This window comes from Ruegeria sp. BG7, from assembly GCF_056535685.1.
In genome coordinates this window covers 1-54946 of record NZ_JBQFIU010000003.1, presented here as the reverse complement: position 1 = coordinate 54946, position 54946 = coordinate 1, and the positions used below count along the sequence as shown (strand labels likewise).

General features: G+C 55.2%; 62 protein-coding genes, 2 pseudogenes and 1 riboswitch (1 of these 65 cut by a window edge). Of the genes and pseudogenes, 23 read left to right on the top strand and 41 right to left on the bottom strand.

Annotation, left to right across the window (positions count from 1 at the left end; translation table 11 throughout):
- The 4 genes from ACR3EH_RS21335 to ACR3EH_RS21320 all read right to left on the bottom strand — a co-directional run.
- Positions 1–650: the 5' portion of an alpha/beta hydrolase gene (locus ACR3EH_RS21335; protein ID WP_171676740.1), read on the bottom strand. It extends 445 nt beyond the left edge of the window; only the first 650 of its 1095 coding nucleotides appear in the window; its start codon is at positions 648–650; its stop codon lies beyond the left edge, outside the window.
- Between the two features lie 60 nt (positions 651–710).
- On the bottom strand, positions 711–1685 hold the full coding sequence (locus ACR3EH_RS21330; protein ID WP_171676738.1) for a mechanosensitive ion channel family protein: 975 nt from the start codon (positions 1683–1685) through the stop codon (positions 711–713).
- Positions 1686–1728: 43 nt separating this feature from the next.
- On the bottom strand, positions 1729–2286 hold the full coding sequence (locus tag ACR3EH_RS21325; protein ID WP_216601677.1) for a hypothetical protein: 558 nt from the start codon (positions 2284–2286) through the stop codon (positions 1729–1731).
- 62 nt (positions 2287–2348) lie between these two features.
- Positions 2349–4805, bottom strand: coding sequence for an arylsulfatase (locus ACR3EH_RS21320; RefSeq protein ID WP_480634874.1), 2457 nt, complete (start codon positions 4803–4805; stop codon positions 2349–2351).
- 247 nt (positions 4806–5052) lie between these two features.
- On the opposite strand from ACR3EH_RS21320, the gene ACR3EH_RS21315 reads away from it, so the two are divergent.
- A complete protein-coding gene (locus ACR3EH_RS21315; RefSeq protein ID WP_171676734.1) occupies positions 5053–6072 on the top strand; it encodes an AraC family transcriptional regulator in 1020 nt (339 codons plus the stop codon).
- A gap of 320 nt (positions 6073–6392) precedes the next feature.
- On the opposite strand, the gene ACR3EH_RS21310 is transcribed toward ACR3EH_RS21315, so the two are convergent.
- On the bottom strand, positions 6393–7025 hold the full coding sequence (locus ACR3EH_RS21310; RefSeq protein WP_171676732.1) for a tyrosine-type recombinase/integrase: 633 nt from the start codon (positions 7023–7025) through the stop codon (positions 6393–6395).
- A gap of 356 nt (positions 7026–7381) precedes the next feature.
- On the opposite strand from ACR3EH_RS21310, the gene ACR3EH_RS21305 reads away from it, so the two are divergent.
- From ACR3EH_RS21305 to ACR3EH_RS21285, 5 genes are read left to right on the top strand one after another with little or no spacing between them, the layout of a single operon-like run.
- Positions 7382–7996, top strand: coding sequence for a TetR/AcrR family transcriptional regulator (locus ACR3EH_RS21305; RefSeq protein ID WP_171676730.1), 615 nt, complete (start codon positions 7382–7384; stop codon positions 7994–7996).
- Positions 7993–9147 (top strand): efflux RND transporter periplasmic adaptor subunit, encoded by a 1155-nt coding sequence (locus tag ACR3EH_RS21300; RefSeq protein ID WP_171676728.1) that lies wholly within the window; start codon positions 7993–7995, stop codon positions 9145–9147. Before ACR3EH_RS21305 ends, ACR3EH_RS21300 begins: the two co-directional genes overlap by 4 nt.
- Positions 9144–10280, top strand: coding sequence for an ABC transporter permease (locus tag ACR3EH_RS21295; protein ID WP_171676726.1), 1137 nt, complete (start codon positions 9144–9146; stop codon positions 10278–10280). The genes ACR3EH_RS21300 and ACR3EH_RS21295 overlap by 4 nt, the downstream gene beginning before the upstream one ends.
- A gap of 4 nt (positions 10281–10284) precedes the next feature.
- Positions 10285–10998: an ABC transporter ATP-binding protein gene (locus ACR3EH_RS21290; protein ID WP_171676724.1), complete on the top strand. Its 714-nt coding sequence runs from the start codon at positions 10285–10287 to the stop codon at positions 10996–10998.
- Positions 10995–11402 carry a hypothetical protein gene (locus ACR3EH_RS21285; protein ID WP_171676722.1) on the top strand — a complete coding sequence of 136 codons (408 nt, stop codon included), beginning with the start codon at positions 10995–10997 and terminating at the stop codon, positions 11400–11402. The genes ACR3EH_RS21290 and ACR3EH_RS21285 overlap by 4 nt, the downstream gene beginning before the upstream one ends.
- Positions 11403–11619: 217 nt before the next feature.
- On the opposite strand, the gene ACR3EH_RS21280 is transcribed toward ACR3EH_RS21285, so the two are convergent.
- Genes ACR3EH_RS21280 through ACR3EH_RS21270 form a run of 3 tightly spaced genes read right to left on the bottom strand, consistent with a single transcriptional unit; the run spans position 11620 to position 13032 of the window.
- Entirely contained in the window at positions 11620–12201 is a 582-nt protein-coding gene (locus ACR3EH_RS21280) for a helix-turn-helix transcriptional regulator (protein ID WP_171676720.1), read from the bottom strand.
- Positions 12198–12773 (bottom strand): cytochrome b/b6 domain-containing protein, encoded by a 576-nt coding sequence (locus ACR3EH_RS21275; RefSeq protein ID WP_171676718.1) that lies wholly within the window; start codon positions 12771–12773, stop codon positions 12198–12200. The genes ACR3EH_RS21280 and ACR3EH_RS21275 overlap by 4 nt, the downstream gene beginning before the upstream one ends.
- 7 nt (positions 12774–12780) lie before the next feature.
- Positions 12781–13032, bottom strand: coding sequence for a PepSY domain-containing protein (locus ACR3EH_RS21270; protein WP_171676716.1), 252 nt, complete (start codon positions 13030–13032; stop codon positions 12781–12783).
- A 411-nt stretch (positions 13033–13443) separates the two neighbouring features.
- Here ACR3EH_RS21270 and ACR3EH_RS21265 point away from each other — a divergent pair, with 411 nt between their 5' ends.
- Positions 13444–13938: a c-type cytochrome gene (locus ACR3EH_RS21265; protein WP_171676714.1), complete on the top strand. Its 495-nt coding sequence runs from the start codon at positions 13444–13446 to the stop codon at positions 13936–13938.
- Between the two features lie 299 nt (positions 13939–14237).
- On the opposite strand, the gene ACR3EH_RS21260 is transcribed toward ACR3EH_RS21265, so the two are convergent.
- From ACR3EH_RS21260 to ACR3EH_RS21180, 17 genes are all read right to left on the bottom strand, one after another.
- Positions 14238–16130, bottom strand: coding sequence for a type IV secretory system conjugative DNA transfer family protein (locus ACR3EH_RS21260; protein WP_152460673.1), 1893 nt, complete (start codon positions 16128–16130; stop codon positions 14238–14240).
- Positions 16123–16281, bottom strand: a complete 159-nt coding sequence (locus tag ACR3EH_RS21255; RefSeq protein WP_152460674.1) for a DUF4177 domain-containing protein — start codon at positions 16279–16281, stop codon at positions 16123–16125. The genes ACR3EH_RS21260 and ACR3EH_RS21255 overlap by 8 nt, the downstream gene beginning before the upstream one ends.
- 12 nt (positions 16282–16293) lie before the next feature.
- Positions 16294–17307: an ATPase, T2SS/T4P/T4SS family gene (locus ACR3EH_RS21250; RefSeq protein WP_152460675.1), complete on the bottom strand. Its 1014-nt coding sequence runs from the start codon at positions 17305–17307 to the stop codon at positions 16294–16296.
- Positions 17308–17512: 205 nt separating this feature from the next.
- Positions 17513–18346 (bottom strand): TraB/TrbI/VirB10 family type IV secretion system protein, encoded by an 834-nt coding sequence (locus ACR3EH_RS21245; protein ID WP_170575215.1) that lies wholly within the window; start codon positions 18344–18346, stop codon positions 17513–17515.
- Positions 18347–18357: 11 nt separating this feature from the next.
- A complete protein-coding gene (locus tag ACR3EH_RS21240; RefSeq protein WP_152460677.1) occupies positions 18358–19038 on the bottom strand; it encodes a hypothetical protein in 681 nt (226 codons plus the stop codon).
- Entirely contained in the window at positions 19038–19853 is an 816-nt protein-coding gene (locus ACR3EH_RS21235; protein ID WP_152460678.1) for a TrbG/VirB9 family P-type conjugative transfer protein, read from the bottom strand. The genes ACR3EH_RS21240 and ACR3EH_RS21235 overlap by 1 nt, the downstream gene beginning before the upstream one ends.
- Positions 19853–20497 (bottom strand): VirB8 family type IV secretion system protein, encoded by a 645-nt coding sequence (locus ACR3EH_RS21230; RefSeq protein WP_152460679.1) that lies wholly within the window; start codon positions 20495–20497, stop codon positions 19853–19855. The genes ACR3EH_RS21235 and ACR3EH_RS21230 overlap by 1 nt, the downstream gene beginning before the upstream one ends.
- Before the next feature lie 17 nt (positions 20498–20514).
- Complete coding sequence (locus ACR3EH_RS21225; RefSeq protein ID WP_152460680.1) at positions 20515–21570, bottom strand: TrbL/VirB6 family protein; 1056 nt, start codon at positions 21568–21570, stop codon at positions 20515–20517.
- Positions 21567–22067 carry a hypothetical protein gene (locus tag ACR3EH_RS21220; RefSeq protein WP_152460681.1) on the bottom strand — a complete coding sequence of 167 codons (501 nt, stop codon included), beginning with the start codon at positions 22065–22067 and terminating at the stop codon, positions 21567–21569. The genes ACR3EH_RS21225 and ACR3EH_RS21220 overlap by 4 nt, the downstream gene beginning before the upstream one ends.
- Positions 22064–22810, bottom strand: a complete 747-nt coding sequence (locus ACR3EH_RS21215) for a type IV secretion system protein (protein ID WP_152460682.1) — start codon at positions 22808–22810, stop codon at positions 22064–22066. The genes ACR3EH_RS21220 and ACR3EH_RS21215 overlap by 4 nt, the downstream gene beginning before the upstream one ends.
- Positions 22810–22947: a hypothetical protein gene (locus ACR3EH_RS21210; RefSeq protein ID WP_170425207.1), complete on the bottom strand. Its 138-nt coding sequence runs from the start codon at positions 22945–22947 to the stop codon at positions 22810–22812. The genes ACR3EH_RS21215 and ACR3EH_RS21210 overlap by 1 nt, the downstream gene beginning before the upstream one ends.
- Positions 22944–25310 carry a VirB4 family type IV secretion/conjugal transfer ATPase gene (locus tag ACR3EH_RS21205; protein ID WP_171676712.1) on the bottom strand — a complete coding sequence of 789 codons (2367 nt, stop codon included), beginning with the start codon at positions 25308–25310 and terminating at the stop codon, positions 22944–22946. Before ACR3EH_RS21205 ends, ACR3EH_RS21210 begins: the two co-directional genes overlap by 4 nt.
- Positions 25303–25581: a VirB3 family type IV secretion system protein gene (locus ACR3EH_RS21200; protein ID WP_170474365.1), complete on the bottom strand. Its 279-nt coding sequence runs from the start codon at positions 25579–25581 to the stop codon at positions 25303–25305. Before ACR3EH_RS21200 ends, ACR3EH_RS21205 begins: the two co-directional genes overlap by 8 nt.
- Before the next feature lie 3 nt (positions 25582–25584).
- Complete coding sequence (locus ACR3EH_RS21195; protein ID WP_170474368.1) at positions 25585–25866, bottom strand: hypothetical protein; 282 nt, start codon at positions 25864–25866, stop codon at positions 25585–25587.
- Positions 25863–26546, bottom strand: coding sequence for a lytic transglycosylase domain-containing protein (locus tag ACR3EH_RS21190; RefSeq protein WP_367396996.1), 684 nt, complete (start codon positions 26544–26546; stop codon positions 25863–25865). The genes ACR3EH_RS21195 and ACR3EH_RS21190 overlap by 4 nt, the downstream gene beginning before the upstream one ends.
- Before the next feature lie 466 nt (positions 26547–27012).
- Positions 27013–27426: a thermonuclease family protein gene (locus tag ACR3EH_RS21185; RefSeq protein ID WP_253762211.1), complete on the bottom strand. Its 414-nt coding sequence runs from the start codon at positions 27424–27426 to the stop codon at positions 27013–27015.
- A 51-nt stretch (positions 27427–27477) separates the two neighbouring features.
- Positions 27478–27834, bottom strand: coding sequence for a hypothetical protein (locus ACR3EH_RS21180; protein WP_171676708.1), 357 nt, complete (start codon positions 27832–27834; stop codon positions 27478–27480).
- A gap of 490 nt (positions 27835–28324) precedes the next feature.
- Here ACR3EH_RS21180 and ACR3EH_RS21175 point away from each other — a divergent pair, with 490 nt between their 5' ends.
- From ACR3EH_RS21175 to ACR3EH_RS21165, 3 genes are all read left to right on the top strand, one after another.
- On the top strand, positions 28325–28711 hold the full coding sequence (locus ACR3EH_RS21175; protein WP_171676706.1) for a hypothetical protein: 387 nt from the start codon (positions 28325–28327) through the stop codon (positions 28709–28711).
- 369 nt (positions 28712–29080) lie between these two features.
- Positions 29081–30349: a helix-turn-helix domain-containing protein gene (locus ACR3EH_RS21170; protein ID WP_171676704.1), complete on the top strand. Its 1269-nt coding sequence runs from the start codon at positions 29081–29083 to the stop codon at positions 30347–30349.
- Between the two features lie 208 nt (positions 30350–30557).
- Positions 30558–31511 carry a helix-turn-helix transcriptional regulator gene (locus ACR3EH_RS21165; protein ID WP_171676703.1) on the top strand — a complete coding sequence of 318 codons (954 nt, stop codon included), beginning with the start codon at positions 30558–30560 and terminating at the stop codon, positions 31509–31511.
- Positions 31512–31928: 417 nt separating this feature from the next.
- Here ACR3EH_RS21165 and ACR3EH_RS21160 read toward each other — a convergent pair whose 3' ends face one another.
- From ACR3EH_RS21160 to ACR3EH_RS21150, 3 genes are all read right to left on the bottom strand, one after another.
- Entirely contained in the window at positions 31929–32426 is a 498-nt protein-coding gene (locus ACR3EH_RS21160; protein ID WP_171676746.1) for a L,D-transpeptidase family protein, read from the bottom strand.
- Positions 32427–32898: 472 nt separating this feature from the next.
- The gene (locus tag ACR3EH_RS21155; protein WP_480634873.1) at positions 32899–33033 is read right to left on the bottom strand and encodes an iron dependent repressor, metal binding and dimerization domain protein; all 135 of its coding nucleotides are present in this window, start codon (positions 33031–33033) and stop codon (positions 32899–32901) included.
- A 101-nt stretch (positions 33034–33134) separates the two neighbouring features.
- A complete protein-coding gene (locus ACR3EH_RS21150) occupies positions 33135–33350 on the bottom strand; it encodes a hypothetical protein (RefSeq protein ID WP_480634872.1) in 216 nt (71 codons plus the stop codon).
- Positions 33351–33466: 116 nt separating this feature from the next.
- Here ACR3EH_RS21150 and ACR3EH_RS21145 point away from each other — a divergent pair, with 116 nt between their 5' ends.
- The 4 genes from ACR3EH_RS21145 to phnE are packed head-to-tail and all read left to right on the top strand — an operon-like array spanning position 33467 to position 37690.
- Entirely contained in the window at positions 33467–35320 is a 1854-nt protein-coding gene (locus ACR3EH_RS21145; RefSeq protein WP_170634649.1) for a cytochrome c peroxidase, read from the top strand.
- Positions 35320–36180: a phosphate/phosphite/phosphonate ABC transporter substrate-binding protein gene (locus ACR3EH_RS21140; protein WP_171676699.1), complete on the top strand. Its 861-nt coding sequence runs from the start codon at positions 35320–35322 to the stop codon at positions 36178–36180. The genes ACR3EH_RS21145 and ACR3EH_RS21140 overlap by 1 nt, the downstream gene beginning before the upstream one ends.
- Complete coding sequence (locus ACR3EH_RS21135) at positions 36177–36947, top strand: phosphonate ABC transporter ATP-binding protein (protein ID WP_171676697.1); 771 nt, start codon at positions 36177–36179, stop codon at positions 36945–36947. The genes ACR3EH_RS21140 and ACR3EH_RS21135 overlap by 4 nt, the downstream gene beginning before the upstream one ends.
- Positions 36947–37690, top strand: a complete 744-nt coding sequence (gene phnE / locus ACR3EH_RS21130; protein WP_171676695.1) for a phosphonate ABC transporter, permease protein PhnE — start codon at positions 36947–36949, stop codon at positions 37688–37690. The genes ACR3EH_RS21135 and phnE overlap by 1 nt, the downstream gene beginning before the upstream one ends.
- 202 nt (positions 37691–37892) lie before the next feature.
- Here phnE and ACR3EH_RS21125 read toward each other — a convergent pair whose 3' ends face one another.
- Complete coding sequence (locus tag ACR3EH_RS21125) at positions 37893–38654, bottom strand: transglutaminase-like domain-containing protein (RefSeq protein WP_171676693.1); 762 nt, start codon at positions 38652–38654, stop codon at positions 37893–37895.
- A 97-nt stretch (positions 38655–38751) separates the two neighbouring features.
- Positions 38752–39180, bottom strand: coding sequence for a MerR family transcriptional regulator (locus ACR3EH_RS21120; protein WP_170424832.1), 429 nt, complete (start codon positions 39178–39180; stop codon positions 38752–38754).
- Positions 39181–39357: 177 nt separating this feature from the next.
- Between ACR3EH_RS21120 and ACR3EH_RS21115 the strand changes: the two genes are divergently transcribed.
- From ACR3EH_RS21115 to ACR3EH_RS21085, 7 genes are all read left to right on the top strand, one after another.
- Positions 39358–39957, top strand: coding sequence for an SCO family protein (locus ACR3EH_RS21115; protein WP_371810752.1), 600 nt, complete (start codon positions 39358–39360; stop codon positions 39955–39957).
- 5 nt (positions 39958–39962) lie between these two features.
- Complete coding sequence (locus ACR3EH_RS21110; protein ID WP_171676691.1) at positions 39963–40385, top strand: disulfide bond formation protein B; 423 nt, start codon at positions 39963–39965, stop codon at positions 40383–40385.
- Positions 40382–41041 (top strand): DsbA family protein, encoded by a 660-nt coding sequence (locus ACR3EH_RS21105; protein WP_171676689.1) that lies wholly within the window; start codon positions 40382–40384, stop codon positions 41039–41041. The genes ACR3EH_RS21110 and ACR3EH_RS21105 overlap by 4 nt, the downstream gene beginning before the upstream one ends.
- Positions 41042–41095: 54 nt before the next feature.
- Positions 41096–41539, top strand: coding sequence for a copper chaperone PCu(A)C (locus tag ACR3EH_RS21100; RefSeq protein ID WP_171676687.1), 444 nt, complete (start codon positions 41096–41098; stop codon positions 41537–41539).
- Positions 41539–42165, top strand: a complete 627-nt coding sequence (locus ACR3EH_RS21095; protein WP_171676685.1) for an SCO family protein — start codon at positions 41539–41541, stop codon at positions 42163–42165. The genes ACR3EH_RS21100 and ACR3EH_RS21095 overlap by 1 nt, the downstream gene beginning before the upstream one ends.
- A gap of 292 nt (positions 42166–42457) precedes the next feature.
- Positions 42458–43528 (top strand): M23 family metallopeptidase, encoded by a 1071-nt coding sequence (locus ACR3EH_RS21090; protein WP_480634871.1) that lies wholly within the window; start codon positions 42458–42460, stop codon positions 43526–43528.
- A gap of 99 nt (positions 43529–43627) precedes the next feature.
- Positions 43628–43792, top strand: a complete 165-nt coding sequence (locus ACR3EH_RS21085) for a hypothetical protein (RefSeq protein ID WP_170481525.1) — start codon at positions 43628–43630, stop codon at positions 43790–43792.
- A gap of 52 nt (positions 43793–43844) precedes the next feature.
- On the opposite strand, the gene ACR3EH_RS21080 is transcribed toward ACR3EH_RS21085, so the two are convergent.
- Together ACR3EH_RS21080 and ACR3EH_RS21075 are read right to left on the bottom strand one after the other, a co-directional pair.
- On the bottom strand, positions 43845–45494 hold the full coding sequence (locus tag ACR3EH_RS21080) for a heavy metal translocating P-type ATPase (RefSeq protein ID WP_480634883.1): 1650 nt from the start codon (positions 45492–45494) through the stop codon (positions 43845–43847).
- Positions 45442–46176: a hypothetical protein gene (locus ACR3EH_RS21075; RefSeq protein ID WP_480634870.1), complete on the bottom strand. Its 735-nt coding sequence runs from the start codon at positions 46174–46176 to the stop codon at positions 45442–45444. The genes ACR3EH_RS21080 and ACR3EH_RS21075 overlap by 53 nt, the downstream gene beginning before the upstream one ends.
- A 188-nt stretch (positions 46177–46364) precedes the next feature.
- Between ACR3EH_RS21075 and ACR3EH_RS21070 the strand changes: the two genes are divergently transcribed.
- Complete coding sequence (locus ACR3EH_RS21070) at positions 46365–46637, top strand: hypothetical protein (RefSeq protein WP_171676679.1); 273 nt, start codon at positions 46365–46367, stop codon at positions 46635–46637.
- 42 nt (positions 46638–46679) lie between these two features.
- Here the strand turns inward: ACR3EH_RS21070 and ACR3EH_RS21065 are convergent.
- The 4 genes and pseudogenes from ACR3EH_RS21065 to ACR3EH_RS21050 form a co-directional block, all read right to left on the bottom strand.
- Positions 46680–47341: pseudogene (locus tag ACR3EH_RS21065) on the bottom strand (L,D-transpeptidase).
- Positions 47342–47955: 614 nt separating this feature from the next.
- Entirely contained in the window at positions 47956–48501 is a 546-nt protein-coding gene (locus ACR3EH_RS21060; protein WP_171676675.1) for a c-type cytochrome, read from the bottom strand.
- 38 nt (positions 48502–48539) lie between these two features.
- Positions 48540–49007: a DUF411 domain-containing protein gene (locus ACR3EH_RS21055; RefSeq protein WP_171676673.1), complete on the bottom strand. Its 468-nt coding sequence runs from the start codon at positions 49005–49007 to the stop codon at positions 48540–48542.
- Positions 49008–49081: 74 nt separating this feature from the next.
- Positions 49082–49711, bottom strand: a complete 630-nt coding sequence (locus tag ACR3EH_RS21050) for a cation efflux transmembrane domain-containing protein (RefSeq protein WP_171676671.1) — start codon at positions 49709–49711, stop codon at positions 49082–49084.
- Between the two features lie 73 nt (positions 49712–49784).
- Between ACR3EH_RS21050 and ACR3EH_RS21045 the strand changes: the two genes are divergently transcribed.
- Positions 49785–50201, top strand: coding sequence for a MerR family transcriptional regulator (locus ACR3EH_RS21045; protein ID WP_171676669.1), 417 nt, complete (start codon positions 49785–49787; stop codon positions 50199–50201).
- 496 nt (positions 50202–50697) lie between these two features.
- Here ACR3EH_RS21045 and ACR3EH_RS21040 read toward each other — a convergent pair whose 3' ends face one another.
- The 5 genes and pseudogenes from ACR3EH_RS21040 to ACR3EH_RS21020 form a co-directional block, all read right to left on the bottom strand.
- Positions 50698–51306: a transglutaminase-like cysteine peptidase gene (locus ACR3EH_RS21040; protein ID WP_480634869.1), complete on the bottom strand. Its 609-nt coding sequence runs from the start codon at positions 51304–51306 to the stop codon at positions 50698–50700.
- A gap of 203 nt (positions 51307–51509) precedes the next feature.
- Positions 51510–52013: a hypothetical protein gene (locus ACR3EH_RS21035; protein WP_171676556.1), complete on the bottom strand. Its 504-nt coding sequence runs from the start codon at positions 52011–52013 to the stop codon at positions 51510–51512.
- A 63-nt stretch (positions 52014–52076) separates the two neighbouring features.
- Positions 52077–52774 (bottom strand): annotated as a pseudogene (locus ACR3EH_RS21030) (CbtA family protein).
- Positions 52775–52778: 4 nt separating this feature from the next.
- Positions 52779–52949, bottom strand: coding sequence for a CbtB domain-containing protein (locus ACR3EH_RS21025; RefSeq protein WP_170481539.1), 171 nt, complete (start codon positions 52947–52949; stop codon positions 52779–52781).
- 34 nt (positions 52950–52983) lie between these two features.
- A riboswitch (cobalamin riboswitch) is annotated at positions 52984–53198 on the bottom strand.
- A gap of 178 nt (positions 53199–53376) precedes the next feature.
- Positions 53377–53712, bottom strand: coding sequence for a DUF1636 family protein (locus tag ACR3EH_RS21020; RefSeq protein ID WP_170481541.1), 336 nt, complete (start codon positions 53710–53712; stop codon positions 53377–53379).
- Positions 53713–54946: the final 1234 nt, after the last annotated feature.

Here is a 54946-nt window from a genome sequence, read left to right as displayed (position 1 = left end):
CGCATGGAGTCCATGGCCACGAAATTTCCCATGGAGTGGGCAACCACCAGATAGTTCGTCAGACGCGACTCTGACATGGCGGCGAGGGTCTCTTTGAATGATCCACGGGCAAACAATGCGCTTTCACGGTCATCAAGGTATTTCAACACGCGGCCGGCAGAAGGCCATGAATACACGATTTCGACCCCTTCGCGTCCGCTATCTTCTGCGAGGGCGGTTGCGCGTATGACAGCTTCGGCTGAATTGGTATTGAACCCATGGACGAAAACAAATCCTTGGCGGTTATCTACGGCGCGCTTGCCGGCCTCTTCATTTATGGCCCGCACAAATGCCTGTTTGCCTTTCAGCCGCACGGCAGAAGAGACCAGGAACTGCGTGTTCGGATCAACATCTTGTCCTTTAGGGTACCTCACTTCCCCGATTTCCCGCGCTGGCGGTATCGAGATGACAAGTTTGGAATAATTGGTCTGGTCGGAACGGGTTTCAGTAAAGAAATCTGGCGCGGGTGCAGGCGCCCGGGAGGCCGCGACCAGGATGGTCCTTTCGCGTGCCGGCGTTGCAGCATTTGGCAACAGAGCCAATGTTCCGCGTTCACCGCAGCCGCTGATCATTGCGGCGGCAACGACAACCAATACAGTCAAACTGCGCATGGCCATGTCCTTTTTTGAAGCGCTAACAACAATTGATTAGACGCGCCAGTACGTCAGCCGTCAGCCAGAGGCCGATACACGCGGTGCCTCGGTGTCGTCCGCGGTGGCAATAACATCGTCTGAACGATCCACTTTTACAGTACGTTCAGCAAACTCGATACCGTTGTTTGCAAAGCCTTGCTGCACCAGCCTGTAGACTTCGCGGCGGATGAGAAACTGTTCGCCAGGCAGGGTTGTAAATTTGACACGTACGGTCAGCCCGTAGAGATCGACGCCGTAGATACCTTGAAACTTAACAGGAGAGAGCATTTGCGGACCAAAATACTCGTCCTCTTCGATTTGCCTAGACAGTGCCTTGATGACTTTTTTGACTTTGAGGATGTCCGTGTCGTGGGGGACCTGAAACTCAAGCTTTGAGATGACCCAGTCCCGGCTGAGGTTCTTGACCGATTGAATGGTGCCGTAGGGGAGCGTTTGCAGCGCCCCCCGGTGGTGCCTGATCTGCATCGATCTCAGAGAAATCTTTTCGACGGTGCCGCGTGTCTCGCCGATCTCTACATATTCTCCCAGCCGAAAGGCATCGTCTATCACAAAGAAAATGCCCGCTAGAATATCCTTCAGGAGGCTCTGCGCCCCCATACCCAATACGATCCCGACGATGCCTGCCCCTGCCAACATCGGTGCAATTTTGACCCCAAGCTCTGCAAGGGCGACAAGGATCGCAATGATAACGGTAAAGGTGATCAGGATTGCCCGCACCAAGGGGATGACACTCAGACCGCGCGACGATGGCGCATGCTCAGGGTCGGTGGTTTCCTGCCGGGCATTGCTGGACAACAGGTAGTGGCGCAGCGCAGCGAGCATGGCGAGCGACAACAAGCTGCCGCTCAGCAGGAACAATAGAACGCGGGTTGTCGAGGTGATCTGCTTTGTTTCGCTGTGAAGCAGGATGCCGCCAAACACGACCTCTGCCACGACGAGGATGATCGAGCCAAGCCCAACCAGCCACCAGTACAAGGTGCTTGGTTTTGCCAATTCAGTATCCCCCTATCTTAACAACGCACCACGCGTGCTGTTGCTAGTACATAACCGCACGCCGGTAGGTGCGCCGCCGAACTCCTGCCGCAGAGACGGGCGTTCTGGGCATGCCCACAACATCTATGAAAAGGGATGTGTTCTCCCCAAGCACCGGCATCGTGCCCGTGAGAATGCGAGAAACCGTATAGTGGAGATCATCCCCGTCAAGAACGGGGTTCGTCAATTCCACCACGACTTGCAGGAGTTCATCATCCTCGAGGATCGACAGGTCGGCGTTTGGCGGCACAGCGAGAAAGCTATCGTCGCCTTCGCTCCAGAAAGGGACAAAGCGTTCGGTTTTCATGTTGCCCGCAATTCGGTCTGGACGATCCGAAAAGAACAGAGTCACCGGGCTGACCCCACTTAAAGTGAGGCGGTTCTCGGTGGCTGAATAGGCCATGCTCTTGGCTGTCTGGACAAAGAGAAAATCCGCCTCGCCGTCAGAGGATTCTTCTGCTGTTGCCGGCAGAGCAGCCGTGGCGGCCAGTAGTGCTGCCCCTCCAGTGCAAAGCTGACGCCGGGTTGTGATGGTTTTGTGTGCTGTTGGGTGATCCTGCATGTCATCCTCCACTGAATTCAAAAATGACAGGGCCCCGTCGGAAACGGGGCCCTGATCAGGAATTAGTCGCTTGCGCGCTGCATGGCATCTTCAAGCCGCTTCTTGTCGGCGTCCGAAAGTTCCGGCCTGTCGATTTTCAACGTCAGCTTGTCCAGCTTGGCCGTCAGCTTGAAGGGCGGTTTGTAGTCGTCGTCGTAGACACCTGTTAGCGTATCCTGCCCGATGTCGAACGACTCATCCCATTGCAGAATGACTGGGATCGTGTTCTTCATCTTCTTGGTCGCAACAACCTTGCCATCCACGCTCAGGGTGCCTGTGCCGCTCTGTCCGATGCCACTGGCGTCGCCATAGGCCAGCGTTCCGTCACCCAATCCGTCATATTTGAAATCGAACTCGACGGTATGTTTTCCTGGTGTCAAAGCGTCGTCACCCTGCCACTGGATGCGCTCAAGATTGAGCATGTTCCAAGTGAAAGTCGGCTTGCCGTCTTTGAGGTAGAACCCGTAGCCCGCGAACCTGCCGCCAGACGTCACGATCATACCCTCCGCGCCGCCTTCAGGCACCTCGATCTCGGCCGTGAACGTATAGGACGAATTCAAGATACTGGGAGAGTCGCCCTGAGGCACACCGATCATGGGTTGCGTATAGACAAACTCGTTGCGGCCTGCCGTGATGCTTGGACGTGGCTTGGCAAGACGCGTTGTTACGGATGCATCCAGCGGGAAGACCTGATACTTTCTGGCTTCTTCAATGAAGATCGCTTTCAGTTCTGTGACCTTCTCAGGATGATCTTTGGCCACGTTCTTTTGCTGGTTTGTATCCGTTCTGAGATCATAAAGCTCGAACTCCTGATTGTTCAGCGGGTCGGGGTTCGGTGTCTTGGGGGTTTCCCATGGCATCCGGTTGACCTTGGTGCTCAGGAACCAGCCCTCGTGATAAATTGCCCATTGGCCCATCATCTCGAAATACTGTGTCCGGTGACGGCTGGGGGCATCTGCGTTCGCCTTGTCGAAGGTATAGGCAAAGCTGGTGCCTTCGATCGGGGACTGAACGATGCCATCCACCTCTTCGGGTTCGGTAATACCTGCAACCTCAAGGATGGTCGGCACCACGTCGATCACATGCATGAACTGGTCGCGCATGCCGCCCTTGTCGGTGATCCCGTTGGGCCATGTCACGACCATGTTCTGGCGGACCCCGCCAAGCCGGTTGGCATTCTGCTTGAAGTAATCAAACGGCGTGTCAAAGGCCCATGACCACCCCGCAGACATGTGGTTGTAGGTCTCTTCGGTACCCCACTCATTATACCATTGCAGTTGGGTTTTGGCAGGCATCGCGGAGATACCGTTGAACCAGGCAACCTCATTCGGCGTGCCCATTGGACCGCCTTCGGCGGATGTTCCGTTGTCACCGTTGATGTACATTACCAGCGTATCGTCCAACCGCCCCAGATCACCAATCGCGTCAATAACGCGGCCGATTTCGTGGTCGGTATAGGCGGCATAAGCAGCAAAGACCTCGACCTGTCTGACAAAAAGCTTCTTTTCATCGTCAGTCAGTTGATCCCACGGTTTGATTTTGTCCGCAGGCCATGGCGTGAGGGTTGCGTCCTGTGGCACAAGGCCCAGCTTCTTCTGGTTCTCAAAGATCGTCTGACGCAGCGCCTCATAGCCGTCGTCAAAGAGGTTCATCGCCTCGATCTTTTCGACCCACTCCTTTGTTGGGTGATGCGGTGCGTGGGTCGCACCAGGAGCGTATTTTACAAAGAAAGGTTTCTCAGGGTCGATCTGATGCAGCCGCGTAATATGCTGGATCGCATCTTCGGCCATACCCGTGATCATGTTCCACTCCGGATTGCCGTCATAGGGGTAAATCTGGGTCGTGTTGCGGAACAGGTTTGGTTGCCATTGGTTCGCGTCGCCTCCGACAAACCCGTAGAAGTATTCAAAGCCCAGGCCCGTCGGCCATTTATCGAAAGGGCCCGACTGACTGGCGGCAAAGGCGGGTGTGTTATGGTTCTTGCCGAACCACGATGTTGCGTATCCGTTCTCCGACAGAATTTTGCCGATCGTCGCTTTGTTTTCGGGGATGATGCTGTTGTAGCCCGGATAGCCAGTAGACTGTTCCGAAATCACGCCAAAACCTACCGAATGGTGGTTGCGGCCCGTGATCAGAGCCGCGCGCGTAGGCGAGCAAAGCGCAGTAGAGTGGATGTTGGTAAAACTCAGACCTTCGGCGGCTAGTTCATCCATTGTATCTGTGGGGATGACACCGCCAAATGTACTCGGAATGCCAAACCCTGCGTCATCAAGAATGATCAACAGGACGTTTGGTGCGTTCTCCGGCGGCACCACTTTGGGCGGCCAGTATTCGGTAGATTGGAGCGCCTGTGGCTCGATCTTGCCACCGAAATCCGCAGGTGGCGGCGGCAATTGCCTGCCATCAATTGTTGTCGTGGCACCTGGTGACCCAGGCGGCGCTTCGGTCTGTGCATGGGCACTCAGGCTCACGCAAGACATAGAAACTATCGCTGCAGCAAGTGCTAGATTTCGATGTGTCATAGCTCTGTTTCTTCCCTAAAAGTTGCTTTGCACCCTGAGTATGGGAAAAGCCTTGGAGCAGGTCTCGTCCCCATTGGATTTTGCCGATCTTGGGTGGTTAACGAGCATCTGGAGGCTGAGTGATCTTTTATTGATTTGGATCAAAGTGCTGGTCTAGATTTGACTTCAGCGGCCAAAACCCAACGACAAGCTGGAGTTTCATATAATGCCATCATCCATTCCGCTCATTCGCGCCGCATCCATGCACCCTATGCGGCGATGGGCGCATGGCAATCATCTTGACGTTGACGGGTTGCTGGCAAATGCGGGGCTGGAGTGGGTTCCAGATAATGACCCTTACCTGCCAATTCCGCTGCGCGGCGTCGTTCAGTTGTTGGTGGAGCTTTCGAGGCAGCAAGGTGCCGACACACCGCGGCAGATCGTCGACGGGCGCGGCGGTTTCGAGATCGGGTTGATTGGCGCAGCGGCCTTTGTCGGGCCGACGGTACGGGATGGGTTTCGCCGCGTATCGCGTAAGATGCAAATCCATTCCACACATGAAATTTTCATGGTTGTTGACGGGCCGAATTCAATTCAAATCACAGATGGCTGGATTTTGGAGGTGGGCGAGCAGGAAGTTCTGCACTACGTCCAGCAATATGTGGCGGCGCTGATTGACATGATTTGCTCTGTTGCGACTAAAAATAAACCCGCTGTTTCTCGCGTCGAACTTGTACCCCACCCAGACGAAGGCTTGTCCCATTTGAAACCTTGGCTCGGGGATCGAGTGGTGCCCGCGAAAAATCGCACGCTGAATGTAATAATTGACCAGGACGTGGCCAATATCGAGTTCCCGGAGGAAGTACGCAGCCTCGCTGTCAAAAAAGACGACACAAACTTGCCTGTATTGCGCGAGAGCCAGACGCTGGCCGATCAGGCTGGCGCGCTTGTCGAAAGCATGCTTGGGAAGACACCACCAAGCTTGGACAGCTTGGCTGCTGCAGCAGGGACCAGCACACGCAGCTTCAGGCGGCTACTTTCTGAAGAAAACACCAATCTTGATCAGATTGTAGATAAGGTTCGCGCTGAGATTTCTATTGGTCGCCTACTTGACGAACCAAGCGTATCGCTGAAGCAGTTATCGCGTGAGCTTGGTTATGCAAATCAGGAAACTCTTTCCCGCGCAGTCAAACGATGGACAGGTCAAACACCGAGCGGTTATAGACGGCAACACTCCTCGCCGTGACGGTGTTCGTAGTCCATAAGCATCTATCAGTCGCGCCGAAGAGCACGATGGTGCGTAGATTTTCTTGCACTTGCCAAAGTCGGTTCCGTCCCGCAACCTGTGAACCTGCTGCTTTAAAATTGGCGGACTGAGGACGAATGGCCGGAAACGACGCTGCACCGCATCGGGGAAAATTACGCTTGCGCAGAAAACTTGGTGCTGCGAGCGCACACAGCGAGAATATCCAAATCACAGGATGGGCTCGAACCTAACCACTGCTGCGGTGCGACCGTAGGTCGGGTCTGGATTGGCGAACGGCAAGTGCCGCCCGCCAACATGGTTCAAATGTCGATTTGCTCGGCGATGCTCAACGCATCTTCAAGTTCTACACCAAGATATCTGACAGTGCTGTCAACCTTTGTGTGTCCGAGCAGCAGTTGAACAGCCCTGAGATTTCCGGTCTTGCGATAAATCTCCGCCGCCTTGGTCTGGCGCAGCGAATGGGTGCCGTAACCGCTGGGTTCCAACCCAATCGCAGCCACCCAATCCCGTACGAGCCGGCCATATTGGCGGGTTGAGATATGTGGGCGGTCATGAAACCGGCTGGGAAACATGAAACGGCAGCCGATCATTTCCGGCGACTTGATCCATGCGGCAATGGTATCCCGAGTGTTTTCAGAGAGTTCAAACTGAACGGGTCGCTTGGTTTTGCTCTGGATCACAGACACCCTCTCGCGAACGCGGTCATCTCTGACCAAATCGCTGACGGACAGTTTCACCAAGTCGCATCCGCGAAGCTTGCTATCAATCGCCACATTGAACAGCGTGAGATCACGCAAATTCCGGGCCAATTCGAGCCGCGCGCGGATTGCCCACACTTGTTTCGGCAACAGCGGCCTTTTCTGGCCGACGATCCGGCCCTTGTTCCAGGCTCTTCGTTTCGGGGTGACGGCGGGAAGTTGGACTCTTGGCATATTGGGCCCTCCAATCCTCCCGCCAGGCCCAGACATCAGCACCGCGCTGACACCTGAATTGTACTGTCGGTTTGAATGGCCGTTGTCCGATTGCCTGTTCTTTGAGAAACACCGCAGGTGCATTGGGCCGTTGCGAGCCCAAACTACTTGATGCCGCATTTTTCATAAAGGTCGACTATGGGTGTTGCGCAGTCATAAGGCTCTCTCTTCTGTTCCCTGTCGATCTTCTCGCTCCCAAAGGATGCCATGCGCACCATTTTCGATCCCCTATGCCGCAATCAACTGCAGATGCGCTTGACGGTATGCAAACATCGCCCTATTTAGTTAGTGATTAATCGCTAACAATTTGGTGCGCAATGCCTACTCGTAAGCCTGCAGATGAACGCAAGACTGAGATCGTACAGGCAATGCTGCGTCTCGCGGACGAGTTGGGCCCGGATCGCCTGACCACGCAGTCGGTTGCTGATGCAGTAGGGTTGACGCAGCCCGCAATCTTCCGGCACTTCGCGACCAAGCAGGATTTATGGCTGGCGGTGGCTGCGGTGATTTCTGACCGCCTCAAGACTGCGTGGGCTGACGCGCTGAAGACATCCGACGATCCGACAGCCCGGGTCAAAGCGCTGATCTTGGCGCAATTGCACCAGATCGAGACAATGCCGGCCATCCCGTCCATCCTATTCTCGCGTGAGTTACAGGTAGAAAACGACGATCTGCGCCAATCCGTTCTTGCGCTGATGACCGAATTGGTCGCCTTGTTGGCCATTGAATTGACCAAGGGACAGAAAGCAGGCCTGTTCGACACAGACCTACTGCCAGAAGACGGGGCGCTATTGTTGGTCTCGCTGGTGCAGGGGCTGGCGATCCGCTGGACTTTGGGGAAGCGCAGTTTCGCATTGGAATCTGAAGGACGCCGATTGCTCGACGCTCAGATGCGGCTGTTCCGAATAGCAAGTACGGAGGTTTCGCTATGAACCGCCGTATCATTCTGGGTGTAACCCTTGCTGTCGTCCTTGCCGTCTTTGGCTGGTTTGTCTTAACAGAGCGCCCGATCAGGGTTTCCACTGCCGCCATTGAAAATAATGTCCCTGTGCGCGTTTATGGGCTGGGTACGGTCGAAGCACGGATCGTCTCGGATGTCGGATTTGAAGTTGGTGCCGCGTTGACCGAACTTTCGGTCGACAGTGGCGATGCGATCGAAGCGGGGCAGGTCATTGCCCGGCTTCATCCTTCGGAACAACAAGCAAAAGTTGCGCGCGCCGAAGCGGGGTTTGCTGCCGCAGAGGCCACCCTAGGCAAGGCCGAGGCAAACGTGATCCGCGCCCGCGCCATTCTGGCGCAGCGGCAATCGACAAATGCGCGCCAGCAGGAACTTGCCGGACGCAATGCAGTTTCGACCCAGACTGCAGAAGAGGCGCAGCGTGATGTCGATGTTGCAGCGGCCGATCTGGCCGTCGCAGAAAGTGATGTTGAAGTAGCCAAGTCCATGCACAAGGACGCTGAGGCAGCCCTACAATACGAACGCGTGCTGCTCGATCATCATGTGTTGCGGGCACCATTTGACGCGGTCGTCGTTGAGCGCCATGTCGAAGCAGGTACCGTTGTTATCGCTGGTGAACCTATCTTTACTCTTATGGATCCGAACACTGTCTGGGCATTGGCCTATATTGATGAGGAGCGTGCCGGGCCGCTGCGACTCGGACAGGTTGCCGAAGTGCGATTGCGGTCTCTGCCGCATCAGGTCTTCACGGGTAAGATCGCGCGGATCGGTATTGAAAGCGATCGGGTGAACGAAGAGCGCCGGGTCTGGATTGCGTGCAATCGGTGCCCGGAACAGGTTTTTCTCGGCGAACAGGCCGAAATTTGGATCACGGTGACAGAGTTGGAGGATGCGTTGTTGGTTCCAGAGATCGCCGTAACCGGGTTTGATGGGCATGAAGGTCGTATCTGGGTCGCACAGGAGGGACGTGCGCATCAGGTGTCCGCAGTCTTCGGTCACCGGACCGAGGATGCACGGGTCGAGCTGGTCAGTGGTATTGCCGACGGCGCGCAGCTCATTGTGGCACCCGTTAAAGGGTTGTCGGAGGGACGCATGGTTCGGGTTGCCGAGAGGGATGCGCCATGAACCTCGCATACCGCGATGTGCGTCAAAATCTATTCCGCTTCGTACTGACTTGCCTCGGCCTCAGCCTTCTGATGGCGGTCGTGCTGGCTATGATTGGTATTTACAATGGGCTGGTCGCGGACGCGCTGAACATCGTCAAAGCACCGCAGGCAGATCTTTGGATTGTTGAATCAGGTACACAGGGGCCCTTTGCAGAAGCCTCGAAAATTCCCGACGGTACCCGTGATGCCGTGGTCCGATTGCATGGTGTGGCCGAAGCGGGCAGCATCAGCTACCAGACCGTCGAGGCGCCCTTTCGCGGCGAAACGCTACGCCTTTACGTGATCGGATACGAGTCAGGTCATCCCGGTGGACCCGAAGCAATCTCGGCTGGACGCGGGATCAGCCAGTCCCATTTCGAGATCGTGGCAGATGCCAAATCCGGACTGTCCGTCGGCGATGTGATCCGACTGGGCCGCGATCCTTTCACTGTGGTCGGGTTGGTCGAGGATACGATGAATTCCGCCGGTGATCCGGCAGCGTTCATCACCCTGCGCGATGCGCAGGTGCTACAGACGCAACTGGCCCCGCCGGCGCAACGCGTTCAGGAGGCGCGAGGCGCGGGGTTGCTCGAAAGTCAGGACAGTGTAGCAGCTGTGATCGCACGGCTTGAGCCGAACGCTGACCCAGATGCAGTGGCGCAGTCGGTGCGGCAATGGAAACATCTTGGGGCCCTGACACAAGCCGATCAGGAGTCAATCTTGCTGATGTCTGTGGTGGACCGGGCAAAGCGGCAGATAGGTTTGTTTCTGGGCATCCTATTGTCTGTTTCAGCCGTTGTGATCGCTCTGATTATCTACACAATGACCATGGAAAAGCTGAAGCAGATCGCCACACTCAAACTGATCGGCGCGCCCGACCGCACGATCGTCGGGCTGATCGTGCAGCAATCCATTGCACTTGGTGCGGTTGGCTGGAGTTTTGGTCTGATCCTTATCCTGCTCGTCAAGGACTACTTCCCCCGTCGAGTGGTGTTGGAGCCGATCAACGCCGCCGCGCTAGCAGGGATCATCCTCTTTGTCTGCATTGTCGCCAGCGGCCTTGGCGTGCGTGCCGCACTCAAGGTCGATCCAGCCACGGCAATCGGAGGGTGACGTCATGCTCAATGATCCGCGCCGCGTGATTGTAGATGTTGCTAATGTCTCCAAACACTTTGGCGAGGGCGATGCTCGCGTCGACGCACTGAAGGATGTTGATCTGTCAGTCCGGGCGGGCGAAGTGGTGGCGCTACTCGGTCCGTCCGGATCGGGCAAAACGACGCTTCTGAATGCCATTGGCTGCATCATTGCTCCGAGTGCGGGCAAGGTTACGCTGGACGATGAGGTGGTTTACGACAACCAATGGCTGCGAGACGATCTGCGTAAGCTCCGGCTCGACAAGATCGGGTTTATCTTTCAGTTCCATAATCTTCTGCCATTTCTCGACGCCAAAGATAACGTTGCGCTGGTGCTGAAACTGGCTGGAAAATCGACGGCTGAGGCGCAAAGGCGCGCCATCGAACTGCTGGACTATTTGGAGGTCGGTCACCGCAAGGATGCGATGCCCGCGCTTCTGTCTGGAGGTGAGGCGCAACGTGTGGCCATCGCACGCGCCCTTGCCAACAACCCCCGTATCATTCTTGCTGATGAGCCAACTGCGGCGCTCGACAGCAAGCGGGCCGGGATCGTGATGGACCTGATGCGCAAACTGGCAGCCGAGCAAGACACCTGCATTATCGCGGTGACGCATGACGAAAAGATTTATGACCGGTTTGACAAGCTGTTCCACCTTCGCGACGGCCAGCTTGATGGAGAGGGAGCGGACGTGACATGAAAAACGCAAACTCTGGCAACCGCGCCCTGAACATAGCGGCAAGCGTGGCAATAGTGTTCGGCGCGTTGACCGTTTTCTCAGGCGGCAGGGCCTTGTTCGGAAGCGAGGTAGCGCGCGCCGCCGTTGGCGATGTGGTACCATTCGTGCTGTGGTTCAACTTTCTGGCGGGATTCGCCTATGTCGTCGCCGGTATAGGGCTGTTTCTGCGGCATCGGCCAGCGGTCTGGATTTCGATAAGCATTCTGGGTGCCACCGTTCTGGTTTTCCTGGCCTTCGGCGCTCACGTGCTGCAAGGCAACGCCTATGAGATGCGCACTGTTGGTGGGATGACCCTGCGCACGGGTGTCTGGTTAGCCATTTCTGTTGTGGCTTGGATGCATATCTTGCGGGCGCGTCGATCCTGATAGCACAGCCTGCGAAATAGCGATTCACCCGTAGGCAACACCAAAACCGCCTGAAGCTCTTCCTTGCGACATGCCACTGGGGAATTCACCGCTTAGGACAAGCAGGCATTGCGTGAAGGTCCAAAATGCCCGTCTGCCCGGAAAGTTGGGTTTAACCCAATTTGACCTGCGGACGGTTTTGAGACCGATGTCAGTATTTGCATCCAAGACCAATCCACTATTTTGCGTGGAGCTTGTCCCCCGGCGCATTTGCTTCAAGCGGCTGATGGCCTTTCGCCACCTCACCCGTGGAAAAGTCGCCTGACATCAATTCTTCCATGAACAGACTGACGAATTGGGCCCGACCATGCGTGTCGGATTTTGAATAGATACTGGTGGCCTGAGCACGAACGGTGCCAGGCGCAGTGTTTCTAACTTTTGCGATGGCCTCATTGTCGAGCCCTTTGAGGATCATCGTCGCGATGTCGCGCTCCGCCTGCGTCAGGTTCCAGTCCTCGAAGAATCCCTCCATCACCTCGGCCATCTGCCCGCGCGCAACCCTCAGACCGGCGTCCATGTCGTTCACCCGCGCCAATAGCCGTCGCAATTCCACCATCAGGAACACGACGCCACCGACAAGTGCGAGTGCTGCCAGCGTTTCGAGTCCGAGATGGAGGTCTTCTAGGTGCCCGCCGCCGCTCAGATCGGCAATCACGTCGCCGATGAAAAACAGCGCGCAAAGCGCTTGCAGGATGATGATACCCGCAAGCACTGTCGCGCGTCGTTCCTTTGTAATCGGCGTCATTGTGTGACGTTTCATTCCACCTCTGTTCCGTCCGGAATGCGTTTGTGCCCATTTATCATAGCGCGCACCAGATTTACACCGGAACGCCAGCTATCGAACGCCACACCGGCAACATGAAGCGCAACCGACAGCATGAGCCAGTTGAAGGCGAACTCATGTGCCTCTTCCACCCAATCAATGCCAAAGAACCGGATCGTCGTCATCATGTACCCGGTTACGCCGAGGGCTATCACTGTTAGCCAGAGGTTGTAGGCCATGAAGGCGCCCAGCGGGTTGTGCGACAGATGAACCGTGCGGTCGCCGTGCAGAATCGCCCGCATATGTCGGATCGCTCTTGCCGGGTTTGGCGGGAAAGCGGAAAAGCGCGCGTGCCGTGGACCGATGACGGCCCAGAGCAGACGAAGGGCGACAAGCCCCAGAGCAGCATTACCCACCCACTCGTGCAGCTTGCTTTCTTCTTCGGTTATTGCGCCGTTCAGCAGGATAGTCAGGGCAAGCGACCAGTGGATCAGCCTTACCAGTGGGTCCCATACCGCGATGTCACGGGCGCTGTCGCGCCCGCTTGCAGGATCTGTAACAATCGACATCGTCAGCTCACTTCGTCTCGAGCTTGATGATCTTGCCTGTTTCGGGGCTCACATAAACCTCGCCCATGGATTTATCCTTGACGAAATAGACCTCGATCTTGCCCTCTTCCATTTCGGCCTTGCGGACCTCGTAACCCATTTCGGTCAAGTTGGAGGTTACTTGTTCCATCGTGGTGCCGAGTACCGTGTCTGTGCTGAGGTCCTGTGCCAGAGCAGGGGTGGCCATCGCGATAAATGTGATAAGAGCCAATTTGCGCATTTTCTTTTCCTTTTCAGATATCTCAAGGGCGGCAACGATTGCTGTCGCTGGACTCTGACTTGAGCTTTGTGAAACGGTTGCGCCATTGGTGGTCGGCTTATGCATCTACGATTAAGCGCGTGCTTAGAGCAAGAGATCGCCGCTCAGGACGATCTTGCAGCCAAATCAAAGCGAGTCACGCCGAGTTTTCATCGGCTCAGACCACGGATAGTGACACCAATCCCTGAAGAATTCTGCGCTGCATTTACGTGCAACGCAGAACTGACACGCATAATCCAAACAGCGTCATCAACGACGAAGATGGCGGAAAGCTTGAAATCGAGTTTAGCGAAAGCCTGCTTAGAGGTTGATTACTTCGAATTCGTCTATACTGATCGCCGGTCTTCCGTCGTTAGGCATGGAGCTTTGAACATGAAACAGCTTGTGAAAATTGGCTTGGCAATCAGCGTTGCATTCTGGGCAGTTTCCCTGAACGCCCAGCAGTCTGATCCGCATCTGATTTACGAACAGAACTGCGCAGCCTGTCACGCCCCGCATGCCGGAGATTTTGTTTCCGAAAATTTGGTTGCAACTGAGAATGGCCTTGTCGGAAAAGCCTCTGGTCGCCTTGCCCTCGATTTTCTGGAGGCAGGTCATGGCAGGCTATCCGACAAGGAAATCGACGACCTGATTGACCAGTTCGAATTTATCCACGAATCTGGACGCCTGTTCCAAGAGAAGTGCATTATCTGCCACGACAATGCTGCCAAATTTGCGCGTCTCAAGTTAGTTTTGCGCGACGACATACTTACAGGTCGTTACACGGATCGAAATGTCGCAGAGTTTCTGTTGCATCACGGCAGACTCGACGCAACTGAGGCTCAAAAGATGGTAGAGATTCTTACGCACCAACTTCAGGTAAGGTAGTCGAGCATGGAATTCGCCTTCGGTGTAGGTCGGCTGACGACCTTAGGTCGGACCTTTGGCCCTATTCGCTAAAAGTTAGAACTGTCCGCAACTTGTAGATCCAGGTTCTCTTCCTCGCTGCGATATACATGAACGGCTGGATTTCACGCCGCGCAGCCGCGCCGAAAATGATGCGGTCGCGGCGATTTTCGTGCTGCGAGCGCGCGCAGCGAGATTTTGACACTTCCGCTCGGGGCTCTCTCCTGCCGTTCTCTGCATATTGAAGTAAGGTCCGGTTCGGCCGCGTCCTGTTACCCCCGTCAAGTGAAGGCGCTACTTTCAGCCCGTTTGGCTTTCATTTTCTCCATCGCCATATCTTTCGCTGACCGACTTTTCCGCTTTGCGACCGTGCGCTGCGCATCAAATGCCGCCTGAAGTTCCTGGTCTTTTTCAGAAACCTCTTTCACCGGGGCAGGGGCCGGTTTCGCATCAGCCACTGCCTTTGCCGTATCCTTGGCCTGCTCTTCAGCAAGATCCAGGTGTGTCCCTTTGATCTTTGGCGTGTCGCCACCAAGGAACTGCATGAAATAAGGATCTTCGAAATATCGAATCTTGTTCGCAATCACGGGCATCTTGCCTTCGCGGATCAGCACAACCTCGTTTTCCGGCAGACGACCAACGTGCTCTGGCCGGAGCAGCCGAATGCCTTCTTCACGCTCTGATATGCTGCCCATTTCCATCTTGCCGAGTGCTCGAGACTTCGACTTGCTTATGACCGTTTTGTCCCCGATGGACCTGGACACATGTTCGCGTACTTCGGAATCCTCTGAGGCGGCAAACATCTGGGTTCCAGCGTTTGCCAGCATCGCCCGCACACCCTCGTGCCCATAAATGTCCTGTAGGCGCGACAGTGTTTGCGAAATCACCACGAGCCTGCCCCCGAACGATCGCATGGTGTCATAGGCTTCAACAACGCGCTCAAGATGGCCGAGGCGTTGGAACTCATCGAGCAGCATCAAAACCTTGAACGGCTCATCTTCGCCCGGCTCAACAGTTTCGATGGTGTTCACCAGATCGAGGAAGAACAGGCGAATGAGCGTCCGGAACTCTTTGACCTTTTTCCCTGGCACGGAAAAGTAGATCGAGCTGGGGCGCCGACGCAGATCTTCAAAGTTGATGTCATTGCCCTGCGTGGCTCTTGCTACCGACGGGTTGCGCCAGAGCTGCAGGCCGGAGTTCAACATAACCGAAATCGTTGACCGCAGGATTTTGGATTCTTCGGCTGCAAGATTCAGAAACTCATCTGCAGCTCGCGCATATCCAACTTCTTCAGCCATTTTCTCATAGTCCTTTTGCTTGGTCGTTTTGACCAGGCGCAGGACTTCGGAAATGTATGGCCGCTTTCTTTTGATCGCCAGCATCGCCATTGCGCAGAACATGCCTTCAACACCACCCATAAAGCCCTGCGCGGACGAGCTGGGCGTGTCGAACATCTGAGTTGCAACCTGAATCACTTCTTCCCATCGCCGGTCCAGATTGTCGGCACGTGCTGCGCGGCGCAGAGGGTTGTAGCTGTGGCTTTTGTCGGGGTTCTCGGGGTCGAACATAAAAACCTCATCGCCCATTGCTGCCCGACGCGCGCCGGTTGTCTGGAAAATCTCGCCCTTGATGTCCAGGACGACGCAAGACCCATTGAAACGCAGGACATTCGGGATCACAAAGCCGCTGGTTTTGCCCGAACCAGACGGGGCAATGAACATCGCGTGCGGCTTTTGGACACCGGGGCCGGGCTTATAGTAGATCGCGTTTTTGTCCTTTGGCTCACCAAATTTGGCAAACACGATTTCACTATCCAATTTGTCTTTGAGCTTCAGAACCGACGCATAGCCTTCCTGGACGAGCTGAGGGGCCTTTGCAAAGGTCGCATCACCGTATTTCGTTGAGGGACCACGCAGCGCAGCCGCCACAAATGCAAAGGTCAAAACACCCACTGCGACCACCGCCACCAGACCCATGATCTGCTGCGTCTCTGCAGGCTGTGCCATGAACTTCTCTGGGATCGCCCAGATGTCCAGCCCGCGAAAGCCTCTGGTGTTGATGTATTCGAGAGCCAGCCCGACCACCAACACCGCGCAAGCCGAGGTAGCGATAAAGCCCATAGTACCGGCTATCGCGACCTTCTTGCCTTTGGGTAGATCCTGAAACTCAGCCATCGGTCAGCTCGCGTTTGAAGAAGCACACGATGCCAAACTCGGCAGGTACGACGCCGACCATTTCCCAACCGTCTTGCCCGAGCTTCGCAAACTTCTCGCCTGCATTTTCCTCTACCCGCATCAATACATTACGATACTCAAATTTTTTCATTCTATTTCTCCTTCAGATAAGTTGATCAGCGGTCATCAGGGGTGGGAAGATCACTCCGTTGACCTTCCGTTCGTCACCGATTTTCTTCATGTGAACGATCATGTGAATGGTGGCCCGGATGTCATCGACCACTTCTGACTTTTGAACGGTCGGAGATCCGCGACGCACCATCTTGCTCATACGTCCAATGGCATCTACTGGTGAGTTGGCGTGCATGGTACAAACAGAACCATCGTGGCCGGTGTTCACCAGTTCCAGGAACATATTTGCGTCGTCGCCCCGAATTTCACCGCAGACGAGGCGGTCAGGCCGTAACCTCAGCGCCGATTCCAGCAGCTTTGTTGGTGATCGAGGGCCATCTTCTTCGGAACGGTCAGCAAGTAGATCGACAGAATTGGGTTGCTCGATGTCCAGCTCGGCCACTTCTTCAATCGTCACGATCCGTTCGCCAGGATCGACGCGCTTCAGCATTGCATTGAGAACAGTGGTTTTGCCAGACGAGGTGCCCCCGGCAATGATCACGTTCCATTTGCTTAGCATCGCAAGGTCGGCCAGCTCGTCAAAGTTCATTGTTCCGGCAGCGAGAGCAGCCCGAGCCTTTTCAAGCGCGCTGTGATCATTGTTTTCTGCCAACGCCGCCTCTTTGCTGGCGAAGCTGAACGCGCCCAGATCGACGGTTTTCACGCGGAGCAGGCGGATCGCCACGGACCCCACGCCGGTTGTTGCTGGCGGAATCACAACCTGCACCCGCGCTTTACCCTGCTGTGTCGGCACGTTGGCCGTCGCAATCGGCTTCTTTTCTCCGAATGTCACATCGCTGAATCCGGCCACGCAGCGCCCGATGTTTTCCACATCATCTCTGTTCAGAGTAATGTCTGTCCTGGTCATGTGTGTTGTGCCCATTTCTTCGACCCAGACCGATCCGTCAGGATTCACAGAAATTTCGCTCAGGCTTTCATCGTGCAACAGATGCTCGATCTTGCCTGTATAGTATTCCAGAAGGCTATTGCCGTTCCGCCCGCTCATGTTCTTGTCCTTGGTAGAGCACTTTTTTGAACACTGGAGGTTGCCTTCGCTGCATCTCGGCTTTGCCTCGAACACGAAGGCATCCACATAAGATTCATTGCTTCCAAAAAGTGCTGAATTTGCTTCAAAAAAGGCCGCTACCGCACTCGATCATGCTGGCAGCGGCCGGAAAGACTGCTGAGGCGGTCGGCTCATTGGCTCGCGCTCAGAAGCTATCGAACACAACGTCGCGCTGCAGGATGGCGTTGATGCGACTGCCCTGATCGACAAAGACTGTCGGAGTAATGCGCAGGTATTCATCAAGCGCCGCTGCCGTAGCGTTCTGCAGGTTAGACCCCACTTGCGTTGCCAGATCAGTGCGAACCGAGTTGTTGCTATCGTTGTCAGAGACCAGTGCCACCGGCGCAATGCCGATGATGGACAACAGCGCTGCAGTTCCGAACCGTTTCCCAAAGTGTGTGTTCACCCTGCCGGTCGCACCAGTCCGGCCTTGACCGTCCGTACCAGCCGATCCGACCTGAGTTGACAGGCCGTCAGGCGTGATGACACGGCTCCAAACGATCATGATGCGCGTTTGCGCCAATGTCGTGTCCGCTCGATACTCGCCAAAGAGCTTCGATCCGCGCGGCAGAAGCAAACGCGTGCCGTCCATCGAGTAGACGCCACGTGTAATCGTCGCCACGACACTGCCGGGCAACTCCGAGCTGACCGCGCCACCGAACACAGCCGACAAAACCGTGCCTTGCGTCAGGGTGCGCGACGGATCGTCAATGATCGAGGCCCCGACGATGGGGGGATATTCTTCGACCAGATTGTTTTGCCATGTCGTGTTTTGGTTTTCCTGATAGCCGCGTTGATCTTCAGGCAGGCGGGTGTCGTCTGGCTGGACTTGAACCGGCTGCGGCGCTGCAGGGAAGGGTTGGAAAATGACCGGCTGCGATCCACCATTGATCGGCTGGTAGTTTTGACCGGGTGCGTCCTGTGCCATCGCGCTTGAGGCCAACGTGACCAGGGCGAGGGTGAGTGCTGTTCTGTTCATCGTCAGCTCCATCAGTTTCTGCCGTATGGGTTTTCATCGAACACAATGCCGTCCGACTGGTTCTGCCGCTGGCGCATCTTCTTCAGTTCTTCGAGTCTGCGCCGCTCGTCATCGGTCAGACCTTGCGCCTGAAGGTGGCTTACGCTGGCAAGTGCCCGGGCCTCCGCATCTGCGATGGCCTGGGCAAGTTCCGTCTGGAACTTCTTCTCTCGCTCATCATATCTGACCTGAAGGCGTTCATTGGTCAGGTTCAGCGTTGCGATTTCACCGTCTTTTTCGGACAGCGAAACTTTGGCGTCCGTCAGCTCGTCTTGCAGATCGGAAATCCGACCGTTCTGTTGCTCGATAGTTTTCAAGGCTTGTTTCAGCCCTTCGGAATCGACCTGCGGCACTGTTGCCGGTGTTGCCACCTCAATTTCCTCGGGCAAAGCCTCTGGTTCCGGCTCATCGGCCTCTGGTCCCCGTGCGGTCAAAAGCCCGTATCGCTCGCCACCACCTTGTTGCAAAGCGTCAACGCGGACACCCGTGTTCGTGCTTTTGTTTTCATGGCCCATGACAAACCATACAAAGCCCAGGAACACCGCTCCTGCGATCGCAACGGTTATCAGCTTCTTTGGGTCGAACTTCTTCCGGACACGTTGCGACGGCTGTTCAGCCGCCGCCCGTGCCGCAATTGTCTGATTGCGATCCATTACTTGCTGCCCCCCGGTTTAACTGTCTGTGAAGTAACGGGCCTGCCCGTTGCACTCGCCTGCTGAAACGCGTCGCCATCGTTTCGTACACAGATCGAAGTGTCTTCGATGCGCAGTGTCCAAAGGTCGGAAAGGCCCTGCACCTGGATAATGCCGCGCTCTTTGACTGTGGTGTTCACCATCAGCTCGCGGCCATCAGGCAGGACACGGAAAATCCCCGGCAACTCCGCATCCTGCGGGATTTGCATATAGGTGTGAACGCCATCATCCCACACGGCGGTGGGCGCAAAGTCCGCTTTGCCCGAGCGCGAATAGTTCTGGTTCACAAACCGGCCAGTTGGCTTCGGCTCGCTCCGAGCGACTGTGCCGCGACGCGTTGTGGTCCCGCCGCTGTTGTTTTTGTTGTAGAACGTGACCCGAAATGGAACACGTTTGCGTTCGGCGGCGCTCTCGGCCGGAACCAGATAGAAGTTGTATGTCCCGCGATTGGTCAGGACGGTCAGGTTTGAATCCGAGTTCAGGATTTCTGGCTTGAACGCAATAACGCGACCTTCCTGCAGGCGGGTGATCTGAAAACTCTCAGTGTCGCCCGCGCCAATGCTGCGGACGGTCTCGCCCTGCGGAAAGTGAACATAGGTAATCAGGCGTTCACCTACAGTGATGCGGTACACCTGGTTCTCGACGTAATGGAAATGCGTGATGCGATGATCCGCATTCTTTCCGTCTGGCGTCGGTGTGATTTCAGCGAGCAGAGGCGTAGAGAATGCCAAAACTGCTGCGGCGGTGGCGGTGAGTGTTTTGAAAGAACGCTGCATCAGACCTTCCCTATGGCGTCTACGCGGTAGTTGGTGACGACGAAGCCGAACGGATTTTCCAGAAGCTCATCCATCGACGTCACGATTTTTTCCTCAAACCCGTAGGTCACAGTGACCACGTAGCGGGCTGAGGCCGTTGCTTGGTTTGGCACGATCAGGGACTTGCGGATCTCGACCTGCACCGTCTCATCGTTGACCGGCGAGACGCCCAGAATTTCGGTCTGCACCTTTGTCTTGGGCGTATAGATTTCGTCAGGATGGTTGTCGTTCGAACCGTCCCACAGTTCGCGGTAGGACGTTTCGGCCAGCTCATCAGAACGACGCAGCACCGATTTCAGGCGCTCGTTGTTGTCCTGGACATCATAGGTTTCCCGGTCGCGCACATAATTTGCGACTTCACGGAAGGCCATCGCCTCAGAAGGTTCCAGTTCTTCGACTTTTTCAGTCAGCAGGACCGGCAGTTTCGTGTCCGGATCAATGGAGAATGGCACCGCGCGGATTTCCTTCAGGGGAAGGAGCATCGCCCAGCCAATCATAGAGGCCACGCCCATTGCCATGCCGACCATGCCGAATACCTGCCATTTGAAGGCATCGCGGCGTGCGCCCAGAAAGAGTTCTTTTTCGTGATCTGTCACGTGTGACATTTGCTCTGTACCTCGATTTATGAAGATTTATTGGCGCGAGCTTGTCGAATGCTCTGCCGGTAACGGTCAGCGGCGTAGCTCTGACGAGCTGCCCCATCCTGATTTCGGGCTCTGTGCGCTATGTCCCGACGCGCTTGCATTGCGCGAGACGCGCTGTCACGAACGCCAGTCCCGTCACGTGCTGCGGAAGCCATAGCAGCGGCAGTTTTCCCACCGGCTACTGCACCCCTTGCGCCGTCGCTTGCAGTGCCCAATGCACTTCTTGCGGCTGCTGCAGCACCAGTTGCCACGGCAAGACCCGAGGATGCCGAAACGATTGCACCCGACATCCCGCCCGCGAGCGACGGGATCTGCGTGAGCATCACGATTGAAACAATGCAGATCGCCAAAAACCGGCCACTGGCCTCCATATTGTTCACATCCTCAACAGCGGTCAGTTCGGAGCTGAAAAGGGCCTGAATAAGAGAAACGATGCCTGTCAGAACGACGATGACCATGATCAGGCCAACAGTCGTTTTCGCCCAGGCTGCGAAGATATTGGCTGTTGCCGAGCTGAGCAGCGTTGCGATGAAAACAGGCGCTAGACCCAGCAGGACCGCTAGACCGCCTTTTGCGATCAGCGCCATGCCGGTGCCAAAAGCAACGATGACAGCCCCAACAACCCAGAGAATAGCCCCGGTGATGCTCAGACCCCAGGTTGCGTTTTCAATAGCCTGCTGGCCCATCAAGAAACACTGAAGCGCAATGTCATCGAGTGCTTCCCAGACATTTGTTGTGCCGGTCAGTTCTCCGGCAATCGTGTCTGGGAGGCTCGAAATGCCCTGATAAATGGGTTGAAAGAAGCTCCAGCTAGAAGCCATACCAATGATGATCGTCGCCCGAATGATCCAGCCGACATAGCCACCAAACCCGATTTCTCGGATTTGAAGCACACCGTTGATCAGCATTGCCACGAAGATCAGCGCGGCTATTGCCCAGAGGGCGGATGCTAGATCCGCCGCCAGGCTGTTGTATGCTTGCTGCGAGAAGTTATTTAGCGCAGCCTCAATCGAGCTGACGAAATCTTGGATCACGGCCCACAAGCCTCCTCAATTGCAGGGCGCAGAGCTTCCAGACGGGTCCGTTGCTCTTTTTTCAGCGCGGCAAGATTGTCGGACGGTTGGGTCCAAAACTCGTCTTGGTCAGCTCCGACCTTTTGGGCGGCGTCCTCACGGCTTAAACCGCCCAGCGGACATTCGGTGCTGAAGGTCTCGCCAGATTTGCGCAGAATGCATTGCTCGATGGTGGCCTCGTGCGCAGCGATGACCTGTTCATTCAGGATCACCACCGACCAGTTGGTCACAAGAGGCTGCTTGTCTGCGGATTGGCCCGCTTCGGCCATGCGCGCTTGATCGTTTTTGACGAATTGACGACCGTACTCACGCGCACCCGAGTACCCAAGGCACTTACGATATTCACCGAACGGCATATCGACCTTGGGTGATGGGCGCAGCTTCACCTGTGCCGATGCAGCCCCCGACATAACGGCGGCGGCTGCAATGGTCAGGATGAGAGTTGAGCGGAGTTTCATTGTGAGGTTCCTCGTACATAGTTGCTGAGTGTCGAAAGATCGGCAGCGGTTGCAGCCAGATCCGTGCCCGACGCCAGAGCATTAGCCGAGGTTGCGCGTAAGATTTCAATTTCAACCTGAAGGAGTTTAAGGAGAACCGCCGTGTTGTAGTCGATTGCATCCTTCAGATCTTCTTGCTGACCGATTTCACCGCGCAGCTTTTCTGCATCTTCGGAGAGCTGACCGGCCATGTCATAGCCATTCTCACCCAAGGCCGATGCCATCAAGCCAGCGCCACCTCGCTCCGAGAGAATGCGCCGGGCTGGCACGTCTGACGTACTGAATTCTTTAAGGATTCCATTGTTCAGCCCCAGGCTGATTGATCGGCGTTCCATCGCGAGTCCGGCGACGCCTGGAAGATCGCCAATCGTATCTTCGGTCGCGTTCAAGGCGTATCCAAGCGTGTCAGCTGCCGTTGCCAGTTTCAGAAAGCTGCGGCTGTTGAACTGGTCCAGATCCGTCAGACCACTGATGGTTTTGAGGGAGTTTTCGAGCAGTGCCCTCTGCTGCTCGAGCTTCTCATATTGTTGCATCAGCTGTTCGTATTGGCGGACCATTTCCGCGACTTCGCGGGCCGAATTGGCTGCGTCCTGTGCAATGGCCGTGGCGTCGATGGTCGGAACACCTTGGGCTGCCGTCATAACTGGCAGGGCGGCCAGAACCGAAACAGCAATGGTTGTGCGGAATTTCTTTGAAATATCCATCAGACAAACTCCAAGTTTTCAGGGGAGGTCATGCGCTCAAAGTCACAGGCGCATTTGCTGCGATAGCCCGAATAGGTGCTGGTGCAGGCCGAGACAGCGGCCAGAACTACAAGGGTGATGACAAGGCGGGCTTTCATGTGATTTCCTTCCAGAAGTTGGGGTTTTTTCGCCAGTCAGGATCAGGGAACGATTTTCCGTCTGATCCGCTCAGAACACGAAGAAGCGGGCCGAGCGCGCCGACATCGACATCGAGCCAAACACTCTCATCACCTTTCTTCATGAGCATTACGCGGTCGCCAAAATGCGCCCTCAGCGCGCCCAGCTCTGAATCGTTCAAGCCGATTGCCCGGTAGTCTGCTTCATTGCCGGATCGAGAGGGGAACAAGAGTTGCGTGCTGGTGTTTTCCAGGATCGACTTACTTGCCGCTGACGACAGGAGGTGATCGGGGATCTGCGTCATCATCATCATCATGACGTTCAGCTTCCGATACGTGGTGTAGGCATTTATGAGGATGCCAGCGCCATAAGGGTTGCCAGCAATTACCCATGCTTCATCAATCACAAAGACAGTGGGTATCTTGGTGGCGCAGCGGCGTTCAATCTGGCGCATGACGTAGCTGATCCATGCCAGCCGCACCAATTCGTCATCCAGAACCTCAGAAATATCGAACACAAGATGACGGTCGCCAGCAGCAAACGGATCTGAGCCACCCTCGCCAAACATCCAGGACAAGCGGCCTTCGCCCGCCCATTCACTTGCACGCTTGTACAGGTTCTTGTCATCGTCAAAGGCTCTGAACCGTTCCACCAGTGAATCGAAGTTCTGAAGCGCAGGCGGCAAAGTGGCATTGGCTTGGCAAGCCCTTGTGATTTCATCCTTCTGATCGGTGGTCAGTGGTTCGTCATAGCTCAACAGGGCAATGACCCAATTGGCGAGCCAGCTTTGCCCAGCCTCATCCGTCTCGGTCTGAAAAGGGTTCATGCCGGTTGGCTCACCAACTCGGACGCGGATGTACTGCGCACCGAGCGCCCGCATTGGAGCCTCCATTGCCCGGTCTTTGTCAAAAGCGATGATCCGCGCGCCCTGTGCAACCGCCATTGTTGCCAGCAGCATCGCGATCACAGTTTTACCCGAGCCGTTCGGTCCAAGAACGATCGTATGCCCGGAGGGCAGGTTTTCAGGGTCGTTACTGGTCTTGGGAAGGTGCAGCGAAACATCGTAGCTGTCCCCGTGTGTCGTCGGGAAAGTCGCCAATGGCCCCGGCCAAGGTAGCTTTTCCGCATCCAACCCTTTGGGGCGCATGTGGAACGCAACCATATCCGCAAAGTTCTGGTCCGTGATCAGTTCTTCACGGGCGCGGAACGCGAAATTGCCGGGGTGCTGTGCGAAGTACACGGCACGGGCCGACATCGCTTCGCGCTTCACCGTGCCACCCGAAATCTGGATTTCACCGATGATGTGTTTTTCGGCGGTTTTCAGATCTTCCTCGTTCCCAAACACGCAGATCGACAGGTGGTGCTTGCCGAGTGACATGGTGCCGGAGGCAATGCCGTCCGCCAGAATGGACAAATCCTCTTCAAGCGACTTTGCCTTGTCGCCTGCCGAGCGCATTTGTCCCGACTTGCGGCGTTCCATTTCCTGCGCCTGGGCGCGGCTGATCGGCAGGAAGGATTGCGAAATCACAACATCAACCGGCAGGTCCAGCCCGTCGAAAATGCCGGGGAACGAAACCATCGGGTAATTCTTCAGGGAATACACACGGATGGAGCGTTCCTGATCGTCGCCTGTGACCAGTTTGCCGGTCTTGCCCTGAAACAGCACATCCTCTTGCGGCATGTTGAAGGCGATGGGTTCTGCAATGTTTGTGTGAATGATCGGCTGATACCGACCGTTCAACAGCATTCCATAATAACCGAGCCAATGCCCCTCGCTGAGCTTCAGCCGGCGCACACGGGCCTCGCCCAGCGTGCCCGCCAGTGTTGTGAACACACCGTCGAGCTGTTCCATCATTTCTCGGCGTTCCTCGTCTATCGTTCCAGACGACATGCCGAACATCTGTTTTGCCCGCTCATCCTGCCGCTTTTGGAGAATGGCGCTGATGATGATCTTGCGTTCTTTCAGCTCTGCATCGACGGACGCTGAGCGCATGGCCTGCGCCACTGCACCGGCAAAACCGGTTGGATCTGTGATGACATGACCAGTCTCAGCCGGGACGGTCAGTCGATGGATATAAAAAGCCACCTCATTAGGTGTTGTGCGCAACACACGCTCAAACCGTTCGGCCAGGAACTCGAACTCGTTTTCGTCCAGCGTGTTTGCGTTGACACCGGTGATTTCCGCAGCGGCGATAAGACCACCGTTGCGTGTGGAAATGACCTCATCATCCACGACATAGCCATACGGCAACATCTGAAAGAGGCTCATTTCATCCTTGCGCCAGCTCGGCTCGATCAACGAGCGGGCAAGGGTCCACATGCCTCGGGCAGCAGGCTTAGGCACTATAGTAATCTCCCCCATGATGCTGGCGGTTTTTGGTGCGCGGAGTTTTGGAAAGGGTTACAGACAGGACGCGGAAGAAAGCCGGTTCCCATTCGTAAAAGAGGCGAAGCACGGTGTAGAAAGCAAAACCCGCAATGATTGCTGGCGCTATTCCGAACATGAAGAACGAAAGCATGGTCATCCCGAGGATCACCAGCAGATAGATCACGGGTAGGCCGCCCCATTCTGCGGGACGGCTTAGGCCGCGAAAGACGGTATTTCGGCGCGGCATCGATCAGGCTCCGATGAATGTATCGGCAAGGCCAATGACGGCACCCACAACAATCGCGACCACTGGACCCTTCAGCGAGCCCCAACCGAACACATAGGCAAGACAGCCCCAGATGAAGCCGACAGCGGCAAGGCTGACGCCAACAACCTTGGAGTCGGCCAGCGTTTCGTTGATAAAATCGCCAATGGCATCTTGCAGCCAGCCAGCGGAGGCGGGAGCTGCACTGACGATAATCATTGCCAGCGCGAAGAACGCGGTCTGTTGGATGAAGTGGGTTCTTTTCATGAGGAAGTGCTCACTTTGCTTAGGATGATCCGCACGTAGTTGCGGGTTTCGGTGAAGGGGGGGACGCCGCCGTATTCGACGACGCGGTGAGGCCCGGCGTTGTAGGCGGCAAGCGCCAGCTTCCAGGTTCCGAACTCGCGGTACTGCGCCGCCAAATAGCGGGCACCACCGTCGAGGTTTTCTGCAGGGTTCTTTGGGTTCACGCCCAGGTCTTTCGCCGTTCCGGGCATGAGCTGTGCGAAGCCATAGGCACCCTTGGGCGACAGAGCATCAGCCTGATACCGGCTTTCCTGCCAGACCAGCGCCATGAACAACTCTGCCGGAATGTCATGGCGTTCCGCCGCTGCGTGGATTTCTTTAACGATCCGCTCCTGCGACCAGCCGCCCGAGGATCTGCGAGGCCGCGGTGCCTTGCCCGCAATCTCGATCTTTTTCTGTGGCTTGGCCTTCGGAGCTTCCGGTTTTTCATCGAGAGTGTACTCGCGCATCCGGATTGGACAGACGATGCCATTAACGATTTCTGCCCGCGCACCGTTCAGATACACGCTGCCGTCCGGTTCGTATTCGATGACCTGTGCACTGGCATCCGTTCCCAAAGTCGCCGTCAAGAATGCCAACAACGGCCAAACGGCGTTGATCCGACATCTGTTTTCGGTGAAGCTTTTGATGGAGCTGGTCACTAATTTGTCCTCCAAATTAGGTCAGTAGTTTTTACATAATTACTATTATGGGGCGCGGCGTTGGGTCATCGGGGCAGCGGGTATTCAGGTGCCACGAAACAGCACTGTGCCCGTCACGGGCTTTGTAGAAAGCCAGCGTTTTGCTCGGATCAATCAGCCTGAAACTTTGGCCGAAGTGTTGGGATACCCTGCTCGCCTCGGTTGTCAGTCAGCGCTAAGCGGTCGGAGGTGCAGATACCTTGTCCAGGGTCGCACCCATTGACTCTGGCGCGGTGCTGTCCAATCTAGGATCGGCATCTGGGGTTACTGTTTTTACCATAGTACAGTTCTCTCTTGATGTTGGAGGAATGCCCGGATGGATTTGGGGCGTTTCTTGTCCTGTCGGTTGTTGGCGCAATCGACAGGACCGCTCACTGCTCGGTGGTTTTGTTCAGTTTTTCTTTAAGCCGTCGTTCAGTCCTTTCGTCTAACCGCACCAGGACCCGCGTTTTCCGCCCGCGTATGGGCGCGCGAGGCCTTCAGAAATCAGGATTGATCCAACCTCTTTTCCGCTGACACGCGCGGTCGCGAGGAGGCGGCCGTACCTGTCCATTTCCGGGTTAATTTCCAATTCCACCTGGCCGTTGGTTTGAATGATTTCCCTCAGGCGATCTTTGGCTCTCAGTCCCAAAGCTTTTTCGGCGTCGCATTGTGCGCGGAAGGTCTCAGGCGCATCAAACCCAACAAGCCGATACCGGTCGTCACCATGGTCGATCGTGTCGCCGTCAACGGCGATCACCTCAGATGCGCCAAGATTTTTTGTTTGCCTAGTTGGTTCAATCCAAACCGCAGCAATGAACAAAGACGTGAGTACAGCGCTGAGAAGCAAGAGCCGTCTCATGCGCGCAACCCAAAGACACAAGGCGGCAGCTCGTTCGCGCGTGGCCAGTCGTTAGGTTTTGGATTCCGCGTCCAGGGCTTGGGCTGCTTCGAGACCCTCCGGAGTGATCGACTCGATCGTATAATCCGACTTGACGCAGAGAATGCGCCCATCCCCAAATTCCTGGTGATGCTTAAAAAGCCCCGGCCAAAGATCGAACTCTCTGGGCTCAGCCCCCGCGCGTGAGATCTTCGACTTGCACAAGGCCCCGACATAATTCGGTGAGCTGTATATGCAGTGGTACTTAGGTCGTCCAAGGGAAGCGAGTCCGATAAATTCGTAGCGGCATGTAAAGGGAACCTGATCCTCTTTCAGGCCCCGGACCATCTCGATGGTTACCACAGTGTATTGTCTCTTGTTGTCCGCCATGACGACCCCTATGGGCCGTCTTCTACATCCAAAAGTTGTGGACTAAAACACAATCTACGTCAATATAAGAAAGTCAGCCAATATACGAAATTGGATTGTCAGAAATATATTGGCCGGATATTGCTTAAGCGATTCGCAAGCAGGAGAGACCATCTTGAAACACTCAAAATCCGGAAATCGAACTCGCGCGAAGGCCCTTGCAGTCGCACTCGCCACACTGCCGGCATCGCAGGCCAGTGCCTATCCAATTGACTGCGCGATATTTCTTTGTCTCGCCGGAGGTTGGCCCGCTTCACCCGATTGCACCGCAGCCAGGGCGGAATTCATTCGGCGCATCACACCCTATCCGGTCGAGCCCCCGCTCCAACTCTGGCGCTGTCCGATGAACGCGTCACACAACACCTCAGGTCGGGGTCCAGTGGAAAGGCTGGAAGCTATCAAGCGCACGAGTGCCAGCCCTATTCCAGAGCTTCCATCTGACGATACGACAGTGCCATTGCTGGTAGATGCTGCGATCTCGATAGAAGCAATCCAGGCATTTCATGGCCAGTCCGGCGATAGCTTTCAAGCCACACCGATCAGCGTCGATCTTTCCTCACCCGATTTCGACGTTGTGAGATCCATCAGGGTTTGGGATGTGCGTCACTACAGCTATCGCCGTCGGTCACGGGAGGGAGATTGCGAGCGTTCGCTTGATCTGGTCGTTGGTAGCTATGACGACAACGTAAGCTTTCAATGGTCCGATCAGGCTCCCGCGCCAATCCCAGCCTGGCTGCCCCTTGGCAATCGATGTGAGCCTCCCAGCACCTTTCGCGGTGTTGGTGTTGAGTGGACAGACATATTCGGGTTCAGCGATTACGAACTCATCCGATACTGACGTTGTTTGCCTGGTAGGTGAATGCATTGCCACTGCAGAAGTCAGTGAACGTGCCAGCCGCATTGGCAACGAGGCCGTCTGGGCCAGAGGAACACCCCAAACCCTAAAACAAAAAAACCCCCGCAAGGCGGGGCCTCAGCGGGGATCTTCTTAAGTCAAGTTTGATCACCTGATTTATAGGAAATTCCCAAAATTCTGACAAGGATAAACGCATCTGTGCGAACGGTTTTTCTCTGTCTTTTTGCTGAGGTTCGACGCGCCTTGCTTCCCCGATGAGAAGCAGACCATGAGACCGTTGAACCATACCGAATACCCTGCCCCGCGAAGCTGCGATGACAATTCCGGCCTTTTAAAAGCGAGGCCAAAGCCATGAGCTTTCGGCACATTTCATCTGCCAAACTTCAAAGTGCGCGACGCTACCACAACGGCCTTCCCGAAGGCTGGAACCGTGACAGGTTTCGGCAGCTCTGTGTATGCTATGCCCAGATCAGGGGCGCATCGGCCCAGTGTATTCGCACCTATGAGATAATAATCGACATGATCTCGCCATCTGCTTTTCGGGACCCGTCTCTGGAACCCTTTTGCTACGCGCGACAGGAAACACTCATTGCCGGGCGTGGATTGACAGATCGGACAATCCACAATCATGAACGCGAGCTGGAAGCCATTGGCCTGATCGAGCGCAGGCTCGGCGCTAATGGCGCGCGGTGTAAGCGCAAGGGGCTTGGCCTATTCCTGACCCCTGCCCTGAACCTCATTCCCGAGATGCGCGACGCAGAAGTGCGGAGCAAGGCCGAGAAGAAAGAGCATGATGCGTTGCGCGGTGATCGATCACGGCTTTATCGATATGTAAAGTGCAGCCTCGCAGTGCTTACTTCACTTCCCTGCCCTCCTGACGGCGTGGAAGACATGATGAAGGAATTTCGATCCTGGCCGCGCGCCGACAAGCTGAAATACATGTCGCTGGAGGCGCTTAGGCTACATGTTCAGGCGGCTCACGACCTTTGGAAGCGGATCGAAGATCATATCGCAAAACCCGGTGAAATTTCGGGTGAACCCGAAGCTGGTTTCGGGTCCCATATACAAGACCATATTGAAGAAAAAATTCTGTCCTGTAACGCCGATGGCGAAGTAACAATGTCCTCGGCTGAAGCCTCGGAACCAGATTGTTCTGGCTCTGGGCCTGACGGCCCTCCGAATTGCTTAGAAAGCAATCATCCGACGGATCTGATATCATGCAAGGCCCAAAACCTGCCTCGGGTGAACAATCACATCCTGTATGACCTGGCCTCACCTGAGCTGCGCATGCATATCGATATTGCCGGGGGTGGAGTTCAGAATTCCTCTCCGACACTCTATGCGATCGAGACCGGCGTTTGGTCCCGGCTTTCGGAAATCGGCACCAATATCTCCGCTTGGCATGCGGCAATCGAACGGTTGACCATCATGGGGGCAATCGTGGCTGGAGTGGTCACGGATGCGAGGCTGAGTGATCCGCGGCTGCCGCCCGTGGTTAATCCGGGCGGATATCTTCGCGGAATGGTTAAGGCGGATGAACGAGGTGAATTGAACCTGATTTCCAGTTTCATGGGGCTGTTGGCGCGAAGGGCGCGGGAGGAGGACGACGGGCTTCGCTAGGATACGAGATCGTTGCTCCAACCCTGCTCGTTGGTATGTTGCCAGCTTCGCAAATTCATGGGCCTCACCGGCAAGATTTTGCTCTGTTTCCGCCTCCAGAACAGAACTGTATACAAACCTATGATTGGCTACGGGAATTCCCGAGTGGTTTGTTCGGCTTTAGGTTGCTACTGGGTCGCGAAGGCGACGCGGAACAGAAAGACGACCTATGAAAATCGCAGATATTGGCAATTCTGAACTGGATTTCCGGCAAACCGGGGAGGCACGCCTCCAGGAGATTTGCCAAAGGTTTGGATTGGAAAATGCTTCCTATGCCCATATCGACAAACATCACAACGTTGTCCACGGCTGCACCACGTTTTCAGCCGAATGGGTCAGGTATTACGTTGACAACGATCTGGTTCTGGCCGATCCCCTCATTCGGTTTGGCGCCACAATGATCGCACCGATCGACTGGTCAGTGTTCGACAACCAGGCTGACTACGCAGCGCTTTTTGAGGCAGCCCGAAAATTTGGCGTTGGACGTAACGGTCTTTCCATTCCGGTTATCAACCCCTTCGGGGAGCGGGGCGTATTTACCGTCACGTCCAATGCTCCTCGCACCGAATGGGACGCATTGGTCGCGAAAATGCTCCCTGCCCTGCGCCATGAGGCACAGGTTCTGCACCTGCTTGCCCTAGATGTCATTGAAACTGTATTCAACTTTCCCTCGGATTCCCTGTCAGGCGATGAGCTGGATGTGTTGAAGATGCTCGCGTCGGGTTTGATACCGTCTGTCATTGCCAGGCAGACGGGGCATTCTTCGCGAATGTTAGAGGCACTGACTGCTTCAATCACCACCAAGCTCAAAAGCCGGACGATTGAACAAGCAGTGGCGCGGGCAGTCAGTACTGGATTTCTTAAGTGGAGCGATTTCTTTGCCGACCCTGTGGCCGAACTGGTCAATATGGAAAGTCAGCGACTATGCGGTGGGATTGTCCGTTGGGGTGGCAGGTCTCACGAGTTTATCGCTTTTGAAGACGGCAGACTGGTTCGGAACGCTGATAGCTTTCAGCCGGTCCAGATCACGGATCTCGCGAGAGAGTTTAACTTGAGTGCAAACGAGGTGGTCGAGGAACTTGCGTGTAACCGTGATCAAAGATTGCGGATTAGGTATCTCTGAATTCGGCTAAAACGCACTGCTTTGTCTTTGAAAAAGCCCGCAGGTGCATGTTTCACATAATTTACCTTACGCCGCTGTGCCACCGTAGTAGAGCTCACTCTAACTCTGGTTTCTAAATCTCCTATTCTGCTGAAAATGCGTCACGTTCAAAGCTTGACTACAGAGCCCTTAGACGCGAAGGCAGTAGACGCTGTCACCTTCGTTCGAACAGCCAAAAATTGGAGATTGAGGCCGTATCTCTGCAATGCCCTAGTATAACGGAGGATCTTGCCCAGCGTGGTTTCACAGGACGTGCTTACCAGTTCGCCGAAACAGCGAGTCTGGCGTTGGCCGTGAAAGCTCCAGTAATAGCTTCTGACGCCGTCAACGTAGCGCCAAGGCAAGTCCGCAATCGTTGTCTATTTGGAACCTGTCCCTCTATGAATAGATTTCGATTGGCGTTCCGTCTTTGACCATAGCGTAGATCTCTTCAATCTCCTGATCTGTGACAGCGACGCACCCTGCGGTCCAGTCACGCTTGTTCGTGGGATCAATTCCAGGGCGAGGGCCGCCATGTATAAAAATATCACCGCCCGGAGAACGACCCCGAGCTCGGGCAAACGCAGAATCCGCCTCGTTCGGATAAGAGATTCCGATTGAAAGATGGAAAAGACTTTCGGGATTGCGACGGTCAATTACATAGGAGCCTTCAGGTGTTCGCCCGTCTCCTTCGAATTGCTTGTGACCTTCGGGGGCAAATCCGAGTCCAATCGGAAAAGTTCGCAAGACACGCTCACTACCATCGAGGATAAGTAGGCGCTGCCCTTTGTATAGTCGAAGCCGAGTCACAACCGGCCCATTGTAAGTACGGAACTTGCTTGCACAGCCAGACAAAAAGGCGGCTATGCAGCCAGAGAGAAACAGACGTCTTTTCATAGGAACTGCTCGGCTCATTTTGATTTTTGTCAAAAGAATACCACTAAAGGCCAGTTGAACAAAGGTGTATTGGATCTCGCTAGGACAGGAACCGAAAACTAACTGATCAGTTGTGGCCACCTCGTCAGCAGTGCAATGAGTGCCACTTTGATTTCGACATATGTTATTCTTACGCAGTCTTTTAGTTTCGCCCATTCAGTATGGAGATCGCTGCTTTATTCAGATATTTTGCCGCTGGAAATCTTAACGCCGATTATTAAGTGAGCCAGATCGTCTACCGAATTGGATTCTTGTTCTAAGGGTTCGTTCACTACGCTGCACCTGTGTCGATTTTCAGGTACCACGTAGTTTCGTGCCGCGGGCCACTCACCCTCAGATAGCGTCACTATCTAGCTGCAACTTAGGACAATCTCTGTCGATCTGAAATTAGATCTGCCAAATTTCGCAAACATATTTGAGGCTCTATTTGCTTCTACTTTGCTTCATCGGCCCGCCCAACGAACCGTTCAAACACTGCAAGAGTTTCGTCACTTACATGATGCTCAATGCCTTCAGCGTCATGCTCTGCGACTTCCGGTGAAACGCCCAAGGCGATCAGGAACTCCACGACAATCCGGTGACGCCTTCTACAAGCTTCCGCCAATTGACGCCCGGCATCGGTCAGCTGAAGTGAGCGGTAGGGTATTTGCTCAATGAAACCCTCTCGTTTTAAACGAGCCAAATTCTTGAAACCGTAGGTTGGGTCACGCCCAATCGCTCGGCTATTTCGACCGGGCGCGCCGCGCCATTCTGATGGATCAGCTCCGCGATAAGTTCAACGTAGTCTTCAACCATTTCGCTTTGGTGGGCCTGTCGCACAGCCTCAAACCCGCTCGCCTGGGTATCAATACTACGATCTGAATTTACCGGTTTTGTTTCGGTCATCGGCTCATGATTACGTCGCTGGTCTAGTCTCCAGTGTATGCACCTGAAAGCCGAGCTTGACAATGAGCATGCCTTCATCATTAAATTAGACAAGGCTAACTTTAATAGACAGTGCTATGAAACATCTGATAGCGTCCACACTTCTTTGCGCACTGCCAGTGATCGCGGATGCCACGGCGATTGAAGAATCGCCTTGGGCCCCACGCGCTGCCGCGTATCGACTGACCTTGTTCATGGGGAACCTAACCCCGGTTCCCTGGGATGAAATTGAGAGGAGTTGGACTTCGCCCGCACCTGGCAGTGACATTCAGGTCGCTCCCCTATCACGCGTCTCCGACAACGAAGCGCTTGCGATCAACCAAGCTATGCAAGCCGAAGATCGGCAGGCGCTGTTCGAAGCAAGCACAACTGCCATTGCGGAGGGAATCCTGCGCCATCTGGATGTCGCAAAGACCGCGCTGGGTCAGCCTGAGGCGGCCCGCGAGGTCGCGCAAGCGGCTGCTCTGTTCCGCGCATTCGAAGATGGTATCAAGGCTGCGGACACGTCGGCGGCTCGCGACCTGGGTCGGGCATGGCTGGTTCTGAACTCCACCCTTGGCAGCGCAGGAGTACTGGGCAACGGCGCCCAAACGGTGGATGCCGACCAATTTGCAGAAGCTCAGGCCATTGTCGCTGCCTATATTCGTGCCAACTATCTGCCATCCGAGTATGCCCAACGCGACAAGTTAACACCGCTGCCTGAAACAGTTGTGCTTTCCGGCGAACAAATCACAATGCCCGCCACGCTGCCGCCAGGGTCAAACATCGGAGATCAGGCGCAGCTGCCGCGGCTGGTTCTTCAGTTTGAGGAGGCGGGTGAGGATGAAGCTAATCTACCGCTGGTGGCCTACGGTGACATGCTGTTCGACAGCCCCGAAATCTTCGGCGGCCCGGCGCGTGAGTTGGGCATCGCCTGCTCGACCTGCCACAACCGCTCCGACGTGAACCGGGATTTCTTCATTCCGGGCCTTTCATCCCATCCGGGTGGGATGGATGTGGACGGATCGTTTTTCAATCCAATGTTCAATGACCGGACCGATGATCACTTGGACACGCCTTCTATGCGTGGCATCCGCTTTACCGCACCTTATGGCCGCGACGGGCGCGAACCCAGCCTGCGCCGGTTCATCCGAAATGTGATTGTGACCGAATTCGCGGGAAAGGAACCAACGCCGTTCCAACTGGACGCGCTGGAAGCCTATGTCAAACAGTTCGACTTTCTTCCCAACCCAAAGATCGACCGGTCCGGCAAGCTGACCGATCTGGCGTCAGATGCCGCCAAGCGCGGGGAGTTGCTGTTCAACACCAAATTTGCCGGACTTGGTGACAAATCCTGCGCTTCGTGTCACACGCCTGACCGTCAGTTCCGCGATGGTCTGACCTACGACATCGGCAGCGCTGAACCACCATTCCCCGGCGGCACGGCTTCTGCGTTCGAAACCCCGACGCTGCGCAACGTCAATTTCACTGCACCTTACATGCATGACGGATCGCTGCCGACGCTGGCCAGCGTTGTTGACTGGTTCAATGATACCAAAAATTTGGGTTTGGACGAAGCACAGCGCGCAGATCTGACGGCCTACGTCGAAGCTGTTGGAGACGGTGAAGACCCCTATCAAGTATTCGAAGGTCGCAACAGCGTATTCCGCTTGTCCTGGGAAGAGCTGACGACATTCGCCAGTACGCTCGATACCCTGCTGCCGATGCAGGATGCCGAAAACATAGCGGTTCTGATCGACACGGTAGCTCCTGATCTGGCCGCGGATGCCAGTGTCATGGTCAATCAGAACGCCAAGCCCGAAATCTACGAATTCGCCGCGATCCTGCGAGCGGTTGGCGATGCCAGCGCCGAAGGAAACTGGACCGAAGCCATCCGCCAGTGGGAACTGTTCAAGTCCATGCAGGCCGAAATTGACGAGAGGATGTTCTGATGTTGTCGCGCCGCAATTTTCTGGTCGCTGCAGCCGCATCTGCAGCCATGCCCGTAATGGCTGCAACTGACCAGGGGCTGAAGCTGGCCTTCATCCCGCAGGAGAACCCCGAAAAGCTGTTGGGTGACATCAACGTCATCACCGGCTGGCTTTCAGAGCAGATGGGCGTCCCGGTCACGGGGTTTGTCACGTTCGACCACGCTGCTGCCGTTGAGGCGCTGCGCAACGGTGATGCCGATATCTCGTTCATGGGAGCGTTGCCCTTTGTGTTGGCCGAAGACCAGATCGGCGCCGTACCGCTATTGTCCGAGGTTTATCGCGGGCAACCCAGCTATTCGGGCCGGGTCTTCGTGCGGCGTGACAGCGGAATCGAAACGCTGGCCGATCTCCGGGGACGTGACATCGCCTTTTCCGATCCGGTCTCGGAATCCGGTTACATCTATCCGCTTGATCTGTTTGTGCGCGCCGGGCTGTTCGCGGGCACGGGCGATGCCGACAGCTTTTTCGGGCAGAAATTCTTTGCTGGCGGATATCAGCAAGCGATGCAGGCCATGGCCAACGGACTGGTCGATGCGGCAGGCGCAAGCCAGTATGCCGATCTCTATCTGACCCCGGATCAGCAGGCCGAGGTCAAGGTGCTGGCGGAATCAGAACAAATTCCCAGCCACGCAATCATTGCCCGCCCTGATCTGGACGCCGGGCTGCAGGCAAAGTTCATTGAAACCATGCTGCGCCTCAACGAGAGTGAGAACCGTCATCTGTTGGCCTACCTCTATGGCCCGGATGGCTATCTTCCTGCTGATCCATCGGTTTACGAGGGCGTGCGCGAGACTGCGCGGCGGTATGGGTTTCTGAAATGAACCCTGTAGTTTCACTCAACGCGGTATCGCAGCACTTTGCCAGTGCGGCAGCTCTTACAGATGTTTCAATATCAGTGCAGCCCGGTGAAAGCGTCGCGCTACTCGGTCCTTCGGGTGCGGGCAAATCAACGTTGCTGGCGTTGTTGGACGGTCGTTTGAGCGGTTGGCAGGGCGAGGCTCAGGTTTTGGGCCAGCCACTTTTGGCAACAGGAATTCCATCCCGCGAGGACCGTGCCAATACTGGCTTTGTCTTCCAGGAATTCGCATTGGTTGATCGGCAGAGTGTTTATCAGAATGTGATGAACGGTCGGATGGGCCGGATGAATATCTGGTCCTCACTCTGGGGTCGGTTCCGGGAAGAGGACCATATGTGCGTGACACGAGCGCTTCAGGATACGGGGCTGTCCGATCTGGCAAGCCGCCGTGCCGATCAGTTGTCGGGTGGACAACGGCAGCGCGTTGCGATTGCCAGATGTCTGGCACAAGAACCCGAGTTGATCCTTGCGGATGAGCCCGTCAGCAATTTGGATCCTGCTCACGCCGAACGAATTCTGAGCCTGATCACCAGCTCTGCACGTAGCCGCGGAATCGGCGTCATTTTCAGTTCGCATCAGCCAGACCTGTCGCGCCGCTTTGCTGAGCGCATCATAGGCCTGCGAGATGGCGTGGTATTGTTCGACAAACCGTCGGCTCAATTGACCAACGGGGACATCGATGAACTGTATCACGGTGCCGGTGTCACATCGGGGCTGCGTGTAGTCAGTTGATGGGCCGATCTGTCATTTGGGTCATGCTGGCACTGGCGATCCTATGGTCGTTGACCAGCGGGGATATGGGATTGGGCAAGCTGCCAGGCGCGGGCCCCCGTCTGGCAGAGTTTCTGGGGCGTATGATTCCACCTGACCTGTCCGTTTGGCGCGAGGTTCTGACGGGGCTGGCCGAGACACTGAGGATCGCCATTCTGGGAACATTGTTTGCTGTAATCCTGTCCGCGGGACTGGCCGTTCTGGCGTCTGAAACTATGGTGTCACCAGCGATCTGGCGTCCCGTCCGTGCCTTGCTTGCGGTTATCCGTTCGATCCCGCTGATCCTGGTCGCTATGCTAATGGTGGGCGCTGTTGGGTTGGGTCCACTTCCCGGTATTCTGGCAATCACATTTCACGCGACCGGCATGTTGGCAAAGTTCTATGCGGAAGCCATCGACAACGTTGCTATCGCTCCTGTGGCGGCGCTTGAAAGCGCGGGAGCCAACAGAATTCAACAGTTGCGTTGGGCGATCTGGCCGCAGATGGCGCCTGTGATCATGCGCGATACCGTATTTCGGTTTGAACTAAATCTGCGCGAAAGCCTGATACTGGGCATTGTCGGTGCCGGTGGCATCGGGTTGTATGTGCAAACCTATGTACGGTCGTTTCAGTATGAAAAGGCTGCGACCGTGACGTTGGCAATCATTGTTCTGGTTTTATTGTCAGAGGCGCTGAATACGGCCTTGCAAAAACGATTCAACTAAGCCGGAATTTCCGAATTCTCCAAAGAAAAGGCTCGCGTCTTTCCTTTTCTTCCATCGCGGTTGAAGGTTGGATGCTTCGCTTGAAACCGGGACGGTGTAGTCTGCTACACACGCCCTCACGCTGGTTTGTTAAAGCCTCAAGCTTGCTTGATTGATTGAAAATCGCCTGCGTTGAGGAAAATTCTTGGTTCCAATCTAGCGTTCAAACGGATTCACCGCTGTTTCCATGGGAATGTGTTGCCGAAACAATTGCTACCAGCCTGCCAGTGCGTAGTGCTCTGACACGTGCGTTCATCCAATGCCTCACGACGACTCGGTACATCAGTTCACGGAAAAAGCCAAAGTTCTGCCTGTGACGGACATAGAAGGAGTCAGGGGAGTCAAAGACCCCAAAATCCTGCACGATGCCGTTTCTTTGAATGTATGTGTCACGGCCTTCCCATTCGACCTGGGGATCGCTCAGGCAATCCGTCCCCACACCATACCCACACAGGCTTTCTGTTTTGGGAAATGTCTGCTGCAACACGCGTAAGAAAAGCTCATCCAGAATAAAGCCTTCCAGCTTTAGCCACGTACCCTCTGCTTCGACTTCGACCCATGAATGCACAATCTCCGTCGGCGCCATCGGATAGAAAAGCTCGGGAACCACACCCCTCTGCAATTCTTTGTGGATCGTAAAGCCATGCAAACGGCATCGGATACCGCTGCCGCGAAACAGTGCCATCAGAAGAGTGCCCTTGGTATTGCATTGCCCATAGCCATTGGCGAGTACCTCTGACGCCGGGATATCGTCTGCACGGTTGTAACCAAAGGCAATCTCGTTACGCACGAAATCATAAATAGCGCCAATTCGATCCAATACAGGCAGATCGGGCCAGCTCCGTTCAGTTATGAGCCCCAAAATTGCGGGTGTTTCAAAATCAAGCAGAGGTGTGGCGGTTAGCAACGGGTCTCGGTTCAGCATTTGGTCTCTCGTCGAATCAACTCAGAAAGACTTGTAATTGCTATAGTGACTATAGCTTCAAGAGGCTAATTCCAGTTCGCAATAACGCTGCCCGGAGTTAGGCGCCGATGTCTTCGTGATCAGTAAGACATTCGGAATGATCGCGTAGAACTTCGAGAACGCGACAATCCGAGGTGTTGCCGCCACTGCATTCATGCACCATGCGCTCTAGCTCGGTCCGCAACGCTTCTAGCCGCGCCATTCTTTGCTCAATCTGTTTGAGTTGTCGGCGCGCGATACTGTCGGCTTCATGACATGGGCGATCCGGATCGTCGGACAAATCAAGCAGTTCGCGTATCGCCTCAAGCGAAAACCCCAATTGGCGGGAATGACGGATGAATGCAAGGCGATCCAGTTCGGCATGGCCGTAACGCCTCTGGCCACCTTCGGTGCGCCCCGGTTCCGGCATAAGTCCGATCTGCTCGTAGTAGCGGATCGTCTGAACCTTGGTTCCGGTCTTTTTTCCAAGCGTTCCGATCGTCAGCATCTGGGTCTCCTTACAAAGCTACAGCTTATGTAGGCTCGGGTTGACGCCGCACAATAGCACCTTCTAGACGGTGGACCTGTGACACCCAGCCGCAGGCTCAAAATCCCCTTTGAACCTCTAGCAGGTAGAGGGTGTACATGCCGTTCTGAACCAAGAATCACAGGCGGACGGCTAACTTTGAAACTGACCGTATTTCAAAAAATCTTATGGGTACTGGCTGGTGTCGCAACGGTGGCATTTGCCTATCTGATGCTGTGGTCAGAATATAGACCTGCGCGGATTGAGGAGGGGTCTGTTCCGTTCGAAGCCAGGTTCGAACTGACAGATCACTCTGGTGTTGTCCGTACCCAGAACGACTTTGCAGGCAAGTGGATGTTGGTGTTTTTCGGTTTCACCAACTGCCCCGACGTTTGCCCTACAACACTGTCCGAGGTGGCAGCAGTGCAGGAAGGTCTGGGAAATCAATCAACCCAAGTGCAACCTATCTTCATATCCATCGACCCCGAGCGCGACACTCCGACCGTCCTGGCCGAGTATATACCACTTTTCGATGCGGGGATCATTGGGCTTACAGGCACGCCAGAACAGATTGCGCAAACGTCCAAGACCTTTCCGATTTTCTACGAACGGATCGAACAAGCCACTGCGCCGGACGGTTATACGATGGGGCATACCTCTCATCTGTTTCTGTTCAACAAGGACGCTGGATTCGTTCAGTCCTGGTCATATGGCACGCCTGCCGAAGAAATTCTTGCGGATCTGAAACAGAGACTCTGAGCACCATGTCCCGGTTTTCCAAAGATACACTTCTTGGCCTGGCCTGGGCGATTGCCCTGGTTGCGTCTCTTTCTGTTCTGTTCATTGGAGAGATCCTGGGGCAGACGCCCTGTGTGCTGTGCTGGTTCCAGCGTGCGTTCATGTTCCCATTGGCGATCGTACTGGGGCTTGGCCTGTGGTGGCAGGACCAGAACGTGGGCCGATATGGGATAGCACTGGCATTGGGGGGCGCTGCTGTCGCCTTGTGGCACATGGGCCTGTATGCTGGTCTAATCCCCGAAAAAATCCAACCATGCTCGGCCAGTGGTCCGTCCTGCACGGACGCAAATCAAAGTGTTTTGGGCATCCCGATTCCGCTGATGGCGCTCGTTTCATTCGCGCTAATCGGCGTTCTGTGCGCCCTTTCACTCAAGGAGAAACAAGTATGAACAGACGTGGCCTGATTTTGTCCGTTCTCGCATTCGGTGGTGCCGGATTCGGAGCCGCTTCCTGGTACGTGAACCGAACGACCGCTTCAGGCAATACCGAGCCTGTCGCACCCGAAATCGCTGAAACACTTATCCGTTCCTACTCGCCTGTTCTCGGCCCAAAGGACGCACCGGTTACAATCGTCGAATTTTTCGATCCGGCTTGTGAAGCCTGCCGCGCCTTTCATCCGGTCGTGAAGGACATCATGGCACAGCATGGAGACGCCGTGCGCGTTGTGATCCGGTACACCCCTTTCCATGGCGAGGGCTCAGAGGAGGCGATCCGCGTGCTTGAAGCGGCACGCATGCAGGGGGTCTTTGAACCAGTGCTGGAAGCCGTGTTGCGAGAGCAGCCCAAATGGGCCGCGCATGGTGCGCCTGAACCTGGTCTTATTATTCGAATTGCAGCAGCAGCGGGACTGGATGCCGAGGCCGCGCAGGCACAAATGCTCGCACCCCAGACAGTCGGTGTGCTCAATCAGGATCGCGCTGATGTCGAAGCGGTCGGTATACGGCAAACTCCGACATTCTTCGTCAATGGCAAATCTCTGGATCCGTTTGGTGAGGCTGAATTGAGACGCCTGGTCGCTGCAGAAGTTGCAGCACTGCAAAGCTGAGCAGTAGCGAGAGGTACTATGAGACTCACTGCAAAAAATACATTTCCAGCAGGAATGCTAAGTGCATTCGGTCTGACGGCCATTCTATCGGCACCGGTACTGGCAGGGGTCGATGATGTTGTCGTTGAAGATGCCTGGTCGCGCGCTTCTATTGGTACCAACCGACCTGGCGTCGCTTACATGACGATCCGCAACACCGGCAACGAGGCCGTAACGCTGACGTCTATCCGCACCGATCTTGCGATGATGCCCGAGATCCATCAGACATCGACCAATGCAGAGGGCGTCAGTTCCATGGCACCAGCTGGCGAGCTGGAAATTGCGCCGGGCGGTTCCGTAGCGCTTGAGCCGGGCGGGCTCCACGCAATGCTCATGCGGCTGCAACGCCCTATGACCGAAGGCGAGAGCTTTACGCTGACTCTTATCTTTGCCGATGGCGCAGAAAAGACTGTCAACGTGCCGATATTTGGCATTGCTGCGCGAGGCCCTGGGAACTGATGCAGCGGCGACGCGTTCTCAAATTCGGGGCTGCTGGACTTGGTGTAATCGGCCTGACACTCTTTGCTGGATGGTGGCAAGTGGATGGGCCGGGAGCGGCTCAATCTGATCGCCTTCGTCCCCTTGCGTTGTCGGGCATGAGTTTTCGCATGGTCGATCACGAAGGGACTACCGTCACCCCGCAATCGCTGGTCGGACGTGCAACAATGGTGTTCTTCGGCTTTACCTACTGTCCGGATGTTTGCCCGACGACACTCTCAGATATTTCCCTCTGGCTGGATGATCTGGGCAATGACGCGGATGAGGTGAACGTCGTGTTCATAACTGTAGACCCTGAAAGAGACACCGTTGAAGCCATGGCCGATTATGTCAGCTACTTTCATCCGGCAATTCGCGGATGGGTCGGCGTTTCGGACCAAATCGCTCAGGCCGCGGACGATTTTCGCGCCACTTATGAAAAAGTTCCAATGGAAGATGGCGACTACACAATGAACCACACTGCAAGTGTATTTCTGTTTAGCCCCACAGGCGAATTTGTCAGCACCATCGACTATCATGAGCAGAAAGAATTCGCTGTACCCAAGATCCGCCGCGCTTTGAAAAGTGGAGCGGATACAACATCATGAACGCACGATTTCTAGCAACCTCGGCGATCGCGATCAGCAGCGTCTCGATTGCTTCGATCATGTTCATTGCCTCGAACAGGTCTGAAATGACGGCGCCTGCGCCCACGGTCTTTCAGGTGCCCAAACTTCCTGCGGAACCGCAGATCACATCGGCTCCGTTGCTGAACGTACCATCGGCAGAACTCGCTCCAAGCCCCGTATCGATCGACCTGCTCAGCCGGAACCCATTCAGGCAGAGGAACCTTTGCCACCTGTTGAACCACCTTCACGAACATGGACGCGCGAGCTTGCAGTGGGTGACACACTCGACAGTATGCTGTCTGACGCGGGGATCGACGCAACCGATCGCGCCGAAATCGCACTTGCACTTGGCGCTGAATACGACTTGCGGCGCTTGCGGCCGGGTCACTCGATAACAGTCGTTGCAACGGCAGCGGATCAACTGCGGAGTGTGGAGCTCGCCGTGGACGATGGCGTGAGAATTGAAGTGACACTTAGCGAGACGTTGTCCACGCGCGTGGTCTCACCGGAACCCGACACTGTCATTCTGGCCCGCAAAACAGAGATCGAAACTTCGATCTCAAATGCTCTGAGCAGCGCAAAGATCCCGGTTCGTTTTGCGGTGGATCTCGCTCAAATGCTGAGCGGCACAGTGGATTTTCGACGCGATCTGACCGGTGGCGAAACGCTTCGGCTTCTCTGGCGTGAAAAGAGCATTGATGGCGAGAAGGTAGGCCAGTCCGAGCTCATTTTTGCGGCGCTGGAAGTTGATGATCGGCTTTACGAAATAGCATGGCCAGACGACGACAACGGTCGCGCCACGATCTATGTTGATGGTGAACTTCTTCGTGTCTTTGCCCAACCCGTCGAAGGCGCGCGCCTGAGTTCAGTCTTTGGTCGGCGAAAACACCCGGTCTACGGCAATGTGCGGATGCATACAGGTGTCGATTTTGCTGCTGCACGCGGCACGCCGGTACATGCGACAGCTCCGGGCCGGGTATCCTATGTTGGTTGGCGCGGGGGGTATGGGCGTGTGGTGGAAATCGCTCATGGATCGGACACGGTCACGCGATATACGCATCTTAGCGCAACCGCCGAAGGTCTATCCAAAGGTCAGCGCGTGGAGGCTGGCGAGATGGTTGGCCGTGTCGGGTCGAGCGGCACTGCGACCGGCCCCAATCTTCATTATGAAGTATTGGTTGACGGGCGCCCAACGGACCCGCTTTCTGACGATCGACTTGCTGCCGCTGCGAACAACGAGGTTGAAAGCGAAGCAGCGCGAAAACGCTTAAGAAATGCTCGGGCACAGCTTGAGGAACAGCTGGGCAATCCCGTCGCAAAAAAACGCGAATCTAGTTCGTGAGAGTTTCTTAAAACGGCTTCAGGAGCGCGGCTATCAGTTTGCAGGTATGCGCGCCTGAAGCGGACTGCACTCCAGAAGAACCAAATCAGAGGATGTAAAATGATGGCAATCGCGGGGGCCTTGGTTGGCGCCGTTTGGGGTGGGGTCCTGGCAAAGCGCCGGAATGGCAACAGCCTTGATATTCTTCAATACGCTACAGGATATGCCATCGCTTTTGGCCTGGTGGCGTTTTTTCTTTCGATCGCAGTTGTGCGCCTGATGTAACGCGCCAGTAAGCGAGGCGAAAGCCGGACACCTTGAAGTCCGGCTTCCACTCTTATGTGGTCGCAGCGCCTATTCCCTGCGAGCCAAGGGTATTTGCCGCAGTCTGGGCGGTGTGATCTTCCGGAGCTTTCAGAAGCCGTAAGGCATTGGCCACGACCAGCAAGGACACTCCGACATCCGCGGCGATTGCCCCCCACATGGACGCCAAACCAAAACCCGTCAGAGTGACAAACAATGCTTTGGTCGCAAGTGAGAAGCCGATGTTCTGACGGATGATCGACATGGTTCGACGTGAATGGTCGATCAGCCAGGGTACTTTAGCGATGTCATCAGTCATCAGAGCAATGTCTGCGGTCTCAATCGCAGCATCAGACCCAACTGCACCCATCGCAACTGCATAATGTGCCCGAGCCATCGCAGGCGCGTCGTTGACGCCATCGCCGATCATCGCAACCATCTCGTGCTGTTCTGCCAGTTCCTCAATCGCAGCGACCTTGTCTTCCGGTAGAAGCTGAGCCCGGACTTCGTCGATACCGACTTCGGCTGCCACCGCTCTCGCGGTTTGTTCGTTGTCACCTGTCAGCATGATGATCGACTTCACGCCCTGCGCGTGGAGCCGGGCCACAATGTTTCGGGCTTCGGGGCGAATGCGGTCCCGCAGCTCAAGCAAGCCGGTGACTCCGTTCTCATCCCCGACAACCACAAGTGTGCTTCCCGCGCTCTCAATTTGGTTGCGCAATTCGGCAGGGATGGACGCGCCAAAGCCCTTCTCTTCAGCGAAGCGGTCGGAGCCAAGCCAGATACCTCCGCGCTCGGTGCGGCCGTCCAGACCACGACCGGGAACGGTCTGGATGTCTGCAGCCGCCGATATCGAAATGTCGGTCTGTTCTGCCCTGGTCAAAATGGCGCGGGCCAGCGGGTGTGAAGATCGAACCTCAAGGCTGGCAGCGCTTGCCAACAGCTCCTGCTCGGATGCGTCGCCCAGCGGATACACATTGGCCACTTCGGGCTCGCCCATGGTGATCGTGCCGGTCTTGTCCATGGCCAGTGCGGAGGTACGCCCGGGGGCTTCGATATATGCACCGCCCTTAATCAGAACCCCGGCCCGGGCCGAAGCGGTCAAAGCCGCAACGATTGAAACCGGCGTCGAAATGACGAGTGCACAGGGGCAGGCGATAACCAGAAGAACAAGTGCATTGTAAAACCAGAAGCCCCACGATGCGCCAAATGCAAGCGGCGGGATCAGGGCGATAGCCACTGCGACGACCATAACGATGGGCGTATAGATTCGCGCAAATTTCGTAACCCACTGCTCAACCGGCGCACGGCGAGCATGAGCATCACCGACCATCCGGATGATCTTGGCAAGCACGGTATCGGACGCTGTTTTCGTTGCACGTATTTTGAGGGTGCCTTCACCATTGATTGTGCCGGCATAGACCTCATCACCCAGCTCTTTGGGAATCAGCGCGCTTTCACCTGTGATTGGAGCCTGGTCAACGGCACCCGCCCCTTCGATGACTTCGCCGTCAAGTGGAATGCGATCCCCACCCCGAACGATGAAGCTGTCGCCGACAAAGACATCCGCCGCCGGGACCGTTGCCTCTGAGCCGTCAGCACGAACCAGCCGAACCGTCGGGGGGGCCAGATCAAGCAGCGCGGATACCGCGTTCCGAGCACGTCCGACACTCCAGCTTTCCAGATAAAGAGAGAGCGAAAAGAAAAAGCCACAGTTGCCGCTTCAAAAACTCACCCAGAGCGATGGCACCAGCGACGGCAACAACCATCAGAAGGTTCATATCCGGCGAAAGTCGATGCGCCGAAGACCAGGCCTTGGGGGCCACCAGCCAGACGCCAAACAAGATCGCGACTGCGAACAAAGAGGCCTCGGCTAAAGGCATCGGAACCTCACCATGTCCCGAAAACAGCCCGAGCGCACCGCCCATGCCTGTTTCGAAAATGTGCCAACCAAAACCTGCCGCCCAAAACCCTCCGCTGAGTGCGGTGAACCGCCGCTGCCGCGCAATATGCGTCGCCTGATCCTGGGCGGCATTTCCGTCATCCCAAGGTTTGGCGGTCATACCGGTGCTGGCAACCAGCAGCATGACATCTTCGTCAGATATCTTGGCAGAACTTTCAAGAAGCGTCATTCGACCGTTGATGACATCAAAAGCGAGATGCTCTTCACCACCAACTTTCGGGCCGATAACCCGGTTCAGGATCGCAACCTCTTCGGCGCAATCTAGGCCAGAGACCTGAAAGCTTCTGCCACCTTCGGGAATCGGACCGGAGGGCGCGATGTCACCACACCCGCTACTGCCGCACGCGTTGTGACCTTGTATATTTTCGTGGCCATGGTCGTGGTTGTGGGTATCGGATGACATAGTTAGACCTCAAGAATCTCTGCGGTCCTTTGCAAATAGTTCCTACAGCAACTAGAGCTTCAATACCTTTTTCAATCTTTTTCAATCCGGTTCGTTGCCCGCGATATTGATGCTTCATTCCTTCTTGCGGGCTGGCCGTGTGGGTGCAACCTAGTTGCAGAAGACGTAAAAAAATTTGGAACAGGTCAATGCTGAAACGGATCGCAATTACCATCACGTTAGTCTCGATTACTGCCGGTTGCTCAGCCCAATTCACAGAGGGCAAGAGTAAAGCACTCGAACCAGGCAATCTGCCAGATTCGGTCGTTGCGCTGGCAGGGCCGGGGCAGGATCTGGCTACGGCACGCCTTTTACCAGATGACAATTGCTTCTGGTATGAGCACAGCGGACCTGTCGAGACGACATTGGTACCACTGCGCGCGACGAATGGCGCTCCGATCTGCGCTGCGCGCGACGCCTGATCAAAAAAGAGAGCAGCGAAGTCCGTATACGCTGCCCAATATTTAAGAGCGGGCTTTGACGCTATCTTCGGCCGAGTATAGAAAAGCGGTCGAGCCGATTTTTACATTTGGGTAGAGATCATTGATATGAGCCATGATCATTCTCACACATCCAGAACTTGCGCGACCACCGATGCTTCTGGGCTGAGGTGTGCCGTGAATTCTGAGATATGTATCTCGACCCCCAACGTATAGGTAGAGAGCTCGAGAGCCGAGAGCATTACTTGGCCCGGGTTCCATGCCATCCCGGAATTCCGCGTATTCGGGGTTGCGCTCGATCATTGAAGCCGTTGGCGTCCAATGTGGCCACTCGACCTTGCGCCGGATAGCATAGGTACCGGGCTCGTAAAGATTCCACGCGCGATCGCTACGCCATAGCGCATTGCTGTCCCGCCTTCCTCGATATGGTAAAGATAGCGCGCGACGGCATCGACATGGATGTCACCAGGAACCAAACCATCATTTGCTACGACACGTCGTGGTAAAAAACGGTCATGAACGCCCCATGGATTTGAGGTCGCTGGATCGTAATCAAATGGCGTGACCTGGCTGTCCCAATAGGTCTTTTGCGACGAGGTTGGCCATGTTTTGGCGATCAATGGACTGGCCGCAGACGCCGAGAACAGTGCTGTGGTTGATTGAATGAAATGGCGCCGTGTCAGCATAAGCCTCGTCCTGGTTCACAAGTGTAATGTGGTTGCATCGCCTTTTTGCGATCAAATTCGAGTCTTAAAGCCTCTAGCAGCTAGAGCTTCAAGAGGTTTTAGGCAACACTTGGTTTATCCAGTCGATCATGTTGCCGGTTGCGCAACCACTGCTTTGATCGAGTTTGCTTTGGATTTGGTAATAAATACAACTGCAAGAACCGAAATTTCTATTGTAGCCGCTACATAGCCCAATTGGCCCTAAGCTGCGTATTTGGGCGTTATGAGGAACACGACGTGAACACGCAGCTATGATGTGTAACTTTTGAGTCTGCGAGGCTTGAAGACTGTCACATTAGGGAGAAATCGACCCATTTGAGACAGCATAATTCGTCACATTCGCATGTCTCCTACGGGTCTACCTTTTTGTGACGCGATACTGACAGCCGCCGTTCGCTCATGGCGCGGCGGATTAAACGATAGAGCCCTAACCTGCTCGTGCTGCGACGTACATAAATGTCTGCTTCCGTGAAACTTACTAGAATGGCGCATTGTCAGCTTTATGCCTGCTGAGAATTGTCGTCATTGTATCGACAGCAAAAACACTCATCAAAAACCAACAGATTGACGACAGATCAAGGGAACCCCGCACGCATATAAACGATGATCTTCCAAATGTCTTCTTCGCTCAGCGCTTCCTTGAAGGCTGGCATGTCTGTTCCGAAGCGTTCGCCGCCCTCGGAAATTGCCCAAAGAAGGTACTCGTCCCCCGACATCGGCATCTGAACGAACCACCGTAGGAGAGCGGGAGAGGGCACGAGCGAACGTCCGGCTTCACCATCGCCCAAGCCCTCAGCTCCATGACAGCTTGCGCAGTTTTCCGTGTATAGCGTCTTGCCCTCCGAAACATTCTCGGGCGTTGCACGAATGGTGCTCCGAGCCCCGCGGTAGGCTGCGGGCACGTCCTCGTTCATATACGTCCAATGTCGTTGCATGCGCTGCTGCTGGCCAGGCCCCATATTGCCGTGCCCCCAACCACGCATGTGCTCAGACCTCATGTGGTTAGATCCCATTGGCCCGTGACCCCACCAATCTCCTCGTTGTTGTTGTGCGCAACCCACTGTAGCAATGGTGATAGACAGAACGCTCAAGGCAAGAGTGCGTAATCCAAGCTTCGTCATCTTCTCCTCCTTACTGTTTCCGCTCGATGAACGTCGCCTCAGGCCGCTTCGTAACTCTTGAACACCTCGGTGCTACCGTCCTTGAGGATCAAAAACACGTCGTAGGCCTCACGACGATCTTCCGGCCCCATCCCAGGGGAACCGTAGGGCATGTCAGGAACAGCAAGTCCAACAGCATTGGGTTGCTCCTCCAGCAGACGACGAATGTCGGCAACAGGCACATGCCCCTCGATCATATAGCCATCGATCTCGCCTGTGTGGCAGGACATCATTTCTTCGGGAATGCCGTTGTCCAATTTGTGGCGGACAAGCTGTGTTCCAAAGCTGCGCTCCTCGGTAACGCGAAAGCCTTCCTGCCGTAGGATGTCGATCCAAACCTGGCAACAGCCGCAGTTCGGATCCTTGAGAACATGGATGGAAGGCGTGTCTTGCGCAAACACGGCAAATGGTACTGTGCTGGCAAAGCCAGCGGCGTAAGTCAGTACTTGGCGGCGTTTCAGGTCCATAGTGAGAGCCCTTTGTATTTCCAACTCAATTGAGTCAATTTCGCATCATTCGAGATCAAAGGTCATGATCCACGTCAAACATGCTGATGTTCGCCAACTTCCCGGCGCTCGGCGAGCGCTTGGCGCACGATCTGGAAAGCAGAGGAAAGAAACAACGTTGCCATGACCGCCGCAACAATCAGGTCAGGCCAACCGCTAGCTGTGCCCCAGACGCCTAAAGCTGCAAACATAACGGCCACATTGCCAATGGCGTCATTACGCGAACATAGCCAGACAGAGCGCACATTTGCATCGCCGTCCTTGTAACGGACGAGCAAGAGAACACTTGCGAGATTGGTCATAAGAGCGAAAAAGCCAACGATGCCCATGATCTCGGCCTCCGGCACTCCGACATAGAACACCCGGTACACGGTCGATCCAAACACCCAAAGACCCATCAGCAGCAAGCTCACCCCTTTGGCCAGAGCGGCATTGGTGCGTGCACGGATTGAAGCCCCGATCACTGCCAGCGAGATACCGTAGGTCAAAGCATCCCCAAGGAAGTCTAGAGCGTCGGCCTGAAGTGCCTGAGACTTTGCATAGTGACCAGCAGTCATCTCGACGACGAACATCGCCGCGTTCAGAGCAATGACAATCCACAGCCGCCTTTTGTAGTCGTCTGATACCCCGTCGAATTTGGCGTTGTGTGCGCAACATCCTGACATTGGGAAGCCTTTTTGTATCTGTCGTAACCATAGTGTAGTGTCTCTAGTTACTAGAGGTTCAAGAGGTATTTTCATGTTTTCTATCGGGGAGCTTTCCAAGCGCACGAAGGTCAAAGTTCCGACTATCCGCTACTATGAGGAGATGGGCCTACTTGCCGCACCAGAACGCACCGAAGGCGCCCAACGGCGCTACGATATGGCAGGGCTGGAGCGTGTAAGTTTCATCAAACATGCGCGCGATCTTGGTTTCTCAATTGAAGCGATCTCCGAATTGATTGTGCTTCAAGGCCACCCGGATTGTTCATGCCAAGCCGCGACGGACATCGCCGTCTCACAACTTTCCGAAGTAAGAGCAAAGATCAAACGACTACGGGCACTTGAAAAAGAGCTAATTCGGATTTCGAAGGGCTGTGATAACGAGGGGGGGTCAGAGAACTGCTATGTACTCGCGTCTCTTGCCGATCATAAACTGTGTCACCACGATCACTAAACTATGAGCGGACATTGCTTTAGTCGCTGCGAAAGACTGTTTTGTCCGCTCTGCGTAAGCTCATGCGTGGTGCCGCGAATGACCAAAGTTACACATCTTATTCTCTTGTTCCACCTGACGCTCAAATACGCAGCTTCGGGCCAATTGGGCTTACATGTTTTCGATTTCCGGCGATGCAAGCCAAAGGAATAAGACGGGGAATCGGCGCGGTGAGCTCAATGGTGCCAATTCCGTAAATGACCCATTTCCGTGAGCGTTCAGTCGCGAGTCAGGAGATCTACCGTTAGGCGCCGGGTGAGGCTTTGGGAGAAAGAAAGTGCATATCGAACCGGGCATCGTGAACGGCGCCAAAATCGCGCTTTCCAGTGTTGCCGCCGCAGGCCGGTTACTTACACGGTGAAGTCTGATCGAAAGAAAAAGCGGAGACCTCAACTGAACGCCGCAAAGAACCAGAAGTTAAAGGGCCAGTGCTTATTGTGGCGCGCCACATTTACTTTTAGCCGTTAGCAATCTGCACCCAACGGTCAGGGTGAATCGGGTCCTGTATTCGAAGGAATAGATACTTTGTTTCCTTCCACGTTTTGATCCTGTTGGTAACATTGTCCAGAACCAAATCGCCTTCACTCGAGCGATAGACTAGAACAGCATGGCCACTGCGATTGGTGTCCAAGACAGTTGCAATTAGTAGCTTCGTAGGATCCAAACCGTTCTGCACAAGTTCAAACTTCTTTTGCAAAGCGAAGTCTTCGCAATCTCCTGATCCATGTGTCGGCAGGGTCCAGTACTCCTTTGTACCATATTGGCTTTGATCCGAAACGGCGCGAATCCTCCGATTGACGCGCATGTTGATCGTTTTAACGATCTGCTTTTCCTGCGCCTCGGACAGTCCAGAACTACGAGTTTTCGCGCACGCCCAAGAGTAATCATTGCATAGTGATTTGGCCCCCGACGGCGCTTCAATCTTTCTATCAAGATCGATGAAGGGAAGCTCAGAGGCTTGCAATGTAGCGGTAGAGACAAAGTAACTGCATATGAAACCGGCTATCGATAGATAAACCGGTATCTTTTCCGAAAACCGTTCCTGAGCTAAAGTGGGTTTTGTCATATCTGCCTTCCCCATGCTCAGTTTTCCAGTGCATCCGCAACTGCCGGACCAAGAGTACTCTATCGCAAGCCTTCATGTTCTGCGGTGCTTTGCAACAGCTTGTCTGTTCTTGGATACAGAGCGGCAAAAACCCGCACGCACGCTGTACTTGCCGCTTTGACCTGCTGAACCCACGTAGTTGTCTTCTCAGCCAGGAATGTCACTCAGGAGTCATCGCCGTCAGGCTGGACGGTCACTTTGGCCTCTACGGGCACACCCTCAACCATCAGAGGGCTGTGGCTGTTGCCATTGAGAGAAACTTTTACCTCAACATTGCCATCGGGGAGCGACGGAAGGTGTAACCAATTGGCATAAAGGCGGCCCAGCTTTTCGCCGTTGATATAAACATGCGCGTGACCTTCGCCTGGAACGTCAGCCGAGGAAGCATTTTCCGGAGCAAAGCGAAAGTTCTGCGGTGTCACACGCAGATTCCAGCCCGCCATAGGATCCTTAATCATCTGGATCGCCACACTGGGGGCGTCGCTGTCGGCAGGTAGATTAGTGGCCGCGGAGTGGTCGTGCGCTGCCATCTCCATGTTGCCGCCATGTTGGGCCGGGTCAGTATGATCATGGCTCTCAAAGGTGCTACCGCTGCTGGCGGCAATCACAAAGCCAGCACCGCCGCCAAAGACAAGTCCGATGGCAAAGAGAGCGAGAGAACGGGACATCTTGTCATCCTCAATAAAGAGCCCCGCCGGTGTAACCAGCGGGGTAGCAATGGAGGAGCGCGATCAGACTGCAGCGCCTGCGCGCTTGCCTTCTGTCTGCCAGAAGTAGCCGGTGAAACTGCCCAAGAGTGCCCAGGCGGCCATGCCGATGCCGAAGGCCCGGGCAGCAAAAGCGCCCCGATCTCGGTCGGAACCGGCCCAGAGAAACTGTCGGGCTCAGGGGCCCCGATAATATGCGGTACCATTAGCAGCACGGCCGCAATCAGGTAGCTTACCAGGTTACCTCCAAAGGCAATCAGCCACATGGCCACGCCGGCTGCGGCAACGGTGACCGTCCACCAGATCTGACGCTCTCCGACATCTGCTGCCGCCACTCCGGGAACTTCTGGAGCCAGCGACAAGCCAGGAGCAAAGTGGAAGGCGACAAAGCCCGCAAGACCCCAAAGCAGGCCGGTGCGGCCGTTGATTTCATGCCCCTGACGTTCGGCTACCGACATCAAAGCCGCCAGGACTAGCGCATAACCAGTGTACGTAAGCGTGGTGAAGATAATGCTGAGACCATCGCGCATCGGCTCGGCGAACATGCCGGGCAGGTCGGGATGCGCAGTTACCGGATCAGCGCCAAAATGTACCAGGTCGCCGCCTTCATAGAGCTCGGCGTGAAGTAGCACGGGCTGCACGAAATACAACTGCAGAAGGGCGGCAATCAGCCCCGCTGCAGCACCAGCGAACAAGCCGCTGGTCAGAATACGACTGAACATTGTCTTAGTGGCAGGGGAAGCCAGTTGCGTGGCGCACATCATGAGCCGCGTCATGCAGGCCAGAAGCCTGAACATGGCCAGTCACGGTAATGATCCCCAGACCCAGAACCACGGCGAATACTGCAGGCAGAAAGGATGCGCCAGCGGCGGATGCCTTGATCGTTTTTGTCGTCATTTTAATCCTCCTCACCGTCACACCCGACGGCATAAGTTGTGTCCATTCTACGGCCGGTCTCCTGACTCGCAGGTCACAGCAGACTTCCCCCTTCCCGGCGCCATTACGCCAGTGGTATTGGAAGGCCGCTCGCCGCTCACAGTCGCGGGGCGGTCAAGGCTTCAGTGCAGTAGTTTAATGCACCGTCCTCATTCCCGTTTCAGTCCCAGTGCGTAAGCACCTTTGGACACCGTAGAAGCCTTTATTCTTCCATAGTGCTGCGTTCCGTCAAGTACGAAAGCGACATCATAGCATTCTGCAGCGGTTAATCTTAAGTAATGGCAGGATTGGTTTAGATTTTAGCCGCTAAGTGCAGGCTAAGTCGAAAAACACAAACTGTAAGCTGAAAACTCCACACCGGAGTTTTGGCCGGCAAGTTGCATGTGGGCTATCTTTTTTGTGCCGGTATACGTGCAATCGCCTTGAAACGTAGCTTACCTAGCTTCCTGGCGTCAGCGAAGTCGCCGTCAGTACTGTCCTCATACATCCGCATGAAAATCATTATGTCCGGAAGATCGACTGCAGTAATCTCTCCGAACAGATAGGCGGTCTTGCCGCTTTGTCGCACCGCCAACGTCTGTGGTCGGCGACAACCGGACATGCAATCTACTTGCTGCAACTCGGCTTGCACCCCCGATGCCTCCAGCGTTGCGGCTAGCTGATTATAAAGGGTGGAATCCGCGTCGCGGCAGGTTCTGCAAAGCGTGAGGGTAGGCAGGCACATGCGTCAGGCTGATCCTTGATCGAGAACTTCCATCTGAGATTTCATATTTGCTGGTCGGTTGTTAGCTCGGTTTCAATACCTGTTTTGACTCTAAATCTGGAAAAGAGTCTATACTCGAGCAACAAGCACACATTAGCCCTAGCCCTCTAAAACTATGCAAATACACCGAGTGCGAGACGGGGATTTGGCAGAGCGAAGAAGCAACCATCAGACGAAGAGATTTCCAAGTTTCTATGTGAGATTGAGCTGAAGCAGGTGGTAGGCGATGAAGTGGAACAGCTCACGCGAAACATCTTTGTTCTTCAATAATCTGAAACAGCATTGCCTCCGGGATCGGCTCGCCATTACACGCCTATTTTCAGGTCCGCGCGCACCGCGCCAAGGTGAATTCTGGGACGCGACAGGTTCTTGTAGCGCGTAACTAGGTTCGTTCTATCGTCATTTACAGTCCAGATCCGGGACATATAGCGGGGTTCGTGCTTGATCGTTACCACGACCGATCATGGGACTGAATGCGTCGCGCCAACTGACGACATTCAAAAGAAAGTTCGCTGATGCGAAACGCCTAGGCATCAAAAACTTTTCTGTCTGCGTCACCAGAACTGAGGATCGCCCAAGCTGCCATCGGTGCTCGCCGCAACCCGCTGTGACGGGTGTTGTGATAACGGCATATCTCCGGGTGCAGCCAGTCTTCGAACTCCTCCAATGTCATCGACGCAGTGCCGGAGCCGTCGCATTTCCCCTTATCCTTGGGGGATGATTGCGTTCTTCCTAAAGTAGATGAACGGCCTCCATGGTCGTCCTAATCAGGCGTTCGATATCGTCGCCGTAATGCGCTCGACCCAGTGGCCTTTACTTGACGGAGATACCCCAATCTGAGCAGGTCAAATGGAAGGTTTCGCTGCGGAAACGCGCCCATTGTCTACGTGTATGGCTTGCGGAATCCCAGCGGTGGGCCAATACAACACCTCGGAGATATCTGGCGCGCGGATCGAATTCGTTCACACGCAATGGTGCAAACACAAGCAGATGGACGAGTCGGACGGAGCAACGAAACTCAAATATGCGCCCAGAACAATGCAGGTCGTGACATCAATTGCGAGAGGCAACCAATGTTTACCCAACGGTTTAGCCGCTAGAAACCTGCACCCAACGGTCAGGGTGTAGTGGGTCCTGTATTCTTAGGAAAAGATACCTCCGTTTCCTTCCACGTTTTGATCCTGTTGGTAACATT

Bases quoted from the DNA above. Each gene is read 5' to 3' on its own strand.
- ACR3EH_RS21325 (WP_216601677.1), bottom strand. From the start codon at position 2,286: ATGCAGGATCACCCAACAGCACACAAAACCATCACAACCCGGCGTCAG.
- ACR3EH_RS21320 (WP_480634874.1), bottom strand. From the start codon at position 4,805: ATGTCTTGCGTGAGCCTGAGTGCCCATGCACAGACCGAAGCGCCGCCT.
- ACR3EH_RS21315 (WP_171676734.1), top strand. From the start codon at position 5,053: ATGCCATCATCCATTCCGCTCATTCGCGCCGCATCCATGCACCCTATG.
- ACR3EH_RS21310 (WP_171676732.1), bottom strand. From the start codon at position 7,025: ATGCCAAGAGTCCAACTTCCCGCCGTCACCCCGAAACGAAGAGCCTGG.
- ACR3EH_RS21305 (WP_171676730.1), top strand. From the start codon at position 7,382: ATGCCTACTCGTAAGCCTGCAGATGAACGCAAGACTGAGATCGTACAG.
- ACR3EH_RS21300 (WP_171676728.1), top strand. From the start codon at position 7,993: ATGAACCGCCGTATCATTCTGGGTGTAACCCTTGCTGTCGTCCTTGCC.
- ACR3EH_RS21295 (WP_171676726.1), top strand. From the start codon at position 9,144: ATGAACCTCGCATACCGCGATGTGCGTCAAAATCTATTCCGCTTCGTA.
- ACR3EH_RS21290 (WP_171676724.1), top strand. From the start codon at position 10,285: ATGCTCAATGATCCGCGCCGCGTGATTGTAGATGTTGCTAATGTCTCC.
- ACR3EH_RS21285 (WP_171676722.1), top strand. From the start codon at position 10,995: ATGAAAAACGCAAACTCTGGCAACCGCGCCCTGAACATAGCGGCAAGC.
- ACR3EH_RS21280 (WP_171676720.1), bottom strand. From the start codon at position 12,201: ATGAAACGTCACACAATGACGCCGATTACAAAGGAACGACGCGCGACA.
- ACR3EH_RS21275 (WP_171676718.1), bottom strand. From the start codon at position 12,773: ATGTCGATTGTTACAGATCCTGCAAGCGGGCGCGACAGCGCCCGTGAC.
- ACR3EH_RS21270 (WP_171676716.1), bottom strand. From the start codon at position 13,032: ATGCGCAAATTGGCTCTTATCACATTTATCGCGATGGCCACCCCTGCT.
- ACR3EH_RS21265 (WP_171676714.1), top strand. From the start codon at position 13,444: ATGAAACAGCTTGTGAAAATTGGCTTGGCAATCAGCGTTGCATTCTGG.
- ACR3EH_RS21260 (WP_152460673.1), bottom strand. From the start codon at position 16,130: ATGGCTGAGTTTCAGGATCTACCCAAAGGCAAGAAGGTCGCGATAGCC.
- ACR3EH_RS21255 (WP_152460674.1), bottom strand. From the start codon at position 16,281: ATGAAAAAATTTGAGTATCGTAATGTATTGATGCGGGTAGAGGAAAAT.
- ACR3EH_RS21250 (WP_152460675.1), bottom strand. From the start codon at position 17,307: ATGAGCGGGCGGAACGGCAATAGCCTTCTGGAATACTATACAGGCAAG.
- ACR3EH_RS21245 (WP_170575215.1), bottom strand. From the start codon at position 18,346: ATGAACAGAACAGCACTCACCCTCGCCCTGGTCACGTTGGCCTCAAGC.
- ACR3EH_RS21240 (WP_152460677.1), bottom strand. From the start codon at position 19,038: ATGGATCGCAATCAGACAATTGCGGCACGGGCGGCGGCTGAACAGCCG.
- ACR3EH_RS21235 (WP_152460678.1), bottom strand. From the start codon at position 19,853: ATGCAGCGTTCTTTCAAAACACTCACCGCCACCGCCGCAGCAGTTTTG.
- ACR3EH_RS21230 (WP_152460679.1), bottom strand. From the start codon at position 20,497: ATGTCACACGTGACAGATCACGAAAAAGAACTCTTTCTGGGCGCACGC.
- ACR3EH_RS21220 (WP_152460681.1), bottom strand. From the start codon at position 22,067: ATGAAACTCCGCTCAACTCTCATCCTGACCATTGCAGCCGCCGCCGTT.
- ACR3EH_RS21215 (WP_152460682.1), bottom strand. From the start codon at position 22,810: ATGGATATTTCAAAGAAATTCCGCACAACCATTGCTGTTTCGGTTCTG.
- ACR3EH_RS21210 (WP_170425207.1), bottom strand. From the start codon at position 22,947: ATGAAAGCCCGCCTTGTCATCACCCTTGTAGTTCTGGCCGCTGTCTCG.
- ACR3EH_RS21200 (WP_170474365.1), bottom strand. From the start codon at position 25,581: ATGCCGCGCCGAAATACCGTCTTTCGCGGCCTAAGCCGTCCCGCAGAA.
- ACR3EH_RS21195 (WP_170474368.1), bottom strand. From the start codon at position 25,866: ATGAAAAGAACCCACTTCATCCAACAGACCGCGTTCTTCGCGCTGGCA.
- ACR3EH_RS21185 (WP_253762211.1), bottom strand. From the start codon at position 27,426: ATGAGACGGCTCTTGCTTCTCAGCGCTGTACTCACGTCTTTGTTCATT.
- ACR3EH_RS21180 (WP_171676708.1), bottom strand. From the start codon at position 27,834: ATGGCGGACAACAAGAGACAATACACTGTGGTAACCATCGAGATGGTC.
- ACR3EH_RS21170 (WP_171676704.1), top strand. From the start codon at position 29,081: ATGAGCTTTCGGCACATTTCATCTGCCAAACTTCAAAGTGCGCGACGC.
- ACR3EH_RS21165 (WP_171676703.1), top strand. From the start codon at position 30,558: ATGAAAATCGCAGATATTGGCAATTCTGAACTGGATTTCCGGCAAACC.
- ACR3EH_RS21160 (WP_171676746.1), bottom strand. From the start codon at position 32,426: ATGAAAAGACGTCTGTTTCTCTCTGGCTGCATAGCCGCCTTTTTGTCT.
- ACR3EH_RS21150 (WP_480634872.1), bottom strand. From the start codon at position 33,350: ATGACCGAAACAAAACCGGTAAATTCAGATCGTAGTATTGATACCCAG.
- ACR3EH_RS21145 (WP_170634649.1), top strand. From the start codon at position 33,467: ATGAAACATCTGATAGCGTCCACACTTCTTTGCGCACTGCCAGTGATC.
- ACR3EH_RS21140 (WP_171676699.1), top strand. From the start codon at position 35,320: ATGTTGTCGCGCCGCAATTTTCTGGTCGCTGCAGCCGCATCTGCAGCC.
- ACR3EH_RS21135 (WP_171676697.1), top strand. From the start codon at position 36,177: ATGAACCCTGTAGTTTCACTCAACGCGGTATCGCAGCACTTTGCCAGT.
- phnE (WP_171676695.1), top strand. From the start codon at position 36,947: ATGGGCCGATCTGTCATTTGGGTCATGCTGGCACTGGCGATCCTATGG.
- ACR3EH_RS21125 (WP_171676693.1), bottom strand. From the start codon at position 38,654: ATGCTGAACCGAGACCCGTTGCTAACCGCCACACCTCTGCTTGATTTT.
- ACR3EH_RS21120 (WP_170424832.1), bottom strand. From the start codon at position 39,180: ATGCTGACGATCGGAACGCTTGGAAAAAAGACCGGAACCAAGGTTCAG.
- ACR3EH_RS21110 (WP_171676691.1), top strand. From the start codon at position 39,963: ATGTCCCGGTTTTCCAAAGATACACTTCTTGGCCTGGCCTGGGCGATT.
- ACR3EH_RS21105 (WP_171676689.1), top strand. From the start codon at position 40,382: ATGAACAGACGTGGCCTGATTTTGTCCGTTCTCGCATTCGGTGGTGCC.
- ACR3EH_RS21100 (WP_171676687.1), top strand. From the start codon at position 41,096: ATGCTAAGTGCATTCGGTCTGACGGCCATTCTATCGGCACCGGTACTG.
- ACR3EH_RS21095 (WP_171676685.1), top strand. From the start codon at position 41,539: ATGCAGCGGCGACGCGTTCTCAAATTCGGGGCTGCTGGACTTGGTGTA.
- ACR3EH_RS21085 (WP_170481525.1), top strand. From the start codon at position 43,628: ATGATGGCAATCGCGGGGGCCTTGGTTGGCGCCGTTTGGGGTGGGGTC.
- ACR3EH_RS21075 (WP_480634870.1), bottom strand. From the start codon at position 46,176: ATGTCATCCGATACCCACAACCACGACCATGGCCACGAAAATATACAA.
- ACR3EH_RS21070 (WP_171676679.1), top strand. From the start codon at position 46,365: ATGCTGAAACGGATCGCAATTACCATCACGTTAGTCTCGATTACTGCC.
- ACR3EH_RS21060 (WP_171676675.1), bottom strand. From the start codon at position 48,501: ATGACGAAGCTTGGATTACGCACTCTTGCCTTGAGCGTTCTGTCTATC.
- ACR3EH_RS21055 (WP_171676673.1), bottom strand. From the start codon at position 49,007: ATGGACCTGAAACGCCGCCAAGTACTGACTTACGCCGCTGGCTTTGCC.
- ACR3EH_RS21050 (WP_171676671.1), bottom strand. From the start codon at position 49,711: ATGTCAGGATGTTGCGCACACAACGCCAAATTCGACGGGGTATCAGAC.
- ACR3EH_RS21045 (WP_171676669.1), top strand. From the start codon at position 49,785: ATGTTTTCTATCGGGGAGCTTTCCAAGCGCACGAAGGTCAAAGTTCCG.
- ACR3EH_RS21040 (WP_480634869.1), bottom strand. From the start codon at position 51,306: ATGACAAAACCCACTTTAGCTCAGGAACGGTTTTCGGAAAAGATACCG.
- ACR3EH_RS21035 (WP_171676556.1), bottom strand. From the start codon at position 52,013: ATGTCCCGTTCTCTCGCTCTCTTTGCCATCGGACTTGTCTTTGGCGGC.
- ACR3EH_RS21025 (WP_170481539.1), bottom strand. From the start codon at position 52,949: ATGACGACAAAAACGATCAAGGCATCCGCCGCTGGCGCATCCTTTCTG.
- ACR3EH_RS21020 (WP_170481541.1), bottom strand. From the start codon at position 53,712: ATGTGCCTGCCTACCCTCACGCTTTGCAGAACCTGCCGCGACGCGGAT.